Below are 43,048 nucleotides of genomic sequence, written 5' to 3' on the forward strand. Positions count from 1 at the left end.
CGAACCCGGAAGCTAAGCCTTTCAGCGCCGATGGTACTGCAGGGGGGACCCTGTGGGAGAGTAGGACGCCGCCGAACAATCATTGTGGGAAAGCCCCGTGCCGCTGGCACGGGGCTTTTCTGCGTTTTACCCCGGGGAGACCAGGTGGGTGTCGTACGCCAGGATCACCGCCTGGACGCGGTCTCTGGCGCCAGTCTTGGCGAGAACGCGGGATACATGGGTCTTCACTGTTGATTCCGCGAGATGAAGTCGTTCGGAGATCTCGGAATTGGTCCAGCCCTGGCCGATGACCGTGAGGATTTCCAGCTCGCGGCCGGTGAGGCCGGCGATTCGCGGATCCTGGGTGGCCGGTTCGCCCGGCGCGGTCGGCAAGTGCTGGACGTACGCGTCCAGGAGGCGGCGGGTCAGGCTCGGGGCGACCACCGCGTCGCCGAGCGCCACGGCCCGGATTCCCGACAGCAGCTCCTCCGGCAGCGCGTCCTTGATCAGGAAGCCGCTGGCGCCGGCGCGGAGGCCGTCGTACGCGTACCGGTCCAGGTCGAACGTGGTGACGATCAGGACGCGGGTGCGAGAACCGGTCCTGACAATGCGGCGGGTCGCCTCTATGCCGTCCAGGAGCGGCATGCGAATGTCCATCAGAGCCACGTCCGGTTGGTGCCGGGCGACGAGCTGGAGCGCTTCGTGGCCGTTGGCGGCCTCGCCGACGACCGACATGTCGTCCTGGCTCTCCAGCAGCATGCGGAAGCCGAAACGCTGCATCGGCTGGTCGTCCGCGATGAGCACGGTCGTCACGAGGGGGAATCCTCCAGGGGGAGCCGGAGCCGCACCTGCCAGCCGCTGTCGGCGGAGGGGCCGGCTGTCAGTGTGCCGTCGTACAGGGACGCGCGTGCGCGCATCCCTGTGATGCCCTGCCCGGTGCCGGCGGAGGTCCGTTCGTCAGCGGGCAGGGTGCCATTGTCCGTGACGAGGGCTTCGAGCGAGCCCGGCCGGTAGGTCAGAGTGACCTCGGCCGCGAGCGACGGTGAAGCCCCCGCGTGTTTCAGCGTGTTCGTCAGGGACTCCTGTATCACCCGGTAGACGGTCAGCTGGCGGCCCGGGGTGAGCGGACCGGTCGGTGGTGTGCCCCGTACGAGCAGCTGAACCGGCAGGCCGGCCCGGCGTACTCCCTCCAGCAGCGCGTCGATGTCGTCGAGGGTGGGCTGCGGGGTGCGGTCGGCGTCCTCCTGCTGGTCCCGCAGCACACCCAGGAGACGGCGGAGCTCGGCGAGGGCCTGGCGGCTCGTCGTCCCGATGGCTTCCAGCGCCTGGGCCGCGCGCTGCGGGCTGCGGGCCGCCGCGTACGAGCCGCCGTCGGCCAGGCCCGTGATGACGGAGAGGTTGTGGCCGATGATGTCGTGCATCTCCCGGGCGATCCGGGTTCGCTCGGCGGCGGCTGCCAGACGGGCCTGCTGGTCGCGTTCGCGTTCGAGGCGGTCCGCCCGGTCGAGAAGGGCCTCGGTGTACTCCTTGCGCGTACGCACCAGAATCCCCGCCAGAGCGGCCACGGCGAACATCCAGACGTGCGGGAGCAGCAGACGGCTCCAGACCTCCGGAAACCGGGCCGAGGCGATCACCAGCGGTGCGGCGACCAGGGCGCCGGACCAGGCCAGGGTGCGCATCGGGAGGCGTACCGCGATGTTGAAGACCACGATCTCCTGGAGCAGGGATGCCTGGATGACCGCGCCCGTCCACACGTTGGCCAGGGAGAACGGGGCCATGAAGGCGAGCACGGCCAGGGGGCGGGAGCGCCGCCAGAGCAGGGGGACGGAGAACGCCGCGCTCATGGTGAACACCAGCGGCTCCGGCACGTGCCGGTCGACGGCGACCGTGCGCCAGCCGCCGGTGGAGACGTCGAGGACGGCGAACAGCACCCAGAACGTGGCGAGGACACCGTTCCAGAGCGACGGCCGGCGACGGTCGAATGCCCGGATGCGCTGGAACAGGCGCTGTACGTGTGCGGTGAGAGGGGAGGGGGTGGACGGTGGGGCCGGTTCGCGGCCCTCGGTGGTGTCCGCCATTGGAGTCTCCCCGCTACCCGGCAGCGTACGGTTCATGCGTCCCGGCGCCGCAGGAGTACGGCTGCCGAGCCCAGTGTGGCCGAGGCCCACAGGACCAGGGCGAGCAGGGCCGGGCCCGGGGACGCGGCGTCCGGGAGCGGAGTGGCGGAGCCGAGGACGCCTGCGGCCTGGGTGGGGAAGTAGCGGACGGCGGTCTCCACCGCGTCGTACGGGAGTGTGTTCAGCACCTCGGGGAGGATCATCACACCGCCGATGAACGCGCCGATCGCTCCGGGGACCGAGCGCAGGAGTGCGCCGAGGCCCAGGGCGATCAGGCCGAGGAAGGTGGTTCCGGCGGCGTTCCCGGCCACGGCACGCAGTACACCCGGATCGGTGAGGGAGGCGGCCTGCTCCGTGTCGTGCAGGAAGAGCTGGGCGACGACGAAGGTGACCAGTGCGGTCGCGAGCATGGCGGTGAACACGGTGACCGTGAAGACGGCGGCCTTCGCCCACAGCACCGGGAGGCGGCGCGGGACGGCGGTCAGCGAGGCGCGGATCAGGCCCGTGGAGTACTCGCCGGCCGTGACGAGGATGCCGAGGACCACCGTGCAGAGCGAGGCGAGGATCGACCCGTAGAGGACGAGGATGACGGTGTCCATGTCGGAGTCGCCGCCGTCGGGAGTGTAGGTCGTGCCCATGAGGACGCCCACGCCGAGGACGAACACGACGGCCAGGCCCAGGGCGATCCAGCTGGAGCGCAGGGTGCGCAGCTTGTGCCATTCGGAGCGCAGTACCCGGGCGGGTGTGACGCGGTGGGGGTGGGGAAGAGGCGTGGTGGTCATGCGAGGGCTCCGGTCGGTTCGGTGGTGCTGGTCCGGTAGTCGACGGAATCCTGGGTGAGGTCCATGAACGCCTGTTCCAGGGACGCGGTGTGCGGGGTGAGTTCGTAGAGGGGGATGGCGTGGGCGGCGGCGGTGCGGCCGATGTGTTCGGCGTCCGTGCCGCGTACGGTCAGCCGGTCGGAGCCGGGCGTGGCGGTGATGTCGATGCCGGGGCCCCGCAGCAGGTCGCACAGGGTGGCGGCCTGGGGGCTGAGGACGGTGACGGAGTTGCCGCCGGCCGCGGCGGTGAACTCGGTGACGGTGGTGTCGGCGAGGAGGCGGCCCCGCCCGATGACGACCAGGTGGTCGGCGGTCAGGGCCATCTCGCTCATCAGGTGCGAGGAGACCAGGACCGTGCGGCCCTGTGCGGCGAGGTCGCGGAGCAGGGTGCGGATCCAGAGGACGCCCTCCGGGTCCAGGCCGTTGACGGGTTCGTCCAGGATCACGACGGCCGGGTCGCCGAGGAGGGCGGCGGCGATGCCCAGGCGCTGGCCCATGCCGAGCGAGAAGCCCTTGACCCGCTTTCCGGCGACGGCGGTGAGACCGGCGAGGTCCAGGACGTGTTCGACGCGGGTGCGCGGGATGCCGTGGGTGTGGGCGAGCGCCATCAGGTGGTGGAAGGCGGTCCGGCCGGGGTGGACGGAGCGCGCCTCCAGCAGGGCGCCGACCTCGGTGAGCGGCGCGTTGTGGGAGGCGTACGCGCGGCCCCCGATCGTGGCGCGGCCCCGGGTGGGCGCGTCCAGGCCGAGCAGCATGCGCATGGTGGTGGACTTGCCGGCGCCGTTGGGGCCGAGGAAGCCGGTGACCGTGCCCGGGCGGACGGTGAAGTCGAGGTCCTGGACGACGGTGGTGTCCCCGTAACGTTTGGTGAGTGCGTGTGCCCTGATCATGCGGTCGACGCTACGGAGCCGGCGCGGCCCGGTCGTCGGACCGGGGGCGGGGTGTGCGGGGGCGCGTAGTACCGGGGTACGACGGCCGGCGGCCGGTGCGAATCCGTTTGCGTGGCCGCGGGAGCGCAGGTCAGGATCGGTGCATGGACTATGTGATACGGCCGGTGCGCGCCGATGAGTGGCGGTCGGTGAAGGAGCTCCGGCTGGCCGCCTTGCAGGATCCGGCGGCCCCGGTGGCGTTCCTCGAGACGTACGAGCAGGGGTTGAAGCGGTCCGACGAGGCGTGGCGGGAGCGGGCGGTCGACGCCTCCGAGGACGGTGCGGGCGAGGTGCGGCAGTTCGTCGCGGAGGGCCCGGACGGCGTCTGGGCGGGATCGGTGACGGTGCTCGTGGAGGGTCCGGACGCCGAGGCGCGGTTCGGTGGGGCGACGATGGTGAACCAGGGGCACCTGGTCGGCGTGTTCGTGCGGCCGGAGGCGCGGGGAGCGGGGGTGGCGGACGCGCTGTTCCGGGCGGCTGTGGACTGGGCGTGGTCGCTGGAGGAGCCCCGGCTGGAACGCGTACGGCTGTATGTGCACGAGGACAATCCGCGCGCCGAGGCGTTCTACCGGCGGTTCGGCTTCGTGCCGACCGGGGAGACGGTGCCGATGCCGGGTGATCCGACGGCGCGTGAGCTGGAGTACGCGGTGACGCGTCCCTGAGCGGTGCCTCTCACAGGGGGCTGGGTGTCCGGAGCTGTTGTGTCCAGTGTGAGCGGGCCTGTTCCGGGGAACGGAGCAGGGCGATGGTGGACAGGCCCTGGGTCTGGCCCGTTCTCAGCAGCTCGGGCAGCCGGGGCAGGGGGGCGACGGCCGCGATGTCGTCGAGGACGAGCGTCATTGGTGGGTCGAGCCGGCCGTCGGATGACCGTGCGGCCATGCGGCGGCCGTGCTCGACCACGTCTGAGGCGAGCGCGGTGAGCAGGGGCATCGTCCCTGGGCCGGATCGCGGGGTCTCGATGGCTTCCCCCACCACATAGAGGCTGCCCCCTTCGTCCGCGAAGGAATCCAGTGCGAGCGCGTCTGTTCGATTTGGTGTGCAGGCGTCGCGGACGTGGACGGAGGAGAGGGCGCCGAACGCGCGCACCGTCAGTTCCTGGGCCATCTCGCGGCGTTCGGGGTGGCCGGTCAGTGCGGACTCCAGCAGCCCGGCGAGGCCGGGGGCTGCCTTGGGGTGGGTGCGCAGCAGGCGGACCGGTTCGTGGGCGTTGCCGCCGATGGCCCAGCGGTGGACCTGGCGGAAGGGGCGGCCGTCGATGGCGGCGGCGTGCAGCCAGCAGCGCAGGAGGGTCTCGGCGATGTCGGCCGTCGCGGAGTCGACGCGGGCCTGGGGGCGGACGGGGGCGAGCAGGGCGCCTGCGCGGGCTGCGGCCCGGTCGGCCCGTTCGCAGCCGGTGGTGGGCGCCCAGTGCAGCCGGGCCGGGGTGTCGCAGAGGTGGCCGGGGTCGTAGACGAGGACGGGGCCGAGCTTGGCGCGGGCGTCCTTGGTCTCGGCCCAGAGGGTGGGGTCGGAGGTCACGACGAGCACGGGGCCGTCGGCTTCGCGGATGGCCTGGACGGCGGTGGCCCGGCGGGTGGCGGCGGGGCCGTAGAGAACGAGGGGGGTGCGTGGGGAGGGGACGGTTGCGGGGAACGACGGGGCGGTGGTGGGGAACGACGGGGCGGTGGTGGGCGCCGGCTCTGTGAGTGCCGGTTCTGGGGATGCTGGTCCTGGGGGTGCCGGTTCGGTGTGTGCTGCTTCGGCGTGTGCTGCTTCGGCGTGTGCTGCTTCGGTCGGTGTCCGCCGTGTTTCTCGGCCGGTGCGTGCTTCGGGAGCGGCTTCGGTGGGAAGGGCCGCCGTCCGCGGTGCGGTTTCGGTGGGGGGTTCGGCGGGCACGGGGGTCGTCTTGCGGAGGGCGTCGGGGGGGGGCTCGCGCGCGGGGGCCGGATCGGGTCCGTGGGGCGCTGCCTCGTGCGCGGGCTCCCGCCGCTTGCTCCACCGGCCGGGCTTGCGGCCCTTGCCCTGCGCCGCCCGGCGTCGGGCGCGCTCTTCGCGGTATGCCTGTTCGAGGAGGGCCAGTCGCTCCGAGCGTTCCGCGCGGCGGCGGGCCAGTACGGCGCGCCAGCGGGCGATGACGCCCATGACGAACACCGTCAGTACTACGAGCACCATCAGTTCGCCGATGAGCAGGCCCCAGAACAGGCCGTAGCCGGAGAGCTGTTCCGATGGGGTGTGGGGCCAGGCGGCGGGGAGGTCGTGCGGGGCCTCCAGGAGGCGTCGGAGGGCCAGTGGTGTTTCGGTCGGTGTGACTCCGTCGGGCCAGGCGCCGTGGGCCAGGAGGCCGGCGAATCCGGTGGCCGCCCAGGCCAGCAGCGTAAGTCCGAGAAGGAAGGCCAGCAGTCCGACGAGCAGGCCGTCGGGGATGCCGCCCCCCTTGCCGTCGCCGGACCGTCCCCCGTCGCTGCCTGCCATGTCATGCCACCGTTGACTCGGACGACTCGTTCAGTCGCTGCTGGTTCTCGATCCTGGCCGCGCGTTCCTCCGCTTCGAGGTCGGCGGCTCTGACGTCGTCCGGGAGGAGGTCGCTCACGGACGACTCGGTCATGGCGCGGTCGGTGAAGACGAGGGGGCGTTCGGCCTCTGTGATCAGGTGTTTGACGACCTGTACGTTGCCGTTCACGTCCCAGACCGCGATGCCGGGGGTGAGGGTGGGGATGATTTCGACGGCCCAGCGCGGCAGGCCGAGGACGCGTCCGGTGGCTCTGGCCTCGTCGGCCTTCTGAGCGTAGATGGTGCGGGTGGAGGCCATTTTGAGGATGGCGGCGGCTTCGCGCGCGGCTGCGCCGTCTACCACGTCGCTGAGGTGGTGGACGACGGCGACGAAGGAGAGGCCGAGGCGGCGGCCGAACTTGAGCAGGCGCTGGAAGAGCTGGGCTACGAACGGCGAGTTGATGATGTGCCAGGCCTCTTCGACCAGGAAGATGCGCTTCTTGCGGTCGGGCCTGATCCAGGTGTGCTCCAGCCAGACTCCGACGATCGCCATCAGGATGGGCATGGCGATGGAGTTGCGGTCGATGTGCGAGAGGTCGAAGACGATCAGGGGGGCGTCCAGGTCGATGCCGAAGGACGTCGGGCCGTCGAACATGCCGCGCAGGTCGCCGTCGACCAGCCGGTCGAGGACGAGGGCGACGTCCAGGCCCCAGGCCCGTACGTCGTCTATGTCGACGTTCATCGCCTGGGCGGATTCCGGTTCGGGGTGGCGCAGCTGCTCGACGATGTCGGTGAGGACGGGCTGGCGGTCGGTCGTGGTGGCGTTGACGTAGGCGTGGGCGACCTTGAGGGCGAAGCCGGAGCGTTCGTCCAGGCCGTGGCCCATGGCGACTTCGATGATGGTGCGCAGCAGGGCGAGCTGGCCGGTGGTGGTGATGGCCGGGTCGAGCGGGTTGAGCCGGATGCCGCCGTTGAGTGCGGAGGTGGGGTCGAGGCGGATGGGGGTGAGGCCGAGCTCCTGCGCGATGAGGTTCCACTCGCCGACGCCGTCCTCGCCCTGGGCGTCGAGGACGACGACCTGGCGGTCGCGGAAGCGGAGCTGGCGGAGCACGTACGTCTTCTCCAGCGCGGACTTGCCGTTGCCGGACTCGCCGAGGACCAGCCAGTGCGGGGCGGGGAGCTGCTGTCCGTAGAGCTGGAAGGGGTCGTAGATGTAGCCCTTGCCGGAGTACACCTCGCGGCCGATGATCACACCGGAGTCGCCGAGGCCGGGGGCGGCTGTGGGCAGGTAGACGGCCTGGGCCTGGCCGGTCGAGGTGCGGACGGGCAGCCGGGTGGTCTCCACCTTCCCGAAGAGGAAGGCGGTAAAGGCGTCCGACAACGCGGACAGCGGATCTCGCATGGCGTGACTGACCTCCCTCTCGGTGTCGGGGACTGGTGGTTAGCGGCGGATGCCGGTGGCGAACGGCAGGGTGTTGACGAAGGCGCGGTGGTGCTCGCGGTCGCACCATTCGAGCTTCAGGTACGACTTCCCGGCCGAGGCGCGGATGGTCCGCTTGTCGCGGGCGAGGGCTTCGGGGGAGCGGGACGACACGGTGATGTACCCGACCAGGTTGACGCCGGCGGCGCCGCTGGCGAGGTCTTCACCGCGTTGGTCGAGGCGGCCGTGGGCGGCGATGTCGCGGGGGTCGACGGTGCGGTTCATCTTGGCCTGGCGGCTGGCCTCGGCGTCGTCGTTGGTCTTCTCGGTGAGCATGCGCTCGATGGCGATCTCGGTGGGTTCCAGGTCCATGCAGACGGCGACCGTGCGGATGACGTCGGGGGTGTGGACGAGGAGGGGGGCCAGGAAGTTGACGCCGACGGGGGTCATCGGCCACTCCTTCACCCAGGCGGTGGAGTGGCACCAGGGGGCGCGGGTGGACGATTCGCGGGTCTTGGCCTGGAGGTAGGTCGGCTCGACGGCGTCGAGTTCGGCGGGCCAGGCGTTGCGCTTCGTCATGGCCTGGATGTGGTCGATGGGGTGGTCGGGGTCGTACATGGAGTGGACGAGGGAGGCGAGCCGGCTCTGGCCGAGGGGCTGGCGGACCCGGATGTCGGCCTCGGCGAGGCGGGCGCAGATGTCGGTGAGCTCGCGGGCCATGACGACGGCGAGTCCGGCGTCGCGGTCGAGCTTGCGGCCGGTGTGCGGGCGGGCGGCGCGGGCCATGGCGTGGGCCTCGGCGGCGAGCTCGCGGTTGAAGTGCATGCAGGCGACGAGGTAAGCGCGGTGCTGCTCGCTGGAGGTGGAGACCATGGACTGGAGCTGGTCGTAGGAGTCCTGGAGCCAGCGGGGGGAGGACGGGGCGCCGCGCTGGGCGACGTCCTTGGCGTGGGCGTCGGGGTCGGCGGGGAGGGTGCGGGCGAGCATCTGGAGCCGGGTGACGAAGCCGTCCCCGTTCGCGACGTGCTTGAGGAGGGTGCCGAAGCGGTCGACGAGGGCTTCCTGGTCCTCACTGTCGCGCAGCCCGACGCCGGGGCCCTCGATCTCGATGGCGGCGGTGACGGTGCGCCGGTCGGCGTGGAGGAGGACGGCGATCTCGTCGGGGCCGAAGGGGGCCGAGAGCCAGTTGATGCGGCCGATGCCGGGGGGTGGGCCGATCTCGACCTCGCGGCCGTCGGCACGGGTGCCGGCTTCCATGGCGGTGGAGCGGTAGGTGGTGCCGCGGCGCAGGGAGCGCTTGTAGCTGCGGTTGATCTCGAACCACTTGTAGAAGGTCCGGTGCCGGTACGGGACGTAGACGATGGCGATGGCGAGCAGCGGGAAGCCGGTGAGCAGCACGATGCGCAGGGAGAGGACGGGGATGAGCAGGCCGCTCATCATGCCGAGGAACGCGCCGGCGATGATCAGGGCGATTTCGCCCGTCTCACGGTTCTTGCCGACGATCGCGTTCGGCCGGGCGCGGCCGATGAGATACGTACGGCGGGGCGCGATCGGATGGGACTGTGTGCTCAACGCCCGCCACCTCCTGTGCGGTTGTTACCTGTGCTGCCTGGTCCGCCGCGGGTGCCGCGGCTGCTGTGGGGGGTGCCTGCCGTCGGGGCGGAGCCGCTGCGGGGCGGGGGTGCGGCGGAGGGGGCGGATCCGCCGCCGGTTCCGCTTCCGGGGTTGCGGGAGCTGTGGGCGGCGACTCCGCCGCTGACCGGGTTGGCGGGGCGGCCGCCACCGCTGCTGGCGCCCTGGCCGCCGCGGCTGCTGTGGGTCTTGATGCCCTGGGAGACGAGGGCGGCGGGGGAGCTGATCATGGCGGCGGCCTGGGAGCCGTCGGTGGCCTGTTTGCGGTTGGTGCGGGCGCCTTGGATCTCGTCGCCGAAGCCGGGTACGAAGCGGTAGATCATGGCGGAGGCGAAGATGGCCAGCAGGATGATGGCGAGGCCGGAGACGACGGCGGAGAAGGCGTCGGGGCCGTCGTCGGAGGACAGGGCGCCGGCGAGGCCGAGTACGACGACGATGACGGGCTTGACCATGATCACGGCGATCATGATGCCTGCCCAGCGGCGTACGTGTCCCCACATGTTCTTGTCGACGAGGCCGGCGTAGACGGCGGTCCCAAGGAGGGCGCCGACGTAGAGCAGGGCGGCGCGGATGACGAGTTCGAGCCAGAGGATGCCGGCGGCGAGGATGGAGACGAGGGAGACGACGATCAGCATGATCGGTCCGCCGCCGATGTCGGAGTCCTTCTTGAGGGCTTGGGCGAAGGACCCGAAGAAGACGTCGGTCTGGCCGCCGGAGGAGGAGGCGACGACTTCGGTGACGCCGTCGGTGGCGGAGACGATCGTGTAGAGGATGAGTGGGGTGAACGCCGAGGCCAGGACGGTGAGCCAGAGGAACCCGATGGCCTCGGAGATCGCGGTGGTGAGGGGGACGCCGCGGATGGCGCGCTTGGCTACGGCGAGGAGCCAGAGGACGAGTGTGAGGACGGTCGAGGCGGCGAAGACGATGGCGTACTGCTGGAGGAAGCGGGTGTTCGTGAAGTCGACGTTTGCGGTGTCCTTGACCGCGTCGCTGAGCTTGCCCACGATCCACGCGGCGGCGTCGGCGCAGCCCCGCCCGAGCGAGGTGAGCGGATCGAGCGCGGGGTCGGTGCTTGCGGGCGGGGTGGACCTGGGGGAGCTGGAGCTGCCGCCTTCGCAGTAGTCCTTGGCGGGGCCGCGAATGAGGTCACAGGCACTGTTGTCGTCGCTGGGGGTCGGAGACGGTGACGGCGCAGCGACTGCTCTACTGGCCGACAGGATGATGAAGACCTGGACGGAGCTCGCCACCGCCGTGAGCGAGAGGGCGCGGAAGTGCTTACCGGGCATACGTGAACCCTCCGAACTCTTCGACCGCATCAGCCATTTCGTCAGCTGAAGAAGCGGCTTGGTCCCGGCCGACAGGGGCCGGGCCGTCCTTCTGGGTGAAGTCGGTAACCTTCCAGTCTCCGCCCGTCCACTTCAGCTCGAAGGTGTTGGTGAACCAGCTTTCGGCTACGGGGTTCTTGGAGCCGTCGCCGGCCAGGCCGAACAGTGCCGAATACCAGACTGCGACGCTGGCGGTGTCGTCGTCGTATTTCACGACTTTGGTGCCGACCGGGTTGGAGCGGGAGATGAAGACCTGACCCGCCGGCGCGGTGCCCTCCGGGGTAAGACCGATGTTCGCGAGGAAGTCGGCATCGGAGTAGACCTTGTCCAGAGCCTCCTGACGTGCAGCCGCGACTGCTGGGGCGTACACCGCAGAGGTGATGATGTGTCGCTGGGCCCTGTCGAACATGCCGGCCGATCCCAGCGCCACCGCGTAGTTCGCCGCCGCGCTCTCCGCGCCCTGCCGGTCGTGGGCGAAGCCCGAAGGGATCGTGCCGTTCTTGCCCGTCACCGGCTTCGTGCCCGTGGGTGAGGTCGGGGCGGCGTCCGCCTTGCTGCCTGACGTCGTGCCCGACTTGGCGCCCGAGGTGTCGTCGTCGCCGCCCATGTTGGCGAAGGCGATCGCGCCCAGCAGGAGGATCACCACACCGGCGAACGTGATGAGGGAGCGGGAGTTGCGGGCCGGGCGGCGGGGGCCGTAGGGGTCGCCGGTGGGGCCGTCGGGCAGGCGGGTGCGGGTCTGCCGGGTGCCGCCGATCGTGCTGTAGGCGTCACTCGTGCGTCCCGCGTCGTTGCCGTAGCCGTCCTCGTCGCCGAGACTCATGCCGCGTACGCCCCCTCAACCGTTGCTTGAACCACGTGGTGGTACGACGGTAGCCGTGCTGCTCTCCGCGCGGACGCGGTGTGGTGACTCGACATCACGGGTACGCAACCTCTGCCGGTGGGCACGACGGACGGATGGGAGGGGTGGGGCGGACGGGCCCCGTCGGGAATGACGCCCGGTCAGACGGCCATCCCGTAGACAATGGTGAACAGGGTGCCGAGCGATCCGATGATGAACACACCGGTCAGGCCGGCCACGATCAGCCCCTTGCCCTGTTCCGCGCTGAACGTGTCGCGCAGAGCCGTCGCGCCGATCCGCTGCTTGGCCGCGCCCCAGATCGCGATGCCGAGACACAGGAGGATGGCGATCGCCATCACCACCTCGATCATCACGCGAGCCTCGTTGCCCAGGGTCCCGAACGGCCCCCAGTTCGGGGCGATTCCGCCGATGATGGTGGTGATGTCGCCCTTTTCAGCTGCCAGGATCATGTAAGTCACCGCCCCAGTTGGGTAGTTCACCGCCCGTGCCGCATGGCGCGGGTCACTCTCTATCTTCGCTGATGAAACTGGATTCGTACGACGGCTTCACGGCTCTCTTTACCCGGATCTCGCACATTTGACCGGTCTGGCCGCTCTGACCTGCGGATCGAATCGGTGTATGGGCGAAATGTGTATGGTCACTCTGTGTATCACGGAGAGTGACGCCGAGCAATGATCGTTATCGCGCCAGGATGGCCGAGATGTCTCTTGGGGGCCGAATCATGCGCTTCGGGGCGGAGGAGGCGAGGTCGGGGCGCCTGTGGGGCGTAGCAGTGGGTGGCGTGGAGTCGGTGGGCGGGAGGGAGTCTTCCAGTACGACGGTGGCCGGAAGTCGCACCAGGAGCCGTCGAAGGGGAAGGTTCCGGCCTCGGCGAGCTGTGCGACCGTTGTTCCTTCGGTCCGGATCGCGAGTGCTTCCTCGGCCGTCCAGTACGCGGGGTGGCCGGTCTTCTCGGCGAAGGACCGCTCGTCCTTCCAGCTCCAGGTCCGGTCCGGGGCGACGTTGATGTCCAGTTCGTGGTCGGCGATGTCGATGTCCGCGCCGTGGTGCACGCGTCGTTCGAGGTTGACGTACCAGCCGCGGAACTTGTGTCTGCGACCGAAGAGCCAGAGCACCGAGTGGGCCGCCCCCGCGGGCTGGTAGAAGAGGGCGTCTCCCATCGGCCAGCGGTCCGCGACGACGGGGAAGCCCTCGGCCGGGCGCTCGCGGGGGTCGATGTCGCGCAGGTGGGTGACGCCGCGCGGGAGGGCGGCGCGCCACATCGGGGTGCCGGATTTCATCCACACCAGTTGCCCGGCCGACGTGCGTTCGACCAGGCGTACGGGTACGGAGGCGCTGAGGTGGCCGCCTATGAACAGGTTCCAGTGCAGGATCTCGCCCGGTGTGCCGTGTGCGGTGTCCCTGTTGTCCTCTTTCATGTGATTGATCATTCCCGCCGTGCGTCCGCCGGACACGTACGGGCCGCAGCGGACGGGACCCTGACGGGGTGCCGGCCGGTCAGTCGGTGGCGATGCCCCGGCTCGCGAGGACGTCGGTGTCGAACGACATGCCGATTCCGCAGTCGTCCACGCCGCTGATCAGCCGGAGGTTGGGCAGCAGGTCCAGGTCGTCGAGCGACCCCACGTCGAAGAGGTCGTCCTCCCCGTCCCAGACGGGGGCGCACTCCTGGTACACCTCGAGGCCGCCGTCGAGGACCAGCGTCTCCACGGTGGCCAGCAGCTCCGTGCTGATCTCCAGTGCCTCGAAGTGGGCGCGGGCCTCGTCGAGGACGGTGAAGGCGAGGTCGTTCTCGTAGGCGTAGGTCTGCGGGTCCTGGTCGATGCCCTTGGCCTTGAGGCAGTCGGCTATGCGGAAGACCGGGGTGAGCGTCTCGTCGGTGTACATGAGCTGTTCGATGACGAGCAGCTTGAAGTTGAAATCGCGGAATGCGGGCATGCCAGGGATCGTAGCGGCGCCCTCGGACAGTCCGCCGTGGTCCGTCCGAGGGCACCGTCAGGGCCTCTCCGGCCGGGGTCAGGGCTTCGAGTCCGCCTGCCGCATGGAAGCCACCGCGTCGGCGACCGTGCGCTCGTACAGGCCCAGCTTCGGGGTGCCGACCTTCACGCCGGGACCGAGCGGGAAGTTGAGCTGCTCGGCGTTGGGCATGTGGTCGCCGTCGGGCAGTACGTTCAGCTCGTCCACCCAGGTCACGCCGTTGCCGCCGCCCGGGTTGAGGTCGATCACCGCGATCGCCGCGGTCTTCGGCTTCACCGGGTACGCCGGTGCGCCGCCGAGGCCGCCCGGGACCAGCGGGAGGATGTCGCCGCTGTGGTCCGTGGCGTTCGCGGAGCCCAGGCTGACGCGCGGGAAGTAGCTCAGGCCGCAGGAGTTCTCGCCGGTGTTGTTGACCTCGATCACGTGCTGGGTGGCCGAACCCTCGCGGGCGTACACGCGCACCGAGAGGTCGCCGCTCCTGCAGGGGTGCTTGTACGCGTAGCCGTCGCTGGTGTCGCCGCCGGTGGCCGCGCCCGGGGAGCCGTCCGTCTTCGCGGCGCCCTTCTCGGACTTGCCGGTGCTGGAGGTGACCGCGTCCGTGGAGGCGCCGCCCGTCTTCGTGTCGTCGCCCGCCGTGCCGCCCTGGTCCTGGGCGGTGTCGGCGGCGGCCTCCTTCGCGGCCACGGTGGCGTCGGCCGAGGCGGAGTTGCCGGCCGGGCCGGCCGCCTTCGTGCCGCCGCCGTCGCCGCCGCAGGCGGTGAGGGCGAGGGCGAGCACGGCGGTGGCGGCGCCGAGGGCGGCGGTGCGCTTGTGGAGCGTATGCATGAAATTCCCCGAAGTGTCTGGCGGTCGGTGGATCGGTCGGCGCAGACAGGGCCCGGATCCGCGGCGAACCGCTCCCCCTCCGGACCGTCTGGCATGGGAAGCCTCCCGCGCGCCGCTCATGTTCGGCTAACGCCTGCCTGACGTCCCGCTGACGTCCTCGGAAGACGGGTTTCGGTTCGTGCATGACCTGATGTCCGTGCGGGAAGAGTGCGTCCGGGCGTGACTTCGGCGGTCCGATCACCGTTAGATGTGATGTGCCCAAGCCTGCCGTGTCCGCCGTGCCGCCCCTGACGACCGCTCCCGCCGGAGACGGTGCCGCCGCCTCGCCACCGCCCTTCCTGCTCACGCCGCGCCAGGGGGAGGGCGCCCGCGCGCTCCTCTCGTACGTGGCCGGCCTGCCGCTGGACTCCGCCGACGCGCGGCTCCTCGCGGTCGTCGTGGGGATCCGGGCCGCGCGGACGGGGGCGGGCAACCTCACGGGGACGGACCTGCGGTCGTTGCGGCTGGAGGACCCGGAGGGAGCCCTGGCCGAGCTGACCGCTGCCGGGTGGGGGGTGCCCGGGGAGCTCGTCGGCGGAGAACCGGATGTGCCGCGCGCCGTCGTGGTGCCGGAGATGGCTCCGGGACCGGGGCATGTGCTGCCCCTCGGCAAGGACGCGCGGTCGCGGGTGTCGGGCTGGTCCATGCGTACGAGGCTGGCCAAGCCGGTCAGGAAGGGGGCGTCGGCGGTCCGGCTGGCCGCGCTGTTCCTGGCGGCCCACTGCTCCGACGAGCTGGTCGGCCAGGCGCCGGCCGAGCTGCCCGCCGTCTGCTACGGGGCGGTGCCCGTACTTCTGGAGAAGGGGTTCCTCGCCGAGGTGTCCGGGCAGACCTACCGGCTCGGCGCGTCGGTGAGGCAGCTCGCGGGCCGGTTCCGCACCCCGGAGCAGCTCGCCGCGATCGCGCGGGAGGAGGAGGAACGGCGGGCGGCCCGGCAGGCGGCGGCCGCCGCCGAGCCCACCCCGGAGAGCTGGGCGGCCTGGAAGTCCGGCGTCAGCCCCGCACTGCTGCGGCACACGGAGGCGGTCGAGGGGTGCGGGCTCTGCCGGCTCCCCTTCGCGCGGGTCGCTCCGGCGTTCATGTCCGGGCCGTCCCCGCTGCCGGCGCCCCGGGCGGCTCTCGACGCGTACGAGACCTGGCGGGCCGCCCACCCGGACTGCGGGCGCGAGGCGGCCCTGTTCACCGTCGGGTTCCGGGCGGAGCACGGCCACGGGCCGTCGTACAGCCAGCTGTGCAAGGGCCTGAGGTGGAAGAAGCTCGGGCGGGAGCTGCGCGGGGTCATCGTGCACACCCTCATCGCCGAGGGCTGGCTGACCTCCACGCCCCCGGTGCCGTGGACCCTGCGTCCGGGGAAGACCGCCCACGCGCAGGGGATCTCGCTGCCCGGGCAGGCGGTACGGGCCGTCCGCTGAGGTCAGTGCGCCGGGTCCGTCCCGCTGTCCGCGTCCCGGGCGGCCAGCAGCAGGGTCGCCGCGATGAGCAGTGCGGTGACGATGCCCGTGGTCAGGATGGGGGACGGGGCGTAGGTGGCCGCCAGGACCGCGAGCACGGCCACCGGGTGGAGCACGTCGGCCGTGCGGCGAAGTCCCGCGGTGCGGTGGTGCAGCAGCCAGACGAGGGTGATGAACACGGCGACCGGGACGGTGTAGGCGGCCGCCGCCGTGCGGTCGGAGATGTGGCCGTGGCCCGCGGTGTGCGCGACGTTGAGGGCGAGCCCGGCACCGACCGCCGCCGCCGACGCGAAGACGAGGTAGTGGCCGTACCCCCACAGCAGCGCCGTACGCAGGCTGGTCAGCAGCCGGGGTGCGCTCTGAGCGAAGTAGAGCCACCACAGGGCGAACACCGTCAGAAGGCCGCCCGCGACCAGTGCGACGAGGTCGCCGAGCTCCGCGTGCGCGTCCAGTGCGGCGCGTACGGCACCGGTGGCGGCGGTGATGGACTCGCCGAGCACGATCAGCGTGAACAGGCCGTACCGCTCGGCGATGTGATGCGGGTGCCAGGTAGTGGTGGTTTTGCGTTCGGCCAGTGCGGGAACGGCGATCTCCGCGAGGACGAGGATCGCGAAGGTCACCAGGCCGGTGCCCTCGGGCAGGGCGAGCCGTACGACCCAGCCGATCTGCACCAGGAAGATTCCCGCGGCGTATCCCAGGCAGGTGCGGCGTCGTTCCGGGTCGGAGCGGGCGGCGCGCAGCCACTGCGTGACCATGGCGAGCCGCATGATCACGTAGCCCCAGGTGATGACGGTGAAGTCCTCGTGCTCCAGCGCCTCGGCCGCGCCCGCCGCGAGGACGAGCGCTCCGGTGATCTGTACGAGCGTCAGCAGCCGGTACGGGACGTCGTCGGTGTCGTACGCGGAGGCGAACCAGGTGAAGTTCATCCAGGCCCACCAGATGGCGAAGAAAGCCATCGCGTAGCCGAGGACGGCGTGGCCGACGCGGCCCGCCGCGAGTTCGTGCTCGAAGGCGGAGGCGGCCTGGGCGACGGCTGCGACGAAGCAGAGGTCGAAGAAGAGTTCCAGCATGGTCGAGGCGCGGTGCCGCTCGTCGGCACGGCGCGCCACCATGGGCCGGTGCCAGAAGCTGGGGGTGGGGGACGATGAGCTCATGGGGGCGCATTCTTCCGGCTGGGCGGGGCAGGGGCGCGTGACCGCGCCCGCCGGAAAGCGGTGGCATGGTGGGTCGGGGCTCTGCCACACTCCGCGTCATGACTCATGGAAACGAGAACCACCCCGCCCGTTGAGCGCCCCGGAAGAGCGCGGAGCGCTCACTCCCCGGCCCTCCTCCCTGTACGCGTGCGCGCTGCGCGTCGAACATGCCGAGCCCGAGGGGCCCTGGTGCCGGTCGGACGCGGCGCCGCCCGTACCCCGTCGTGTCCCGTCCAATCGGGGCAGCCGGGACTTCGCTCGGACCAGGGACGAGTTGACCCGTCTCCTCGGCCCGTTGCTGGCCGCCCCCGACCCCGTTGAGGCGGCGGAAGAGGTGCACCGGCGGCTCGAAGCCCTGGACCCGCCCGTCAGACACCGCACCCTGCGGCTCCTCATCACCGGTCTGCCCGTGGCGGACGGGGAACGGGCGCTGGCGCTGGCGCGGGTGCTCGTCCGTACGGGGACCAGCTATCTGGCCGTCTGCACCGGACTCGTCCTGCTCACGGAGCTGGGCCGGCCGCAGGACGTGCCGTACGTCCGGACCCTCGGCCGGCTGCGCACCCTCGTGCGTCCCGTCGTCCACACGCTCGACGCCCTCGACCGGCCGGCCGGCGCGCTGCTCGAACTACGCGGCCATTGCGGGCCCGTGGCCTTCGGGGCGTTGCTCGCCGCGCTCGATGCCGGTGACCGTACCGCCGTGCGGGAGCGGCTGGTCGCGTTGCCGGAGGAGCTGGCGCCCGAGGTGGCGCGGCGGGTGGCGGAGGCGTCCGGGCTCGTCGGTCTGCTCGCGGAGGTTCCCGGGCTTTCGGCCTCCGAGGGTGCCGCGCTGGTCGCCCGGGCCGGGCGGCTGCTGTTCCTCATGACCACCCTCCGCGACTACCGGCCCGAGATCCTCTCCTACCCGGACGCCCCGCGCGCGTACGAGGCGTTCGCGCGCGGGGCCGGGCTCCTTCCCGCCACGCTCGACCACCATGCGCTTCTCCTGTCCGCCGTTCAGGAGCTGAGCACGGGGCCTGCCGTACTGCACGACTGGGGACCCGGGCGGCGCGAGGCGGCGCTGTCGGAGCTGACGGCTGTCCTGAGGCGGCCGGAGTGGTGTGCGCCGCCGGTCGGGGAGGGCGACGACGGGCCCGTCGTGCGGCGGCGGGTCGCGTGGGCGCGGCGTACGCGGGCGCAGGTGCTCGGTGCTCCGCGCTCCCCGGATACGCGGTTGCGCATCGCGGTCCATGAGCGTGATCCGGGAGACCCGGCGGCCATCGAGGCGCGCGTCCTTGTCGACGGGCGTCCGCTGGTCCCGGACTACTTCGGCCGGGGGCCCGCCCACTCCCCGGAGGAGTTGCTGTTCTCCGGCGCCCTGCGGGCCACGGACGAACCGCGCGAGATACGGCTCGCCGAGGCGTACTGCACGCAGGGCTGTTGCGGTGCGCTGGATGTCACCGTCCGGCGGGACGCGGATCAGGTCGTCTGGTCCGGGTGGCGGTGCCCCGTTCCGCCGGGCGGCAAACGGCAACTGCCCGAACTCCGTTTCGACGCCGCCGCGTACGACGCGGAGGTCGCCCGTGCGGAGGGTGATGAGAGCTGGATGTGGCCGGCCCGCCGGGCCGCCCGGCTGATCGCCGACGGGCTGCGTGTCCGGCCGGAGCTCCTCACCCGTTGGGGCGTCCGGCTCGACTGGGCCGGGACGGACTTCCACGACCCCGACGTGACGCTGATCAGCCTCTTGTACGACGCCGAGGGCGGCCACGTACGGCAGCTTCTCTGGCACCTTCCCGAGGACGGCGCCCCGCCGGAGGACCGTGCGGCGGCCGCGTTGCGCCGGCTGGGCGAGGAGGACCCGCGGACGTACGGGCGTTAGCACCGGTCCACCGTTCGGGTGATCCCTGGGCGGGGGCGAGGCGTTGGCAGGGCCGGGGAGCGGGGGTGCGTCCGCTCCCCGGCCGTCTGGTGTCCGGCGTGTCGCGGTTGCCGCGTTTGGCACAGTGCCGCTCCACGATCTTCGTGATCAGGAACGGGGTGAGCGATGAGTGGCGCGCGGCTGAGGCTGGCCGATCTGGCGGGCGGGGGAGGCGACGGCGGCTCCGCGGGGGGCGGCTCCGCCGCGGGGGAGGAGCTGCGGCACAGCGGTGGCGCGTGGCTGCGGGCGGCCGGGGGCGCGGAGGGGATGGGCGCCCATCTGGGGCCCGTACGCATGGAACTGGCGACGGCGCACGAAGGGGTGCTCGCTGGGACCGCCGGTCTGCACTCGCTCGCCGAGCTGGGTGCCGTGCGGGAGTCCTGGGTGCGGCGGGTCGAGTCCGCCCGTCATGAGTGCGGGGCGCTCGCGGGCAGCCTGCGCGCTGTCGCGCGGGCGCAGGGTGAGACGAACGAGTCCGTGCGGTCGTCCTTCTCGCCCGTGGCGCGCCGGACGCATGGGGTCGAGCGGTGAGCGCGCCGTCTCCCTCCACGTTGACGTGGGCTCAGTTACGTGACCTCAAGTGCGCAGAGCTGGAGAGCGCGGCGGACGGCTGGGCCAAGGCGAGCAACCGCGCGGACGCCGGGCGGGACCGGATCGAGAGGCAGCTGCTCGCCGGCCTGCGCGAGTCCCAGCACGGCGCGGCGGCCGACGCGGCGGTGGGGCGGCTGCGGCGGATGAGCCGGAATCTGCAGTACGTGTACACCGAGTGCGGGTTGATCCGTACCGCGTTGAACAGTCTCGCGCACGAGATGCGGGTGCAGCAGAACGTGCTGCGGCGTGCGCTGGAGGAGGCGGAGTCGCTGAAGTTCACCGTGCACGCGGATGGGTCGGTGTCGTATCCGCCCGGGCCCGGGGGGCTGTTCGACGGCGACCCGCTGCCCGGTGGCACGGCCCGGGTTACCGGCATGCCGGGGCTGCTGCCGCCGTCGGGGCTGGTCGCCCCGGACACGCGTGCCGCGCAGGCGCGGGACATCTCGGACCGGGTCACGGGGGCGGTCCGCGCGGCGGCCCGGACCGACTGGCGCTTCACTCGGATCCTGCGCCGGCTCCGTGCGGAGGAGGGCCTGTCGGTCCCGGACCGGACGTGGACCGACGCGGCGGGCGACGCGGCGGCGGTCCGGGAGGCGGCGCGCGGCTACCTCAAGTCCCGCATCCCGCGTGACGCGTCGCCCGCGGCGCGGCGTGAGTGGTGGGAGCACCTGACGGACGAACAGCGCGAGGAGTACCTCGCGGTGTACCCGGACCAGATCGGCAACCTGGACGGTATCCCGTCCCTGATCCGCGACACGGCGAACCGCGACAACCTCCAGCTCCTGATCGGCAAGCTGGAGGGGCGGGACGACGAGGTGTCCCGGGTGCGGTTGGCGGGGCTGCGGGAGATCCAACGGCAATTGGACGCGAGCAGCCAGCCGCCGATGTACCTCCTCGGCATCGGGGACGAGGGAAACGGCCGCGCGATCGTGTCGTACGGGAACCCGGATACGGCGAGGAATGTGGCGGCTTATGTGCCAGGGTTGAATACTTCGTTGGATGAGGATTTTGCCACGGGGGATCTTAAGCGGGCTAGGGACACGGCGAAATCAGCAATGAAGTACGACCACTCAAGTGCATCGATGGTGTGGTTGGGATATGACGCACCGCAATTCCCGGATGGCTGGAGCAGCCTCGCTGTGGCGGGTGATGACAGAGCCGTCAGAGGTGGGGATGCCTTCAACCAGTTTATGGAAGGGCTGGCGGCTACAAATACGCATGAGGATCCGCATATGACAGCTATTGGACACTCGTATGGATCTCGCACGGTAGGAGCTGCAACCCAACAAGACGGTGGCATCCCGGGGGTCGACGACATCGTCCTGGTCGGTAGTCCCGGGGTGGGTGTAGATCGAGCAGAGGACCTTGGAGTGGGCAAGGAGCACGTCTTCGTGGGCGCGGCGGAGAATGACGTTGTGACCAAGGTGCCGTCGGTGCGGCAGGTTGCCGCTGGGTTCTTTGGGCTGACCGGGGGGCCCGCGACTGCGCACTTGATTGGCGATGCTGCGGATCCGGGTGATGATGATCTCTGGTTCGGGAGGGACCCCGCGAGTGAGGCGTTTGGAGCGAGACGGTTTCCGGTGGCGCCCGGCCCACGCCTCATTAGCCCTGACGGGTTTTCGATCGACGCCCACTCCAATTACTTCGACGTTGAACCTCAACGGGATGCGGTGTCGGCCGACAGTATTGCTTTGATCGCGGCCGGCCGGGCCGACAAGGTCAAGATGGAGGAGGCGCGGTGACCCGTCGAGCGTCAGGCTTGGAGGTGGCATCGCTACTGTTGTGCCTCCTTGCCGCGGGTTGCGGAGGTGGTGATCGCACTAATGATGGGGGGCGCGCTTCTATGGATATGCAAGAAGCGGCAGATCGAGCCGATGAAATCCTTGACCAAGTCCTCCACGAGATCAGGCCTGCGGTCCAGTGGGCGCATGGGCCCACTAGTACCGGGCGTTGCGACGTTTCACGGATGCGCGTCGTTATGACTGTCATCTCTGAAGAGCGTCGCGGCAGCTTGCTTGGGATCGTTGACCGCTTCTGGCGGAAGAGTGGATACAGGATCAAGGCTGTCAACAAGGACGTCGACCTTCCTGCCATCTATGCCCAAACCGGTGACGGCTTCGGCGTTACGTTGAGTGTTGGAGGGAAGGGCCAAGCCTTCTTCGAGGTGGATAGTCCCTGTGTCGAGGAGTCCGAGGTGGCGGAGCCGACGGCTCCGCCCAATGGGCCCTCCTACGATGGGGTGTACCCGCTGCCCCGCCCCAACGTCCGCTCCGACTTCTGGTCTCTCGGCGCTCCCTGAGCGCCCCGCGCTCCCCCGTGTGACTCGTACACACCGTCGAAAACGCCCCCGAAGCCTGCCCCGATAGGGGATGGTTGACGGGTGCGTAGATTCTGGGTGGCCGTGGGGGTCGGGGTCGGGGGGGCCGTGTGTTTTGTGGCTCTGCTCGTTGTGGGGACCTACTCCGCCGCCGCCGGGCTCGTCGGGGGTGCCGGTGGGGGTGCCGTCGCGTTGGCCAAGGGGGCTGTGCCGGCCAAGTATCAGGGGCTCGTCCAGAAGTGGGGGAACCTCTGCTCGGCCATCAACCCGGCGCTGCTCGCCGCACAGCTCTACCAGGAGAGCGGCTGGAACCCCCGCGCCGAGAGCTCCGCCGCCGCGCAGGGCATCGCGCAGTTCATTCCCGGGACGTGGGCGGGGCACGGGATCGACGGGGACGGGGACGGGGACCGGGACGTGTGGGACCCGGCCGACGCCATCCCCTCCGCCGCTTCGTACGACTGCGAGCTCGCCGGGTATGTGAAGAAGGTGCCCGGTGACCCCACCGACAACATGCTCGCGGCCTACAACGCGGGGGCGTACCGGGTGATCAAGGCGGGCGGGGTGCCGGATATCGCCGAGACCGAGAACTACGTCAGGATCATCCGGTCGCTGGAGAAGAGCTTCGCCCGGCCCGTCGGCCGTGTGAAGCCCTCCCAGCAGGCGGCCGGGGCCATCTACTTCGCTCAGAAGAAGCTCGGCACGAAGTACCTGTGGGGCGGTAACGGTACGCCCGAGCAGGGCGGGCGGTTCGACTGTTCCGGGCTGACCCAGGCCGCGTACCGGACGGTGGACATCGAGCTGCCCCGCGTCGCGAACGACCAGTACAACGCCGGGCCGCATCCCTCGCGCGACGAACTGCTCCCCGGGGACCTGGTGTTCTTCTCCGACGATCTGACCAATTCCCGTGCCATTCATCACGTCGGTCTGTACGTGGGGGGCGGTTACATGATCAATGCTCCGTACACTGGTGCGGTCATTCGGTTCGACAAGATCGACACGCCCGACTACTTCGGCGCCACACGCGTCACCAAGGACGGGGCCGCGGCGCTGCCGTCCGCGCGGCCGGCCGGCTGACGTCTGCGGGCGGTGGCCGGAACCCTCCGTGAAGCCCAGGCCCTGAGCTGCGACGTTGTGTCACTCTTCGATAACGTCATGGTGATCATTCGGTGGAGAGTGGAACGTACGCGCGGGGCGCGTCGTTCTCTGGCTGGGCGCGTGAGTGATCGACGTGGGCGAACCGAATGACACGGGGGTTCGTGAATCGCGGCGCACAGGGACGTGTGCCGCAGCAGCAGACAAGGCAAGGGGCCGCAGCAGATGGCTGGACTCGCACTGGATGGGTCGAACCCCGACGTCAGCCTGCTCTACGACATCAACGGGCTCGCCAAGTCCGCTCCGACCTGGTTCGACCGGGTCATGGAGTTCGTCGGAGAGTACGGGATCATGTTCGGCATGGTCCTCGTGGTCCTGTGGTGCTGGTGGAGCGTCCGCCGGCGCGGCACGGCCGAGGATTCGGTGTCGGCGGTGGCCGGGCTCGTGTGGGCCCCGCTCGCGGCCGGTATCGCCCTGCTGATCAACATTCCGATCCGTGGTTTCGTGGAGCGGCCGAGGCCGTTCAAGGACCACTCCGGGCTCGACGTCCTGGTCGACGGGAAGAACGACTTCTCGTTCGTCAGCGACCACGCCACGATGGCGATGGCCCTCGGCGTCGGGCTCTTCGTGGCCCACCGCAAGTTCGGCATCGCGGCCATCGGGCTCGCCCTGCTGGAAGGCTTCTGCCGGGTCTACATGGGCGTCCACTACCCGACCGACGTCGTCGGCGGCTTCGCCCTCGGTACGGCTGTCGCGCTGCTCCTCGCGCCCCTGGCGATGATGATGCTGACGCCCCTCGTGGCGGCCGTCTCCCGGTCCGCCCGCCTCGGCTCCCTCGTCCGCTCGCGCCGGCCCCGGGCGGTGGAGTCCGGCCGGAACGACGCGCTCGGGATTCCCGAGCCCCGCCCCGGTTCGCGCGGCGGCGGGTCCGACGGCGAGACGGGCCTGGCGGCCTGAGCCCCGCTCACCTCCATGCGTGCCCCGGAGAGCCCCAATCGGGCTGCCCGGGGCACACGTGTATGCGGGGCCCGGGCCGCCTCACACCCCCTGCGCGTACGTGAACAGCCCCTCCGGGTCGTACCGCTTCTTCACCCGGGCCAGGCGCGCCGCCCCGGAGCCGTAGTACGCGGTGCGCCAGTTGGTCAGGGACGGGTCCGCGTAGTTCTGGTACGCCGCCCCGGAGGCGTAAGGGCGCATCGCCGCATGGGTGTCTTTCAGCCAGTTCTGCTGTGCGGTTCCCGGGGCCCCGGGCCGCCAGGCCCCGATGTACTGGGCGAGCATCCGGGAGCGGCGGTGGACGAACGCGGTGGCTCCCGGGTCCACCCGGTTCACCGCCCCGCCCAGCGCGGTCAGCGCGACCGAGCCGCCGCCGCCCTGGCCCGGGGCGAGGCGGGTGAAGGCCTCGACCGCGTCGAGCAGGGCCGAAACACCCGCCGGGGGCAGTGAGCGGTCGTAGAAGTCGGAGGCGGCGGCGTATGTCTCGCGCCGGAGGGCGCCCTGCGGGGTGCGGCCCGGCGTGGTCCCCGGGAGGTGGCACTGCGCGTCCGTGAGGCCCGAGCAGCCCGCGTACACGAGCATCGCCTCCCGGTAGTCGCGGCGGCGCAGCGAGACGGAGGCCGCGGAGGCGCCGATCCGGTCGGCGAGCCGGTCGACGGCGTTCTGCAGGTCCCCGTACGTGCCGAGGCTGAACGCCGAGACCGAGACCGTCGGGTCGATGCCGCCCGGCCCGGCGTCGAGGTGCGCGGCGGACCAGATCTCGTCGGGCTGGTCCGGGCCCCACTCCTGCCAGGCGGTGACGACGTCCCGGGCGCGTGACCACGGCCAGGACATGTAGGCGGTGACCGTCCGAGGGGCGGAGTGCGTACGGAAGCGGAGGCTCGTGACGACGCCGAAGTTGCCGTTGCCCGCGCCGCGCAGCGCCCAGAAGAGGTCGGGGTCGCGTTTGGCGTCGGCGGTCACCGTGCGGCCGTCGGCCGTGACGAGGGTGGCGGCCGTGAGGCTGTCGCAGGTCAGGCCGTAGGCGCGGGCGGCGACGCCGTGGCCGCCGCCGAGGGTGAGACCGGAGATGCCGACCGTGGGGCAGGAGCCGCCGGGGATCGTCGCACCGTGCGCGGCCAGCCCCTCGTAGACGTCGAGCAGCTTGGCGCCGGCGCCGATCGTGCCGTCCGCCCCGACGCGGTCGAGTGACGCGACGTCAATGACCAGGCGGCCGTTGCCGCTCGACCAGCCGGCGTACGAGTGGCCGCCGCTGCGGATCGCGACCGGCACGGAGGTGCGGCGGGCGAAGGCCAGGCACTCGCGGATGTCGTCCTCGTGCCGGACGTAGGCGATCCCGGCCGGCTTCCGGTCGTCGAAGCGGGTGTTGTAGAGCTGACGGGCGGTCGGATACGCGGCGTCGCCGGGACGGATCAGCGGCCCGTCGAGGCTCTTGGCCAGCGCGGACCAGTCCGCCGGGCCGGAGGGCTTGGGGGATGGGGACGCCGAGGGGGCCGGGGGCGTCGCGGACCCCGTGGGGGCCGTGGCGCCGCCCGGGGCCGGGTCCGTCGTGTCGGTGCCCTCGCACGCGGTCGCGGTGGCGCCGGTGAGCACGGCGGCGCCCGCCGCGAGGAGCGTGCGCCGGTTCGGCGGGGTCATCGGACCTCCGGTGGGGGGAGAGGGGGAGGGCCCGGCCTCTGGATCAGGCCGTGGTGCGGTGTTCCTCGGCGTCCGCGCGCGCCCGGTCGCGGGACCGGCGGGCGGGCCCGGACCAGCCGCAGGCGCAGCGGGCGGTGCAGAACGAGCCGCGTTCGACGGTGGTGGGCTCGTGGGCGGGGCGGGCCGGCGGGAGGTCGGCGGAGTGTTGGTCGTACACGCGGACACGGTACTGGGCGGGGCGCCCCGGCCGGGAGGGGTGCGTCAACCGTGAGGGGGCGCTCGGACCGCGGGGACGGCGCCAATCGGGGGCGTGGACGTTACAGGGGGCACGGGCCGTCGTTATGCGAGGCGGACACGACCTCGGGCAAGCGGTTCGGCGTTGGGGATGGGCAGGCGATGGTGGTGCAGCAGCACAGGTCCGGAGGCGGGGTGCGCGTCGTGCGCGCCCTCGTCGCGGTGGGCGTGGTGGCGGCGGCCGCCGGGTGCGCCGGTGATGGCGGCGCCGACCGTGCCGCGGCTGCCGCGGCTGCCCGGGACGGCGGCGCCGAGGTGGTGCGGCGGGCGGCGGCGGTGCTCGCCGGGGACGGCGTCGCGAGCGCCGAGGTGAGTACGTCGATGGAGTCGGCCGCCGGGGGCACCCGGGTCACGATCAGGGGCTCGGGGGCGTACGACTTCCGCGCCGGTTCGGGCCGGCTGAAGGTGGTGCTGCCGCCCGACGCGGCGGGCGAGGAGGAGCACCGGCCGATTACGGAGCTGCTGGCGCCGGGCGCGCTGTACATGATGAACCGGGGCGCGGGGGTGCCCGCCGGCAAGTGGGTGCGGATCGACACGACGGCCCTGGAGGACGGCAATCTGGTCACCGGCGGGGCGACCGATCCGCTGGCCGCCGCCGAGCTGCTGCGCGGTGCGGGGGCCGTGACGTACGTGGGCGAGACGGATGTGGCCGGGGTGGCCGTGCGGCACTACCGGGGCACCGCGGACATCGGCCGGGCGGCGCGGCTGGCGGCGCCGGGCGCGCGGGCGGCGCTGGCGGCGGCGGCGAAAGGGTTCCGCGCGCGGGCCGTGCCGTTCGACGCGTATCTGGACGAGCAGGGCAGATTGCGCAAGGTGCGCCACCGGTTCAGCTTCGTCAACGAGGGCCGGGCGGCGGAGGTCGTCTCGACGACGCTCCTGTACGGGTTCGGCGTGCCCGTCACCGTACGGCTGCCGCACGACCGGGACATCTACACCGGCGAGATCGAGCAGGGGCGGGCGTGAGATGGGTCGCACGGCCCCGCATGGGTGGGGGCGAAATGGTCCGTCCGTGCCATGCGCGGCGTGTGGCGGGCTCTCTACTCTGGGAAGCCGGTAACGGCAGTGAGAGGTGAGTGACGTGGTGACGCTCAGCGCCCCGACCGTATCGGACCGTGTGGCGCTCGCTGAGATCGAGCTGTGCGGGGAACTGATGATCGCCGCGTCCGCGGCGATCGGGGAACGGCTCAGTGCGGACCGTATCGACGAGGTGCTCGATGTGAAGGCGAGCACCGACCGCACCAGCGGCACCGACTGCACCAGCGGCATCAACCGCACCGCTGTCACCAACGGCACCGACCGCACCGCTGTCACCGACCGAACCAACGGCACCCACCGCACCGCTGTCACCAGCGGCGACGACCGCACCACCGTCCCCCGGCAGGGCGGCGACCACCGGGGCTGACGGGATCGCCGGGGGTCAGGTGCGCAGCAGGCGGGCGATGGCCTTGGTGGCCTCCTCGACCTTCGCGTCGACCTCGTCGCCGCCCTTGAGGGCCGCGTCGGCGACGCAGTGCCGCAGGTGCTCCTCCAGGAGCTGGAGCGCGAAGGACTGGAGTGCCTTGGTGGACGCCGAGACCTGGGTGAGTATGTCGATGCAGTAGACGTCCTCGTCCACCATGCGCTGGAGGCCGCGGATCTGGCCCTCGATGCGGCGCAGGCGCTTGAGGTGTTCGGCCTTCTGGTGGTGGTAGCCGTGTATTCCGCGGTCGTGGTCGGTGACGATCGCTTCCACGGGGGCCGCGCCGGGTACCGCGTCCGGTGAGGGGCCGGTACCCATGGCCTCGGTGGTGGTCATTGCTGCCTCCCGCTTTCCCATTACCCTGCCGTTTATATACCCCTGGTGGGTATATCCTAACGAATTCAGCTGAAACGTGACCTAGGGCCCGTGCTGATCACTGTGCCCGATGGGCGACACTGAAGAATGCCGGTTAGCCGTGGCCGGATGATGCGCCTAGCATCAGCCTGACCGAATCCAAAGCACCCCGAGGACCCCACGTGCGCTTTCGTCTGACCCCCAGGGAGACGAGCTTCTACGACATGTTCTCCGCGTCCGCGGACAACATCGTCACGGGCTCGAAACTCCTGATGGAACTGCTCGGGGCGGATTCGTCCTCCCGGGCCGAGATCGCGGAGCGCATGCGGGCAGCGGAGCACGCCGGGGACGACGCGACCCACGCGATCTTCCACCAGCTGAACTCCTCCTTCATTACGCCCTTCGACCGCGAGGACATTTACAACCTCGCGTCGTCGCTCGACGACATCATGGACTTCATGGAGGAGGCCGTCGATCTGGTCGTGCTGTATCAGATCGAGACGCTCCCCAAGGGGGTGGAGCAGCAGATCGAGGTGCTGGCCCGGGCGGCCGAACTGACCGCCGAGGCCATGCCGGGTCTGCGCACGATGGACAACCTCACCGAGTACTGGATCGAGGTCAACCGTCTGGAGAACCAGGCCGACCAGATCCACCGCAAGCTGCTCGCCCACCTCTTCAACGGCAAGTACGACGCCATAGAGGTGCTGAAGCTGAAGCAGATCGTGGATGTGCTGGAGGAGGCTGCCGACGCGTTCGAGCACGTCGCGAACACGGTGGAGACCATCGCGGTCAAGGAGTCCTGAACCACGTGGACACCTTCGTACTGATCGTGACCATCGGTGTCGCGCTCGGCTTCACCTACACCAACGGCTTCCACGACTCGGCGAACGCGATCGCCACGTCGGTCTCGACCCGTGCGCTGACGCCGCGTGCGGCGCTGGCGATGGCGGCCGTGATGAACCTCGCGGGCGCGTTCCTCGGCAGCGGGGTCGCCAAGACCGTCAGTGAGGGCCTGATCGCGACGCCCGAGGGCAACAAGGGGATGGGCATCCTCTTCGCGGCGCTCGTCGGCGCCGTGATCTGGAACCTGATCACCTGGTACTTCGGCCTGCCCTCGTCGTCCTCGCACGCGCTGTTCGGCGGGATGGTCGGCGCGGCGCTGGCGGGCGGGACGATGGTGCACTGGGACGGGGTGCTCGACAAGATCGTCATCCCGATGTTCCTGTCGCCGGTGATCGGCCTGGTGGTCGGTTATCTGGTGATGGTCGCCATCATGTGGTTGTTCCGGAAGGCCAATCCGCACAAGGCCAAGCGCGGTTTCCGCATCGCGCAGACGGTCTCCGCCGCGGGCATGGCGCTCGGGCACGGTCTCCAGGACGCGCAGAAGACGATGGGCATCGTGGTGATGGCCCTCGTCATCGCCGACGTCGAGTCCCCGAGCGATCCGATCCCGGTCTGGGTGAAGCTGGTCTGCGCGCTGATGCTGTCGCTCGGTACGTACGCGGGCGGCTGGCGCATCATGCGTACGCTCGGCCGGAAGATCATCGAGCTGGACCCGCCGCAGGGGTTCGCCGCCGAGACGACGGGCGCTTCGATCATGTTCGGTTCGGCGTTCCTCTTCCACGCGCCGATCTCGACCACGCATGTGATCACCTCGGCGATCATGGGTGTGGGCGCCACGAAGCGGGTGAACGCGGTGCGGTGGGGCGTCGCGAAGAACATCATCCTGGGGTGGTTCATCACGATGCCGGCCGCGGCGCTGGTCGCCGCCGCGAGCTACGGGGTCGTCTATCTGATGTTCGGCTGACGCCGGCCGCCGTACGTGGGTCCGCCCCGCACTCCCTCGGAGTGCGGGGCGGACCCTTTTCGCCTTGTGGTGGCACCGCCATGCAGCACCCCAAGGCCGTACGGGAGGGCCGGGCGGATCAGCCGAAGCGGCCGGAGATGTAGTCCTCGGTGGCCTGGACCGAGGGGTTGGAGAAGATGCGTTCCGTCTCGTCGATCTCGATGAGCTTGCCGGGCTTGCCGACCGCCGCCAGGTTGAAGAACGCGGTGCGGTCCGAGACGCGGGCGGCCTGCTGCATGTTGTGCGTGACGATGACGATCGTGAACCGCTCCTTGAGCTCGCCGACCAGGTCCTCGATGGCGAGGGTGGAGATCGGGTCGAGGGCGGAGCACGGCTCGTCCATCAGCAGCACGTCCGGCTCGACGGCGATCGCGCGGGCGATGCACAGGCGCTGCTGCTGTCCGCCGGAGAGGCCGGAGCCGGGCTTGTTCAGCCGGTCCTTGACCTCGTTCCACAGGTTCGCCCCGCGCAGCGACTTCTCGACGATGTCGTTCAGGGCGCTCTTGCGGTACGAGCCGTTGAGGCGCAGGCCGGCCGCCACGTTGTCGAAGATCGACATGGTGGGGAAGGGGTTCGGGCGCTGGAAGACCATGCCGACCGTGCGGCGTACGGTCACCGGGTCGACGTTCGTCCCGTACAGGTTCTCGTCGTCCAGGAGCACCTTTCCCTCGACGCGGCCGCCGGGGGTGACCTCGTGCATGCGGTTCAGGGTGCGCAGGAAGGTGGACTTGCCGCAGCCGGAGGGGCCGATGAAGGCGGTCACCGAGCGGGGCTCGATGGTCATGGAGATGTCGTCTATCGCCTTGTGGCTGCCGTAGTAGGCCGACAGTCCGCTGACGTCGATGCGCTTGGCCATCTGAATCACTGCTGCTTTCCGGCGGGCCTAGCGCCCGGCCTTGGGGGCCTTCCAGCGGGCGATGCCGCGGGCCACCAGGTTGAGGATCATGACGAAGGCGATCAGGACCAGGGCCGCTGCCCAGGCGCGGTCGTAGGACGCGGCCTCACCGATCTTGTACTGCTCGTAGATGTAGAAGGGCAGTGACGACTGGGCGCCTTCGAAGGGGTTGGTGTTGATCAGCTGGCTGCCGAAGACCAGCAGGATGATCGGGGCGGTCTCGCCGGCGATGCGGGCGACGGCGAGCATGACGCCGGTGGCGATGCCGCCGATCGCGGTCGGCAGGACCACCTTCAGGATCGTGCGCCACTTCGGGATGCCGAGGGCGAGGGACGCCTCGCGGAGCTCGTTCGGGACGAGCTTGAGCATCTCCTCGGTGGAGCGGACGACGACCGGGATCATCAGGATCGTCAGGGCGAGCGAGCCCATCAGGCCGGACGGTTCCAGGCCCGCGATGAGCATGATCGAGAGGATGAAGAGACCGGCCACGATCGACGGGATGCCGGTCATGACGTCCACGAAGAAGGTGACGGCCTTGGCCAGCGCGCCCTTGCCGTACTCCACCAGGTAGACGGCGGTGAGCAGGCCGAGCGGGGCGGAGATCAGGGTGGCGATGCCGACCTGCTCCAGGGTGCCGATCAGCGCGTGGTAGACGCCGCCGCTGGCCTCGGGCCCGAGGACGCCGGCCATCGAGTGGGTCAGGAAGTAGCCGTCCAGGCGTTCGGAGCCGCGGCTGACGGTCGTCCAGAGCAGCGAGGCCAGCGGGACGACGGCGAGCAGGAAGCACACCCAGACGAGGCTGGTGGCGAGGCGGTCGCGGGCCTGGCGCTGGTTCTCGACCACGCTGGTGGTGACGTACGAGATGGCCAGGAAGAGCAGCGCGGAGATCAGGCCCCACTGCACCCGGCTCTGCCAGCCGGCGGCGAGGCCGATGCCGATGCCGAGCGCGACGGCGACCACGGCGAAGCCGATCGGCGCGAAGCGCGGCAGGGACCGGCTGCTGAGGCTGCCCTTCGGGGCGGCCGGTGCGGGCGTCGGGAGGTCCTGGACGCCGGGGGTGGTGGTGGCGTGGCTCATGCGTTGGCCCCCGAGTACTCCTTGCGGCGGGCGATGATGAGCCGGGCCGCGCCGTTGACCAGCAGGGTGAGGACGAAGAGGACCAGGCCGGAGGCGATCAGGGCGTCCCGCCCGAACGCGTCGGCCTCGCCGAACTTCGCCGCGATGTTCTGGGCGAACGTCCCGCCGCCCGGGTTCAGCACGTGCAGCGAGATCAGGAAGTTGGGCGACAGGACGGTGGCGACGGCCATCGTCTCGCCGAGGGCGCGGCCGAGGCCCAGCATCGACGCGGAGATCACGCCGGAGCGGCCGAACGGCAGGACCGAGAGGCGGATGACCTCCCAGCGCGTGGCGCCGAGGGCGAGCGCGGCCTCCTCGTTCATCCGGGGGACCTGGAGGAAGACCTCGCGGCTGACGCTGGTCACGATCGGCAGGATCATGATCGCGAGCAGGATGCCGACGGTGAAGAGGGAGCGGGCGACGCCGATCTCGGTCTTCTCGAAGACGTAGGTCCAGCCGAAGAACTGGTCGAGCCAGAGGTTGAGCCCCTCCAGGTACGGCACGAGGACGAGGGCGCCCCAGATGCCGTAGACGATGCTGGGGACGGCGGCGAGCAGGTCGATGACGTACGCGATCGGGCCGGCCAGCTTGCGCGGGGCGTAGTGCGAGATGAACAGGGCGATGCCGACGGCGACGGGCACCGCGATGGCCATCGCGATGACGGAGCTGACGACGGTGCCGAAGAGCAGGACGGCGATGCCGAAGACGGGCGGGTCACCGGCCGGGTTCCAGTCGAAGGTGGTGAGGAAGTTGCCCTCGTCCTTCGAGATGGCGATCGCGGCGCGGTAGGTGAGGAACACGGCGATCGACGCCATGATCACCAGGAGCAGGATGCCGGAGCCGCGGGAGAGGCCGAGGAAGATCCGGTCGCCGGCGCGGGCCGTGGACCGGGGGCGGGGTCGCCTGCCCGGTGGGGTTTGTATCTCTTGTGTGGTGGAAGCCATGGTCTTTCCGGTCTGTGTGGGGGAGCCGGGGCTCCCCTGGCGGCGGTGCACCGGAGGGATGGCGTCCGGTCCGGAGGGGTGTTCCGGACCGGACGCCGGTTGCGCTGGGTGTCGTACGGCCGGTTACGAGAGGCCGGCGACGGTCTCGCGGACCTTGGCGTTGATCTCCTCGGGGATCGGGGCGTAGCCCGCCTCGGTGAGGAGCTTCTGGCCGTCCGCGGAGGCGGTGTAGGTCAGGAAGGACTTGACGGTGCCGAGGGTGTCGGCCTTGTTGCCGGTGTCGCAGACGACCTCGTAGGTGACGAGGACCAGCGGGTAGGCGCCGTCGGCCTTGGTGGTGTAGTCGAGGTCGAGCGCCAGGTCCTTGCCGGTGCCCTTGATCTTGGCGGCGGCGATGGCCTTGGAGGCGTTCTCGGAGGACGCCTTGACCGGGGCGGAGCCGCCGGTGTCGATGTCGACCGTGGAGATCTGCTGCGAGGTGGCGTAGGACAGCTCGAAGTAGCCGATGGAGCCGTCGACCTGCTTGACCTGGGTGGCGACGCCGGAGGAGCCGGACGCGGCCTGGCCGCCGGGGGCGGGCCACTTCTTCTCGGCCTCGTACTTCCAGTCCTGCGGAGCCGCGGCGCCCAGGTACTTGCCGAGGTTCTGCGTGGTGCCGGAGTCCTCGGAGCGGTGGAAGGGCTGGATCGCCTTGTCCGGCAGCTTGGCGTCGGGGTTGAGCTTGGCGATCGCCTCGTCGTTCCACTTCTTGATCTTCGTGTCGAAGATCTTGGCGAGGGTGGGGGCGTCCAGGGTCAGGCTGTCGACGCCTTCGAGGTGGAAGCCGATCGCGATCGGGCCGCCGACCATCGGGAGGTTGATGCCCTGGCCGGTCTTGCAGATCTTCTTGGAGTCGGCGACCTCCTCGGGCTTCAGCGCCGAGTCGGAGCCGGCGAAGCCGACGGTGCCCTGGTTGAACGCGACGATGCCCTCGCCGGACGAGGAGGAGTTGTAGTTGATCTCCACGCCGGAGCAGGCGGCCATGTACTCCTTGACCCAGAGGTCCATGGCGTTCTTCTGCGCGCTGGAGCCGGAGGCGCGCAGCTGGCCCTTGGCGCCGTCGCACTTGACGTTGGACGCGGCCTTCGTCTGGGCGCCGCCGGTGGCGGAGGTGTCGCTGCTGTTGTCGTCCGAACCGCACGCCGTGAGGACCAGGGCGCCGGAGACGGCGAGGGCACCGAGCGCGGTGGCACGAAGCCGGTTCTTGCGCTGAAGCTTCACTTTCGGGTGTTCCTTCCAGAAGCCGCCGCGGCTGCAGTTGCGGGCGGCGTGCGACGCGGGCGGTGCAGTGGCTGATCGCTGCACCCGGTAGGTCTGAAATTAGGCAGAACAGGTGAAGTGGTTTACGGGGGTGAGTGAACGGAGAGTGAACCGTGGCGGGCGGCGAGGTTCTCGGCTCTACGCCTCTCGCAGCGTCTTCAGCGCCGCGTCCAGCACCTCGCGGTCGCGCCGTTGCGTCAGGCGCTCGCGTGCGGCGTCCGGCGGGACCCACACCACCGCGTCCACCTCGTCGTTCGGGGTGAAGGAGCCGGCGGTGGCCTCGGCGGACCAGTACGTGACCTCCTTCGGGCGGCCGTGCGCGACGTACCGGACCACGGGCAGCACGGGCCCCGGCACACAGTGGTGGCCCGTCTCCTCCAGGACCTCGCGGACCGCCGCCTCCCGCGGGGACTCGCCGCGCTTCAGCTTGCCCTTGGGGAACGACCAGTCGTCGTAACGCGGCCGGTGTACGAGGCACAGCTCCACGCCCCCGGCCGGCGCGGGCTCCCGGCGCCACAGGACGCAGCCCGCCGCCCGGACCGTGCCGCTCACGGCCGCGCCGCCCCCGTCGTCGCGTAGGGCCAGCTCTCGCGGAACACCGCGCGCGCCGCCTCCACCTCGTGGCGCTGGTCGGCGTGGAGCACGCCCAGGGCGTACGCGGTCGCCGGGGCGATCCTCGGGGTGCGGGCGGCCGTGGCCGCCGCGCCGGCCGCCTCCGCCGCGTCCCGGTGCAGGTCGAGGGCGCGGGCCGGGGCGGCCAGGACCGGATCGGGGGCGCCGTGCACGACCTCGTGGGCGTAGCGGTGCAGCCGGAGCAGCAGGCGGGTCTGGTGCCAGGGCGCGTCGTGCGCCTCGTTGTACGGCTCGGCCGACTCGTCGGAGGGCAGCGCGGCGACCGCCCCGAGCAGCCGCTGCTCCGCCCGGTCCGCGGGTTCGGCGAGCAGGTCGCCGGCCGGGCCGGCCGCGGCGGGGGAGAGCGGGACCTCGGAGGCGAGCAGCGCGACCGCGTCGGCCACCGCGTGGAAGCGGGAGGAGCCGAGGGCCTGGAGGGCCGCGGAGTGGGCGCGGGTCCGGGCGAGGGTGAGCTGGCGTTCCAGCAGCGCGCCGGCCCGGGCGGCGCCGACGCCGAGGACGGGGCGGGCCGATCCCGCGGAGTCGCCGGTGCGGGCGGCCGGGAGGGCGGGGTCGCCGGAGAGCCCGTGCAGTGCGTCGAGGAGCCGGGTCAGCCGGTCCGCGTACGCGTGCTCGCGGGCGAGGGTGGCGGAGAGCCAGGACAGTTCGGTGCGCAGCTGCTCCGCCCAGAGCGGGTCGAGCCCGGTGCGGAAGGTGCGCAGGGTCGCGCCGATCCGGCGGGCGGAGCGGCGCAGTGCGGTGGCGGCCTGTTCGGCGGCGCGCGATCCGGCGTCCGTGGGGGCGGTGTTCTCGCGGTGCAGGCGCAGGCTGCGCAGGAAGTCCGCGGCCTGGGTGCGCAGATAGGGGCCGAGGACCGACCCCGCGCTCACGCCGGTGATCTCGGGGGCGTGGGCCGGGGCGGCCTGGGTCTGGTGGTCAGGGCGTCGCACGCCGGCGCCTCCGGGCGTCAATGAGCATTTCCTGTACGTGCCGCAGGGGTTTGCCGTCCGCGTCCACGGAGTGCCGGGTCCAGTTGCCGTCGGGGCCCAGGTGCCAGGAGGAGGTGGTGTCGGCCATGCCGGTCTCCAGGAGGCGGCTGAGGGCGGCGCGGTGGGCGGGGTCGGTGACCCGGACCAGGGCCTCGATGCGGCGGTCGAGGTTGCGGTGCATCATGTCGGCGCTGCCGAACCAGACTTCGGGGTCGCCGCCGTTGCCGAAGGCGAAGACCCGGGAGTGTTCGAGGAAGCGGCCGAGGACCGAGCGGACCCGGATGTTCTCGGAGAGGCCGGTGACGCCGGGGCGGATCGCGCAGATGCCGCGTACCCAGATGTCGACGGGGACGCCGGCCTGGGCGGCCCGGTAGCAGGCGTCGATGACCGCCTCGTCCACCATCGAGTTGACCTTGATCCGCACGTATGCGGGGCGGCCGGCGCGGTGGTGCGTCACCTCCTTGGTGATGCGGGCGACCAGGCCGTCGCGCAGCGACTTGGGGGCGACGAGGAGGCGGCGGTAGGTCTCGCGGCGGGAGTAGCCGGAGAGCCGGTTGAAGAGGTCGGAGAGGTCCGCGCCGACCTGCGGGTCCGCGGTGAGGAGGCCCAGGTCCTCGTAGAGCCGGGCCGTCTTGGGGTGGTAGTTGCCGGTGCCGACGTGCGAGTAGCGGCGCAGGGTGTCGCCCTCCTGGCGGACGACGAGGGAGAGCTTGCAGTGCGTCTTGAGGCCGACGAGCCCGTAGACGACGTGGCAGCCCGCCTCCTCCAGCTTGCGCGCCCACTTGATGTTGGCCTGCTCGTCGAAGCGGGCCTTGAGCTCGACCAGGACGAGGACCTGTTTGCCGGATTCGGCGGCGTCGATGAGGGCGTCCACTATGGGTGAGTCGCCCGAGGTCCGGTAGAGCGTCTGCTTGATCGCGAGGACGTCCGGGTCGCCGGCCGCCTGCTCCAGGAACGCCTGGACGGAGGTGGAGAAGGAGTCGTACGGGTGGTGCAGCAGCACGTCCCGCTCGCGTACGGCGGCGAAGATGTCCGGCGCGGACGCGGATTCCACCTCGGCGAGGTCGCGGTGGGTGCCGGCGATGAACTTGGGGTACTTGAGCTCGGGCCGGTCCAGCGACGCTATGCCGAACAGCCCCGTCAGATCGAGCGGACCGGGCAGCGGGTAGACCTCGGCGTCGGACACCTTCAGCTCGCGGACCAGCAGGTCCAGTACGTACGGGTCGATGGACTCCTCGACCTCCAGGCGGACCGGCGGGCCGAAGCGACGCCGCATGAGCTCCTTCTCCAGGGCCTGGAGGAGGTTCTCCGCGTCGTCCTCCTCGACCTCCAGGTCCTCGTTCCTGGTGACCCGGAACATGTGGTGCGCCAGCACCTCCATGCCCGGGAAGAGCTCCTCCAGGTGGGCCGCGATGACGTCCTCTATGGGGACGTAGCGCTGCGGCGACGCCTCCAGGAAGCGGGTCAGCAGCGGCGGCACCTTGACCCGGGCGAAGTGGCGGTGGCCGCTGACCGGATTGCGTACGACGACGGCGAGGTTCAGCGAGAGGCCGGAGATGTACGGGAAGGGGTGGGCCGGGTCCACGGCGAGGGGGGTGAGGACCGGGAAGACGCGCTGCCGGAAGAAGGTGAACAGGCGGGCCTGCTCCTTGTCGGTGAGCTCCGGCCAGCGGATCAGCTGGATGCCCTCGTCGGACAGTGCGGGGGCGACGTCCTGCTGGTAGCAGGCGGCGTGCCGCGCCATGAGTTCGCGCGAGCGGGTCCAGATCAGGTCCAGCACCTCGCGGGGCAGGAGGCCGGACGCGGACCGGTTGGCGACCCCGGTCGCGATGCGGCGCTTCAGGCCGGCGACCCGGACCATGAAGAACTCGTCCAGGTTCGACGCGAAGATCGCCAGGAAGTTGGCCCGCTCCAGCAGGGGCGTGGTCGGGTCCTCGGCCAGTTCGAGGACCCGTTCGTTGAACGCGAGCCAGCTGCGTTCCCGGTCCAGGAAGCGGCCCTGGGGCAGCTCGTCCCCGTCGACCTCGGGCTCGTAGGCGTCGGCGTCGGCGTCGATGTCGGGGTCGAAATCGGCGGCGGTGGACAGGGCGGCGCCTCTCCCGGACGGGGCGACGGCGTGCGGCCGGTGTGCGGCGAGGGCACCGACGGACGGCTGGGCGGCGGGCTGGACCTGGACCTCGGAGCTGGGCTGCTGGCTCATGGATCCATTGTTCCGCCCGGAGCGCTCCGCAAGCGCGTCGGAGGCGGACGAGATCGCGTGGTCGGCGCGGTCGGGGTGCGTTCTGCCGTTATTTCGCCCGTTGCGGGGGGACGGCACAGCTGGCTGCATCCTGCGAGGGTCGCAAGGCCGTCTGAATGCGTGGTTACGACGACATGACGTGCGGGAAGCGGTGGGTGGCCGTGTGTGGGGGCCCTGTCCGGGGCCGGCGCCCCGGACAGGTTTGGGAACGCCTCAGACGTGGTAGCGCCGCAGCACCCGGAAGGCGAGGACGGTGGCGGCTGCGGCGAGGCCGAGGAGGACGGCGGTTTCGGCGAGCTGGAGCGGCCAGAAGGGTCCGCCGGGGCGGACGGCATACGCGGCTCCGGCCACCAGCGGGTAGGCGGCCGCGGTGATGGTCATGGCCAGGAGGGTGCGGCGGACCAGCAGCGCGACGAGGGCGCCGAGGACGAGCCAGAGCACGGCGTACACGACGGGTACCGGGCCCATTGAGCTGTACACCCACCACTCGGACGACTGCAGCGGATAGTGCGTGTGATGCGTTCGGGACCAGCCCCAGGAGTACACGCCTGACAGCACGGCGACGCCGGACACGGTGAGTACCGCGGGCACGGCGAGCCTGGCAGCCAGCCAGCGGGCGGGACTCACCGACTGGCTCCAGGAGAGTCGGTAGGTGCCGTCCTCCAGTTCCCGGCCGACGAGCGGGCCCGCGACGAAGAGACCCACGAGTGCGGGCAGGGCCGTCATGACCAGCCCGGTGTATGCGAAGAGGTGGTTGTAGTACAGCTCGACGCTGAGGAAGTGGCGGACCTGGATGCCGCAGCCGCTGACGGTGTGCTGGACGGAGCACCCGGTCCCGGCGAAGTCGGCGGCGGCGGACGACGTGAACAACCAGGCGCCGACCACCAGCGCGATCCCGGCGAGGGCGAGGGCTCCGCTCACCCACAGGACGAGGCGGTGCTGCCGTACGACGAGCCGTGCCGGACCTCGCAGGGCGATCGCGCTCATGCCGCCACCGCCTCGCGGGTCGTCGCGCTCGGTGTCAGCAGCGTGTGGGCCTCCGGGGAACGCAAATGGGCGAGCAGCAGTTCCTCCAGGGAGGGTTCGGACCTGTCCCAGGCCGGGGCCACCGGGCCGTCCGGGCGGACCAGGGCGGTCAGGGTGCGGCCCGTCGTGCGGGATTCGATCACCGTGTGCGGGGCCAGGTCGCCGACCGGGCCCGTGAGGACGGCGTGAGCCGCGATCAGGTCGTCCGTCTCACCGCCGAGGCGGACGCGTCCGCCGTCCACGAGGAGCAGGTAGTCGCAGGCGCCCTCCAGCTCGCTGAGGATGTGCGAGGACATCACGATGGTCGTCCGGTGCTCGGCGGCCTCGGCCATCAGGGCGCCCATCAGCTGGTGGCGAGCTAGGGGGTCGAGGTCGGCCATCGGCTCGTCCAGGAGCAGAAGTTCGGCCCGCTTGCCCAGCGCGAGGGCGAGGGCGAGCCGGGTGCGCTGGCCGCCCGACAGGTCGCGGACCTTCGTGCCCGACGGCAGCGGTTCGGCGATGCGCGCCGCCGCGTCCCGGTCCCAGCCCTCCGGGTTCAGCTCCGCGCCCGCCCACAGCGTTTCGGAGACCGTCAATTGCGGGTAGAGCGGCTTGTCCTGGGCGACGTACGCCATCCGGGTACGCGTCTCGCCGGGCGCCGAGCCCAGGACCCGCAGCGTTCCCTCGGCCGGCCGCAGGAAACCCGCCGCCAGGGCGAGCAGGGTGGACTTGCCGGCGCCGTTGGGCCCGACGAGCGCGCAGACGGCTCCGGCGGGCAGCCGGAACGTGCAGTCGCGCAGCGCCCAGCCGGCCCTGCGGCCCCGGTATCTCATGCCGAGGCCGACGGCCTCCAGCGCGGTACCTGTCATCGGTCCTGGTCCCCCTCGAAGGTGCTGTCCAGTACGGCGGTGAAGAGCGCGCCCACGTCGTCGCGTTCGAGCCCGGCGGCCCGCGCTCTGGCCGCCCAGGCGGCGAGTTCGGTGCGCAGCGGGGAGTCGTCGGCCGCCGCGCCACCGAGCGACCGGGTGACGAAGGTGCCGAGGCCGCGGCGGCCCTCGACCAGCCCTTCGCGTTCCAGCTCGCGGTACGCCTTGAGCACGGTGTTCGGGTTGATCGCGGTGGCCTCGACCACCTCGCGGGCGGTGGGCAGCCGGTCGCCGGGCTCCAGCAGGCCCAGGCGCAGGGCCTGTTTGGTCTGCTGGACGATCTGGAGGTACGTGGCGACGCCGCTGCGCCGGTCTATGCGGAACTCGACTGCCGCGGACTCTGCCATCTTCACCCTTTCACTAATTGAGTGGTGAAAGGGTGACGTAAGGAAGGGGCGGCGTCAAGCGGCGCCGCCCCTGGGGGAGCTGAGAGGGGGTCAGGATTCCGTGCGGTACATCAGGTCGACCTCGTGCGTCACGAAGCCCATGCGCTCGTAGACGGCGAGCGCCGCCGGGTTGTCCGCGTCGACGTAGAGCATGGCGGTCGGCAGGCCCTGCGCCGCCAGGTGGCGCAGCCCGATCGCGGTGAGCGCCTTGCCGAGGCCGCCGCCCTGCGCGTCGGGCCGGATGCCGACCACGTACACCTCGCCGAGCTGCTCGTCCGCGTGCACCTTCGTCCAGTGGAAGCCGATCAGCTCCGTGGCGCCCGCGCCGTCCTCGCGCTCGGCCAGGAAGAAGCCCTTCGGGTCGAACCAGGGCTCGGCCTTGCGGTCGTCCAGGTCGCGCTGGGTCAGGGAGCCCTGCTCGGGGTGGTGGGCGAAGGCGGCGCGGTTCACCGCGAGCCAGGCGGCGTCGTCCTCGCCCGGGACGAAGGTGCGCACGGTGACGCCCGGGGGCAGGGCCGGCTCCGCGAGGTTCAGGGGGTTCAACGGGCGGCGCAGCTGGCGCAGTTCCCGGAACAGGGAGAGACCGAGGACCTGGGCGAGATGGCGGGCCGCGGCCTTGCCGCCGTGCGCCCAGACCCGCAGCCGTTTCCCGGTGGCGGCGAGCAGGGCGGCCCCGAGCGCGCGGCCGTGGCCGTGGCCCCGGTGCGAGGGGTGCACGACCAGTTCGGCGGCGGGTGCCTCGACGGGGTCGGTGTCCTCCAGCTGTGCGTACCCGGCGAGTACGCCCCCCGCTGACAGCAGGAAGTGCCGTACGCCTTCCCGCTGCCCGCCCCGCAGTTGCAGACGGCCCTGTTCCGAGACGGCCTGCCGGCCGTCGGACCGCGCGGCCTCGGTGAGCAGGTCGAGCACGGCCGCTGCCTGGTCGGGGGAGAGGGTGTCGAGCGTCTGGATCTCGCGTCCGGGGGCGGGGAGGGGTGCGTCTGTCGTCATGGGTCCGAGCGTATGCGCCTGCGGCCCGCACCGGTTGGCAACCACTTCGTAACCCCGGACACCTGTCGCGCTACGCGCGTTGACTCTAGGCTGCGGCTCGTACTTCACCCGCTGAACTCACAAGGGGACCGATGTCAGCGACACCGCAGAAGAACCGGGCGTCACGGCGGGTGCTCGCCGCCGCGGCCGGTCTCGCCACCGTGGGCGCGCTCGTCGCCGCCATGCCGGCCGGCGCCCAGGGGCGCGGCCACGACGGCGGCCACGGCCACGGGCACAACACGCCCGCCCGGACCGTCGACGTGCAGCTGCTGTCCTTCAACGACCTGCACGGCAATCTGGAGCCGCCGGCCGGCTCGGCCGGTACGGTCACCGAGACGCAGGCCGACGGTACGACGAAGGCGATCCCGGCCGGCGGCGTCGAGTACCTCGCGTCCTCGCTGCGTGCCGCCCGCAAGGGCCACCCGTACTCGATCACCGCGGCCGGCGGCGACATGGTCGGCGCGAGCCCGCTGCTGTCGGGGCTCTTCCACGACGAGCCGACCATCGAGGCGCTGAACAAGATCGACCTCGATGTGACGAGCGTCGGCAACCACGAGTTCGACGAGGGCGCGACCGAGCTGGCCCGCCTCCAGAACGGCGGCTGCCACCCGGTCGAGGGGTGCTACGAGAAGGGCAAGAAGTTCCCGGGCGCCGACTTCCCGTACCTCGCCGCCAATGTGACGGACGAGAAGACCGGGAAGCCGATCCTCAAGCCGTACACCGTGTGGAAGAAGAACGGCGTCAAGATCGGCTTCATCGGGGTGACCCTGGAGGGCACGCCGAACATCGTGACGGCCAACGGCGTCAAGGGACTGCAGTTCCACGACGAGGTCGAGACGATCAACAAGTACGCCAAGGAGCTGGACCGCCAGGGCGTGAAGTCGATCGTCGCGCTCATCCACGAGGGCGGCCAGCCCGCCTCCACCGCGTACGACTACGACTGCGACAGCCCGGGCGCCGGTGACGGCATCTCCGGGCCGATCACGGACATCGCCAAGGGCATCACGCCGAAGGTGGACGCCCTGGTCACGGGCCACACCCACCAGGCGTACGTCTGCACCATCCCGGACCCGGCGGGCAACCCGCGCCTGGTCACCTCGGCGGCCTCCTTCGGCCGGCTGTACACGGACACGACGCTGACGTACGACCGCCGCACCGGCGACATCGTGCGCACGGCGGTGAAGGGCAGCGGCAAGCACGGCTCGAAGTCCCACGGGTCGCAGCCGTCCAACCCGGTCTCCGCGAACCACCTGGTCAGCCGCGACCAGGCGCCCGCCAAGGACATGACGGACCTGATCGCCCGCTGGAACACCCTCGCGGCCCCGATCTCGAACCGGCCGCAGGGCTACATCTCGGCCGACATCGACGGCCGCGGCTCCACGGCCCTGGAGAAGCCGCTCGGTGACCTGATCGCCGACGCGCAGCTGGAGGGCCTGGCACCGGCGGACAAGGGCGGAGCGGTCGTCGCCTTCATGAACCCGGGCGGCATCCGCGCGGACCTGGTGTACCAGGCGTCCGGCAGTGAGGGCGACGGCGTCGTCACGTACGGCGAGGCGTTCACCGTGCAGCCGTTCACCAACATGATGAACGTCGTGACCTTGACCGGCGCACAGCTCGTCTCCGCCCTTCAGCAGCAGGTCAGCGGCTCGAACGAGGCCAGCCCGAAGATCCTCCAGGTCTCGAAGGGCCTCACCTACACGCTGGACATGACCAAGTCCGGCGCGGCGCGCGTCGTCACGGACACCATCAAGCTGAACGGTGAGGCGATCGACCCGGGCAAGACGTACCGCGTCGCGATGAACGAGTTCCTGGCGGGCGGCGGTGACGGCTTCGCGGCGCTCGGAGAGGGCACCGACAAGCTGGTCGGCGCCTCCGACCTGGACCTCTTCAACGCCTACCTGGCCGCGCACTCCACGGCCTCGGCTCCGCTGGCCCCGCCGGCGACGGACCGGATCACGGTCGTGCAGTAACAGCACGGCGGAAGGGGGGAGGGGGGGGGGGGGGGGGGGGGGGGGCGCCCCCCCCCCCCCCCCCCCCCCCCCCCCCCCCCCCCCCCCCCCCCCCCCCCCCCCCCCCCCCCCCCCCCCCCCC

At 71.1% G+C, this 43,048-nt stretch carries 41 protein-coding genes and 1 rRNA gene; 14 read left to right on the plus strand and 28 right to left on the minus strand.

From position 1 onward, the window contains the following. A 5S ribosomal RNA gene (gene rrf / locus FKN01_RS28745) occupies positions 1 to 77 on the plus strand; the annotation flags it as partial. A gap of 49 nt (positions 78 to 126) precedes the next feature. Here rrf and FKN01_RS28750 read toward each other — a convergent pair. Genes FKN01_RS28750 through FKN01_RS28765 form a run of 4 tightly spaced genes read right to left on the minus strand, consistent with a single transcriptional unit; the run spans position 127 to position 3,807 of the window. Continuing rightward, positions 127 to 792 (minus strand): response regulator transcription factor, encoded by a 666-nt coding sequence (locus FKN01_RS28750; protein ID WP_143625585.1) that lies wholly within the window; start codon positions 790 to 792, stop codon positions 127 to 129. Next, positions 789 to 2,057 carry a sensor histidine kinase gene (locus FKN01_RS28755; protein WP_185993026.1) on the minus strand — a complete coding sequence of 423 codons (1,269 nt, stop codon included), beginning with the start codon at positions 2,055 to 2,057 and terminating at the stop codon, positions 789 to 791. The genes FKN01_RS28750 and FKN01_RS28755 overlap by 4 nt, the downstream gene beginning before the upstream one ends. A 32-nt stretch (positions 2,058 to 2,089) precedes the next feature. Beyond that, positions 2,090 to 2,878 (minus strand): ABC transporter permease, encoded by a 789-nt coding sequence (locus FKN01_RS28760; RefSeq protein WP_143625587.1) that lies wholly within the window; start codon positions 2,876 to 2,878, stop codon positions 2,090 to 2,092. Next, the gene (locus FKN01_RS28765) at positions 2,875 to 3,807 is read right to left on the minus strand and encodes an ATP-binding cassette domain-containing protein (RefSeq protein WP_143625588.1); all 933 of its coding nucleotides are present in this window, start codon (positions 3,805 to 3,807) and stop codon (positions 2,875 to 2,877) included. The genes FKN01_RS28760 and FKN01_RS28765 overlap by 4 nt, the downstream gene beginning before the upstream one ends. A 143-nt stretch (positions 3,808 to 3,950) precedes the next feature. On the opposite strand from FKN01_RS28765, the gene FKN01_RS28770 reads away from it, so the two are divergent. After that, positions 3,951 to 4,508: a GNAT family N-acetyltransferase gene (locus tag FKN01_RS28770; protein WP_143625589.1), complete on the plus strand. Its 558-nt coding sequence runs from the start codon at positions 3,951 to 3,953 to the stop codon at positions 4,506 to 4,508. A gap of 10 nt (positions 4,509 to 4,518) precedes the next feature. Here FKN01_RS28770 and FKN01_RS28775 read toward each other — a convergent pair whose 3' ends face one another. The 9 genes from FKN01_RS28775 to FKN01_RS28815 all read right to left on the minus strand — a co-directional run bounded on the left by FKN01_RS28775 (position 4,519) and on the right by FKN01_RS28815 (position 14,353). Next, positions 4,519 to 6,297, minus strand: coding sequence for a type VI secretion protein (locus tag FKN01_RS28775; protein ID WP_143625590.1), 1,779 nt, complete (start codon positions 6,295 to 6,297; stop codon positions 4,519 to 4,521). Position 6,298: 1 nt separating this feature from the next. Beyond that, complete coding sequence (locus tag FKN01_RS28780; RefSeq protein WP_026171334.1) at positions 6,299 to 7,717, minus strand: ATP-binding protein; 1,419 nt, start codon at positions 7,715 to 7,717, stop codon at positions 6,299 to 6,301. A gap of 39 nt (positions 7,718 to 7,756) precedes the next feature. Further along, positions 7,757 to 9,307: an SCO6880 family protein gene (locus tag FKN01_RS28785; protein WP_143625591.1), complete on the minus strand. Its 1,551-nt coding sequence runs from the start codon at positions 9,305 to 9,307 to the stop codon at positions 7,757 to 7,759. Beyond that, positions 9,304 to 10,653, minus strand: a complete 1,350-nt coding sequence (locus FKN01_RS28790; RefSeq protein WP_185993027.1) for a hypothetical protein — start codon at positions 10,651 to 10,653, stop codon at positions 9,304 to 9,306. Before FKN01_RS28790 ends, FKN01_RS28785 begins: the two co-directional genes overlap by 4 nt. Then, the gene (locus FKN01_RS28795; protein ID WP_143625592.1) at positions 10,643 to 11,515 is read right to left on the minus strand and encodes a hypothetical protein; all 873 of its coding nucleotides are present in this window, start codon (positions 11,513 to 11,515) and stop codon (positions 10,643 to 10,645) included. Before FKN01_RS28795 ends, FKN01_RS28790 begins: the two co-directional genes overlap by 11 nt. 179 nt (positions 11,516 to 11,694) lie before the next feature. Then, a complete protein-coding gene (locus tag FKN01_RS28800) occupies positions 11,695 to 12,003 on the minus strand; it encodes a hypothetical protein (protein WP_024493027.1) in 309 nt (102 codons plus the stop codon). A 270-nt stretch (positions 12,004 to 12,273) separates the two neighbouring features. Further along, complete coding sequence (locus FKN01_RS28805; protein WP_143625593.1) at positions 12,274 to 12,972, minus strand: DUF402 domain-containing protein; 699 nt, start codon at positions 12,970 to 12,972, stop codon at positions 12,274 to 12,276. A gap of 79 nt (positions 12,973 to 13,051) precedes the next feature. After that, positions 13,052 to 13,489 (minus strand): DUF6892 domain-containing protein, encoded by a 438-nt coding sequence (locus FKN01_RS28810; RefSeq protein ID WP_143625594.1) that lies wholly within the window; start codon positions 13,487 to 13,489, stop codon positions 13,052 to 13,054. Between the two features lie 78 nt (positions 13,490 to 13,567). After that, entirely contained in the window at positions 13,568 to 14,353 is a 786-nt protein-coding gene (locus FKN01_RS28815; RefSeq protein WP_143625595.1) for a DUF4232 domain-containing protein, read from the minus strand. Between the two features lie 269 nt (positions 14,354 to 14,622). Here FKN01_RS28815 and FKN01_RS28820 point away from each other — a divergent pair, with 269 nt between their 5' ends. Further along, positions 14,623 to 15,804 (plus strand): hypothetical protein, encoded by a 1,182-nt coding sequence (locus FKN01_RS28820; protein ID WP_143625617.1) that lies wholly within the window; start codon positions 14,623 to 14,625, stop codon positions 15,802 to 15,804. A 2-nt stretch (positions 15,805 to 15,806) separates the two neighbouring features. Here the strand turns inward: FKN01_RS28820 and FKN01_RS28825 are convergent, their stop codons facing one another. After that, positions 15,807 to 16,997, minus strand: a complete 1,191-nt coding sequence (locus tag FKN01_RS28825; protein ID WP_143625596.1) for a low temperature requirement protein A — start codon at positions 16,995 to 16,997, stop codon at positions 15,807 to 15,809. Positions 16,998 to 17,310: 313 nt separating this feature from the next. Here FKN01_RS28825 and FKN01_RS28830 point away from each other — a divergent pair, with 313 nt between their 5' ends. The 6 genes from FKN01_RS28830 to FKN01_RS28855 all read left to right on the plus strand — a co-directional run bounded on the left by FKN01_RS28830 (position 17,311) and on the right by FKN01_RS28855 (position 23,887). Next, entirely contained in the window at positions 17,311 to 18,891 is a 1,581-nt protein-coding gene (locus tag FKN01_RS28830; RefSeq protein ID WP_260697054.1) for a hypothetical protein, read from the plus strand. A 165-nt stretch (positions 18,892 to 19,056) separates the two neighbouring features. Then, complete coding sequence (locus FKN01_RS28835) at positions 19,057 to 19,461, plus strand: hypothetical protein (RefSeq protein ID WP_260697055.1); 405 nt, start codon at positions 19,057 to 19,059, stop codon at positions 19,459 to 19,461. Next, the gene (locus FKN01_RS28840) at positions 19,458 to 21,263 is read left to right on the plus strand and encodes an alpha/beta hydrolase (RefSeq protein WP_143625597.1); all 1,806 of its coding nucleotides are present in this window, start codon (positions 19,458 to 19,460) and stop codon (positions 21,261 to 21,263) included. The genes FKN01_RS28835 and FKN01_RS28840 overlap by 4 nt, the downstream gene beginning before the upstream one ends. 101 nt (positions 21,264 to 21,364) lie before the next feature. Then, a complete protein-coding gene (locus tag FKN01_RS28845) occupies positions 21,365 to 21,820 on the plus strand; it encodes a hypothetical protein (protein WP_143625598.1) in 456 nt (151 codons plus the stop codon). Between the two features lie 81 nt (positions 21,821 to 21,901). Beyond that, on the plus strand, positions 21,902 to 22,912 hold the full coding sequence (locus FKN01_RS28850) for a bifunctional lytic transglycosylase/C40 family peptidase (protein ID WP_260697056.1): 1,011 nt from the start codon (positions 21,902 to 21,904) through the stop codon (positions 22,910 to 22,912). 243 nt (positions 22,913 to 23,155) lie between these two features. Further along, positions 23,156 to 23,887 (plus strand): phosphatase PAP2 family protein, encoded by a 732-nt coding sequence (locus FKN01_RS28855; protein ID WP_143625599.1) that lies wholly within the window; start codon positions 23,156 to 23,158, stop codon positions 23,885 to 23,887. Positions 23,888 to 23,968: 81 nt separating this feature from the next. On the opposite strand, the gene FKN01_RS28860 is transcribed toward FKN01_RS28855, so the two are convergent. Both FKN01_RS28860 and FKN01_RS32695 read right to left on the minus strand, forming a co-directional pair. Continuing rightward, positions 23,969 to 25,564: an FAD-binding oxidoreductase gene (locus FKN01_RS28860; protein ID WP_143625600.1), complete on the minus strand. Its 1,596-nt coding sequence runs from the start codon at positions 25,562 to 25,564 to the stop codon at positions 23,969 to 23,971. A 43-nt stretch (positions 25,565 to 25,607) separates the two neighbouring features. Then, positions 25,608 to 25,781 (minus strand): hypothetical protein, encoded by a 174-nt coding sequence (locus FKN01_RS32695; protein ID WP_185993028.1) that lies wholly within the window; start codon positions 25,779 to 25,781, stop codon positions 25,608 to 25,610. A gap of 179 nt (positions 25,782 to 25,960) precedes the next feature. On the opposite strand from FKN01_RS32695, the gene FKN01_RS28865 reads away from it, so the two are divergent. Then, entirely contained in the window at positions 25,961 to 26,821 is an 861-nt protein-coding gene (locus FKN01_RS28865) for a hypothetical protein (protein WP_143625601.1), read from the plus strand. Positions 26,822 to 26,936: 115 nt separating this feature from the next. Further along, positions 26,937 to 27,260: a hypothetical protein gene (locus tag FKN01_RS28870; RefSeq protein WP_143625602.1), complete on the plus strand. Its 324-nt coding sequence runs from the start codon at positions 26,937 to 26,939 to the stop codon at positions 27,258 to 27,260. Between the two features lie 15 nt (positions 27,261 to 27,275). Here FKN01_RS28870 and FKN01_RS28875 read toward each other — a convergent pair whose 3' ends face one another. Next, positions 27,276 to 27,653 (minus strand): metal-sensitive transcriptional regulator, encoded by a 378-nt coding sequence (locus tag FKN01_RS28875; RefSeq protein WP_073964812.1) that lies wholly within the window; start codon positions 27,651 to 27,653, stop codon positions 27,276 to 27,278. Between the two features lie 200 nt (positions 27,654 to 27,853). Between FKN01_RS28875 and FKN01_RS28880 the strand changes: the two genes are divergently transcribed. Together FKN01_RS28880 and FKN01_RS28885 are read left to right on the plus strand one after the other, a co-directional pair. Next, positions 27,854 to 28,474, plus strand: coding sequence for a DUF47 domain-containing protein (locus tag FKN01_RS28880; protein WP_026171331.1), 621 nt, complete (start codon positions 27,854 to 27,856; stop codon positions 28,472 to 28,474). Positions 28,475 to 28,479: 5 nt separating this feature from the next. Beyond that, entirely contained in the window at positions 28,480 to 29,478 is a 999-nt protein-coding gene (locus FKN01_RS28885; RefSeq protein WP_143625603.1) for an inorganic phosphate transporter, read from the plus strand. 118 nt (positions 29,479 to 29,596) lie between these two features. On the opposite strand, the gene pstB is transcribed toward FKN01_RS28885, so the two are convergent. The 11 genes from pstB to mshD form a co-directional block, all read right to left on the minus strand. Beyond that, positions 29,597 to 30,373, minus strand: coding sequence for a phosphate ABC transporter ATP-binding protein PstB (gene pstB, locus FKN01_RS28890; protein ID WP_143625604.1), 777 nt, complete (start codon positions 30,371 to 30,373; stop codon positions 29,597 to 29,599). 27 nt (positions 30,374 to 30,400) lie between these two features. After that, the gene (gene pstA, locus FKN01_RS28895; protein ID WP_143625605.1) at positions 30,401 to 31,489 is read right to left on the minus strand and encodes a phosphate ABC transporter permease PstA; all 1,089 of its coding nucleotides are present in this window, start codon (positions 31,487 to 31,489) and stop codon (positions 30,401 to 30,403) included. After that, positions 31,486 to 32,472, minus strand: a complete 987-nt coding sequence (gene pstC, locus FKN01_RS28900; protein WP_143625606.1) for a phosphate ABC transporter permease subunit PstC — start codon at positions 32,470 to 32,472, stop codon at positions 31,486 to 31,488. Before pstC ends, pstA begins: the two co-directional genes overlap by 4 nt. 123 nt (positions 32,473 to 32,595) lie before the next feature. After that, the gene (gene pstS, locus FKN01_RS28905) at positions 32,596 to 33,732 is read right to left on the minus strand and encodes a phosphate ABC transporter substrate-binding protein PstS (RefSeq protein ID WP_143625607.1); all 1,137 of its coding nucleotides are present in this window, start codon (positions 33,730 to 33,732) and stop codon (positions 32,596 to 32,598) included. A gap of 177 nt (positions 33,733 to 33,909) precedes the next feature. Then, complete coding sequence (locus FKN01_RS28910; protein ID WP_143625608.1) at positions 33,910 to 34,323, minus strand: NUDIX hydrolase; 414 nt, start codon at positions 34,321 to 34,323, stop codon at positions 33,910 to 33,912. After that, entirely contained in the window at positions 34,320 to 35,333 is a 1,014-nt protein-coding gene (locus FKN01_RS28915) for a CHAD domain-containing protein (protein ID WP_260697057.1), read from the minus strand. Before FKN01_RS28915 ends, FKN01_RS28910 begins: the two co-directional genes overlap by 4 nt. Then, positions 35,320 to 37,572: an RNA degradosome polyphosphate kinase gene (locus FKN01_RS28920; RefSeq protein ID WP_143625610.1), complete on the minus strand. Its 2,253-nt coding sequence runs from the start codon at positions 37,570 to 37,572 to the stop codon at positions 35,320 to 35,322. Before FKN01_RS28920 ends, FKN01_RS28915 begins: the two co-directional genes overlap by 14 nt. A gap of 252 nt (positions 37,573 to 37,824) precedes the next feature. Beyond that, a complete protein-coding gene (locus FKN01_RS28925; RefSeq protein ID WP_143625611.1) occupies positions 37,825 to 38,598 on the minus strand; it encodes a hypothetical protein in 774 nt (257 codons plus the stop codon). Continuing rightward, on the minus strand, positions 38,595 to 39,485 hold the full coding sequence (locus FKN01_RS28930; protein ID WP_143625612.1) for an ABC transporter ATP-binding protein: 891 nt from the start codon (positions 39,483 to 39,485) through the stop codon (positions 38,595 to 38,597). The genes FKN01_RS28925 and FKN01_RS28930 overlap by 4 nt, the downstream gene beginning before the upstream one ends. Then, a complete protein-coding gene (locus FKN01_RS28935; protein ID WP_143625613.1) occupies positions 39,482 to 39,889 on the minus strand; it encodes a GntR family transcriptional regulator in 408 nt (135 codons plus the stop codon). The genes FKN01_RS28930 and FKN01_RS28935 overlap by 4 nt, the downstream gene beginning before the upstream one ends. Before the next feature lie 90 nt (positions 39,890 to 39,979). After that, positions 39,980 to 40,918 (minus strand): mycothiol synthase, encoded by a 939-nt coding sequence (mshD, locus tag FKN01_RS28940; RefSeq protein ID WP_143625614.1) that lies wholly within the window; start codon positions 40,916 to 40,918, stop codon positions 39,980 to 39,982. Positions 40,919 to 41,049: 131 nt separating this feature from the next. On the opposite strand from mshD, the gene FKN01_RS28945 reads away from it, so the two are divergent. Continuing rightward, the gene (locus FKN01_RS28945; protein ID WP_143625615.1) at positions 41,050 to 42,927 is read left to right on the plus strand and encodes a bifunctional UDP-sugar hydrolase/5'-nucleotidase; all 1,878 of its coding nucleotides are present in this window, start codon (positions 41,050 to 41,052) and stop codon (positions 42,925 to 42,927) included. The last annotated feature ends 121 nt before the right edge of the window (positions 42,928 to 43,048 follow it).

It is taken from the genome of Streptomyces sp. 130, assembly GCF_007096885.1.
In the GTDB taxonomy this organism is placed as follows: domain Bacteria; phylum Actinomycetota; class Actinomycetes; order Streptomycetales; family Streptomycetaceae; genus Streptomyces.

What these genes read in the sequence shown, in the direction of transcription:
- FKN01_RS28755 (WP_185993026.1), bottom strand. Translation starts at nt 2,057, where the DNA reads ATGGCGGACACCACCGAGGGCCGCGAACCGGCCCCACCGTCCACCCCC.
- FKN01_RS28760 (WP_143625587.1), bottom strand. Translation starts at nt 2,878, where the DNA reads ATGACCACCACGCCTCTTCCCCACCCCCACCGCGTCACACCCGCCCGG.
- FKN01_RS28765 (WP_143625588.1), bottom strand. Translation starts at nt 3,807, where the DNA reads ATGATCAGGGCACACGCACTCACCAAACGTTACGGGGACACCACCGTC.
- FKN01_RS28770 (WP_143625589.1), top strand. Translation starts at nt 3,951, where the DNA reads ATGGACTATGTGATACGGCCGGTGCGCGCCGATGAGTGGCGGTCGGTG.
- FKN01_RS28775 (WP_143625590.1), bottom strand. Translation starts at nt 6,297, where the DNA reads ATGGCAGGCAGCGACGGGGGACGGTCCGGCGACGGCAAGGGGGGCGGC.
- FKN01_RS28780 (WP_026171334.1), bottom strand. Translation starts at nt 7,717, where the DNA reads ATGCGAGATCCGCTGTCCGCGTTGTCGGACGCCTTTACCGCCTTCCTC.
- FKN01_RS28790 (WP_185993027.1), bottom strand. Translation starts at nt 10,653, where the DNA reads ATGCCCGGTAAGCACTTCCGCGCCCTCTCGCTCACGGCGGTGGCGAGC.
- FKN01_RS28795 (WP_143625592.1), bottom strand. Translation starts at nt 11,515, where the DNA reads ATGAGTCTCGGCGACGAGGACGGCTACGGCAACGACGCGGGACGCACG.
- FKN01_RS28800 (WP_024493027.1), bottom strand. Translation starts at nt 12,003, where the DNA reads ATGATCCTGGCAGCTGAAAAGGGCGACATCACCACCATCATCGGCGGA.
- FKN01_RS28805 (WP_143625593.1), bottom strand. Translation starts at nt 12,972, where the DNA reads ATGAAAGAGGACAACAGGGACACCGCACACGGCACACCGGGCGAGATC.
- FKN01_RS28810 (WP_143625594.1), bottom strand. Translation starts at nt 13,489, where the DNA reads ATGCCCGCATTCCGCGATTTCAACTTCAAGCTGCTCGTCATCGAACAG.
- FKN01_RS28815 (WP_143625595.1), bottom strand. Translation starts at nt 14,353, where the DNA reads ATGCATACGCTCCACAAGCGCACCGCCGCCCTCGGCGCCGCCACCGCC.
- FKN01_RS28825 (WP_143625596.1), bottom strand. Translation starts at nt 16,997, where the DNA reads ATGAGCTCATCGTCCCCCACCCCCAGCTTCTGGCACCGGCCCATGGTG.
- FKN01_RS28835 (WP_260697055.1), top strand. Translation starts at nt 19,057, where the DNA reads ATGAGTGGCGCGCGGCTGAGGCTGGCCGATCTGGCGGGCGGGGGAGGC.
- FKN01_RS28845 (WP_143625598.1), top strand. Translation starts at nt 21,365, where the DNA reads ATGGATATGCAAGAAGCGGCAGATCGAGCCGATGAAATCCTTGACCAA.
- FKN01_RS28855 (WP_143625599.1), top strand. Translation starts at nt 23,156, where the DNA reads ATGGCTGGACTCGCACTGGATGGGTCGAACCCCGACGTCAGCCTGCTC.
- FKN01_RS28860 (WP_143625600.1), bottom strand. Translation starts at nt 25,564, where the DNA reads ATGACCCCGCCGAACCGGCGCACGCTCCTCGCGGCGGGCGCCGCCGTG.
- FKN01_RS28865 (WP_143625601.1), top strand. Translation starts at nt 25,961, where the DNA reads ATGGTGGTGCAGCAGCACAGGTCCGGAGGCGGGGTGCGCGTCGTGCGC.
- FKN01_RS28875 (WP_073964812.1), bottom strand. Translation starts at nt 27,653, where the DNA reads ATGACCACCACCGAGGCCATGGGTACCGGCCCCTCACCGGACGCGGTA.
- pstB (WP_143625604.1), bottom strand. Translation starts at nt 30,373, where the DNA reads ATGGCCAAGCGCATCGACGTCAGCGGACTGTCGGCCTACTACGGCAGC.
- pstA (WP_143625605.1), bottom strand. Translation starts at nt 31,489, where the DNA reads ATGAGCCACGCCACCACCACCCCCGGCGTCCAGGACCTCCCGACGCCC.
- pstC (WP_143625606.1), bottom strand. Translation starts at nt 32,472, where the DNA reads ATGGCTTCCACCACACAAGAGATACAAACCCCACCGGGCAGGCGACCC.
- FKN01_RS28920 (WP_143625610.1), bottom strand. Translation starts at nt 37,572, where the DNA reads ATGAGCCAGCAGCCCAGCTCCGAGGTCCAGGTCCAGCCCGCCGCCCAG.
- FKN01_RS28925 (WP_143625611.1), bottom strand. Translation starts at nt 38,598, where the DNA reads ATGAGCGCGATCGCCCTGCGAGGTCCGGCACGGCTCGTCGTACGGCAG.
- FKN01_RS28930 (WP_143625612.1), bottom strand. Translation starts at nt 39,485, where the DNA reads ATGACAGGTACCGCGCTGGAGGCCGTCGGCCTCGGCATGAGATACCGG.
- FKN01_RS28935 (WP_143625613.1), bottom strand. Translation starts at nt 39,889, where the DNA reads ATGGCAGAGTCCGCGGCAGTCGAGTTCCGCATAGACCGGCGCAGCGGC.
- mshD (WP_143625614.1), bottom strand. Translation starts at nt 40,918, where the DNA reads ATGACGACAGACGCACCCCTCCCCGCCCCCGGACGCGAGATCCAGACG.
- FKN01_RS28945 (WP_143625615.1), top strand. Translation starts at nt 41,050, where the DNA reads ATGTCAGCGACACCGCAGAAGAACCGGGCGTCACGGCGGGTGCTCGCC.